We start from the raw sequence: 57378 nt of genomic DNA, 5'->3' as shown, positions 1-57378 counted from the left end.
TTCTTCCTCCCAGCGCCATACGATCGAGGCGCTCTTTTACACTCGGCGGGTCTGGATCCGCTTCATTGAGGACCTCAAGCAGCCGGATAATCAGCTGGCCATGGAACTGAGGGCCAATCTGATCTCGATCGCGATCTGGATATTGAAAGAGTGCGAACTGATCCGGAAACGTCAGTCGACGAATTTCCAGGGCATAATTGACGTGACAACCATCATCAGGGATGGACTGAAATGAAAAGTACACTTCGAATTTCGCTGAAATCGGGCGAAAAGATTTTCATCAACGGCGCGGTTTTGCGGGTGGATCGCAAGGTGGCGCTCGAGTTCCTGAACGATGTCACGTTCCTGCTTGAAAACCACGTGCTGCAGCCGGAGCAGGCGACAACGCCGCTCAGGCAGCTCTATTTCATCGCGCAGATGATCCTCATCAACCCGGAAGGGCGCGAACAGTCCACCAACATGTTCCGCAAGTCCGTGAGCATGCTGCTCAACTGCTTCCAGCACGATGAGGTTCTGGCTGAACTCAAGCGGATCGACGGTCTGGTTGCCTCGGGCAAGGCCTTCGAAGCGCTGAAGGCAATCCGCGGTCTTTATCCGACCGAGGAGAAAATCCTCAATAATCAGGAAATGACCCCCGCAACGATCGAACAGATTCGCAAGGAGATCGCACCATGGCGGTAGATGCAGTCACTTCGGCAGCCTCTAACCCCTGGGCAAATGCCGGGGCGAGCAGTTCCGACAGCAGCGCGGCTTCGCTGAACTACGACAGCTTCCTGAAGCTTCTCATCGCCCAGATGAAGAACCAGGATCCGACCAGCCCGATGGACGCCGGCGAGCAGATGTCGCAGCTCGCCAGCTTCTCGCAGGTCGAGCAGACCATCAAGACCAACACCCACCTGAAGAGCATGCTGCAGGCGGAAGCCCTGACGCGCGCCTCCGATCTGGTCGGCAAGACGGTCAAGAGCGCCGACGACAAGGTCACGGGCGTGGTAAAAGAAGTCGAAGTCTATTCGGACGGTGTCGTCGCGATTACCGAAGCTGGTGACAAAGTGCTGCTGCAGGCCGGTGTCACCTTCTCGAATGGCCCGATCGCGAGTACACCTGATACCGGTACCGATTCGGATAAACCTGCCGATTCGTGATATTGAAAAGGCGGCATGAGGTCGCCTTTCAGGAACAGAGGACGCGACGATGAACGAGGCCGATGCGCTTGATATCATGCAAGCGGCAGTCTGGACGGTTCTCGTCGCGGCCGGTCCGGCCGTTCTGGCCGCCATGATCGTCGGTGTCGCCATTGCCTTTATCCAGGCCCTGACCCAGGTTCAGGAAATGACGCTGACCTTCGTTCCCAAGATCGTGACGATCATGATCGTTCTCGGCGTTGCCGCCCCCTTCGTGGGTGCGCAGATCGCCCTTTTTTCCAATCTCGTCTTTTCGCGAGTCCAGTCGGGTTTCTGACGTTCGTCCCGTTGGATGACACCCTCGCGCAAGCTTCGGCGACTAGTGATGGGCTGAAGCATCGGACCGAATTGCGCGAACCGTTTCGAAAACCGATGCCGCGGAACCGTGCGGCGGCTTTTCCGTCGCCCTTCTCATGAAGAGACAGGACGATTTTTATGGCGCAACCACCAGTCATCTCCTTGCCCAAGGTAAGTCCGAGCACGCGTGACATCGGTTTCGCACTGGGCATCGTGGCGATCCTCTGCGTTCTCTTCCTGCCCATTCCGGTCATGCTGGTGGATATCGGGCTGGCGTTCTCGATCGCGCTTTCGGTCCTCATCCTCATGGTGGCCCTTTGGATCCAGCGCCCGCTGGATTTCTCGTCTTTCCCGACCGTGCTGCTGATCGCGACCATGATCCGCCTGTCGCTGAACATTGCGACGACGCGTGTCATCCTGTCGCACGGCAATGAGGGGCCGACCGCGGCGGGCGGCGTGATCGCCGGTTTCTCCAGCCTCGTCATGTCCGGCGATTTCGTCATCGGTCTGATCGTCTTTCTGATCCTGATCACCGTCAACTTCATCGTCATTACCAAGGGTGCGACACGTATCGCGGAAGTCGGTGCGCGCTTCACCCTGGATGCCATTCCCGGCAAACAGATGTCGATTGACGCGGATCTGTCCGCCGGCATCATCGACGAGAAGGAGGCGCAGCGCCGCCGCCGCGAGCTGGAAGAGGAAAGTTCCTTCTTCGGTTCGATGGACGGTGCCTCGAAATTCGTCCGCGGCGACGCCATTGCCGGCCTTATCATCACCGCGATCAATATTTTCGGCGGCATCATCATCGGTTATTTCCGCCACGGCATGCCGATCGGCGAAGCGGCCGACGTTTTCGTCAAGCTTTCCGTCGGTGACGGCATCGTTTCGCAGATCCCGGCCCTGATCGTATCGCTGGCCGCCGGCCTTCTGGTCTCGCGCGGCGGCACCGCCGGTTCGACGGATCAGGCCGTCGTCAATCAGCTGAGCGGTTACCCGCGTGCGCTCATGGTTTCGGCCATGCTGATGGGGCTGCTCGCCGTCATTCCGGGCCTTCCGTTCCTGCCCTTCATCTTCCTGGGCGGCATCATGGCCTTCGGCAGCTGGTATATTCCGCGCCAGGCGGAAGCCGAAAGCGCGCTTCGCCGCCAGGAAGAGGAGAACAAGGTTCTTCAGACCACCGAGGCGGAAAAGGATTCGGTCAAACAGGTGCTGAAGACGGCCGAGATCGAACTCGCGCTTGGCAAGCAGGTTTCGACCCGCCTTCTCGGGGCGCATCAGGAGCTGGCCTTCCGTGTCGGCAAGATGCGCAAGAAATTCGCCACCCAGTACGGTTTCGTCGTGCCGGAGATCAAGGTCTCAGACGATATCATGATACCGGAAAAGGCCTATCAGATCCGTGTCCACGGCACGACCATCGCGTCAAGCAACCTGCGTGTCGGCGATGTTCTTGTCGTGACCGGGGCAGGGCGCAAACCGAGCATTCCCGGCGACGAGATCCGCGAACCCGCTTTCGGCATGCCCGCCGTCTCGATCCTCGAGACCTTTACCGAAGACCTGAAGCGCGAAGGTTTCCACCCGATCGACAACGTCTCCGTCGTGCTGACGCATCTGAGCGAAGTCATCCGCAACAACCTGCCGCAGCTTCTGTCCTACAAGGACGTGAAGATCCTCATCGACAGGCTTGATCCGGAATACAAGAAGCTGGCAGATGAAATCTGCTCGTCGCATATGTCCTATTCCGGCCTGCAGGCGGTTCTGAAACTGCTGCTTGCCGAACGTGTGTCGATCCGCAACCTGCATCTCATTCTCGAAGCGGTTGCCGAACTCGCGCCGCATGTGCGCAAGACGGAACAGATCGTCGAACACGTGCGGGTGCGCATGTCGCAGCAGCTTTGCGGCGATCTGGCGGACAATGGCGTGCTGCGCGTCCTGCGCCTCGGCAACAAGTGGGACATGGTTTTCCATCAGGCGCTCAAGCGCGACCAAAAGGGCGAGATCGTCGAATTCGACATCGATCCGCGTCACCTTGAGGAGTTTTCCGAGCAGGCGTCCAAAGTTATCCGTGAATTCATGGATCGCGGCCTGCCCTTTGTCCTTGTAACCTCGCCGGAAACGCGGTCCTATGTGCGCATGATTATCGAGCGACTCTTTGCCACCCTGCCGGTTCTTTCGCATGTGGAACTGGCCAAGGGGCTGGAGATCAAGATCCTGGGCGCCATTTCATGATAACCGACCCGCAAGGGACCATTATCGCGTTGTTCCTTGCCATTTGTCGTATCGGCGCCTGTTTCATGACGATGCCGGGCTTTTCCAGTTCGCGCATCTCACCGCAGATCCGCATGCTGCTGTGCGTGGCGGTATCCATGGCGCTCCTGCCCGTGCTTTGGGATACGATCTATCCGAAGGTCTCTGGTGCAAGTCAGGGCACGGTCGTCGGCCTCATCTTCACCGAGATCGTTATCGGGGCGATGTATGGTCTGATCGCCCGGTTTTATACGCTCGGTTTCCAGTTCACGGGCGCGCTCATCGGCGCTTCCATCGGCCTCAGCGCTCCCGGCGGTGCGGATGTCATCGAAGACGTGCAGGAAAACCAGATATCCAACTTCATCACCTTCGGCGGCCTGCTGGTGCTGTTCATGCTGGATTTCCACCATATTGTCCTGAAGGCGCTGGTGGATTCCTATACCGCCACGCCGGTCGGCGCCCTCATCAGCGGCCAGAAGATGCTGATCACGCTTACCGATACGCTGAGGGCAACCTTCTCGATCATGCTGCGGCTTGCAAGCCCCTTTGTGATCTATGGCCTGATGTTCAACGTCGCGGTCGGTCTCATCAACAAGCTTGCGCCGCAGATCCCGGTCTATTTCATCTCGACGCCCTTCGTTCTCGCGGGTGGTATCTTCATGCTCTATCTGTCGGTCGCCGCCCTCATCCGCCAGTTCGTGGATGGTTTCGGCCCGGTCTTCATCGGCTTCTGATCGGGAGAAAACGCCATGGCGTCGGACAAGCGCTCTGCCAAGCTCAAACGTCTCGTAACGGTACAGCGTCACATGGAGAAGATGGCAGAGGTGGAGCTTGCCGACACCACGCGTGTCCGGACCGAGGTGGCGCAATCCATGGACAATGTGCTGGAAGCGATGAGTTCCATGGAGCCGGTGCACCAGACGTTTTCCAGGCATTATTCGGATCGTTACGGCCGTCTGGTGGTCAAGGACCGCCAGCTCGCCGGCGTACAGCAATTGCAGGAAAACAAGGTGCTGAAGGAAAAGACCAAGGCGGACCGGCTGGAGGACAGGATGCATCTCGCCCGCGATCTCGAGGATCGTGAAGCCGATGATAATGCAATCTATGATCTGCTTGAAATGACAAACGCATCTCGGACACCAGCCTCCAGCAAGGTTGGCGATCCATAATCTGTCCCATTGTTGCATCGCGGGCGTTTTTGAAGAGGCCTCCGGCGATGTTTCTTGATTGAACGAACGCGTCGGCTTTCCCTGTCATGCGTTCTTCACCTCGGGAGATCGGGACGTGGCGATATCGGTTATAAGTGATCTGGTGATGGATGTGGTGCGCGCCGCGGACCCTCAGGAAGTACAGGTCGCCCAGGAAAAACTGAAGGCGAACAAGGCGGCCTTTGCTGCCACCAGCCTTGCCGATGCCGGCAAGGGTTTTGGCGCCGCTGTCGATATGCTGGATGGCGCCTCCTCGAAGGCGGGCCTTGGCGATACCAATATTCGTTCAGCGCGCACGGAGATTCCCGAAACATACCGCAAATATGAAGCCTCGGTACTCCAGACCTTCGTTGCCAACATGCTGCCGAAAGACAGCGAGGAAGTCTACGGCAAGGGTAATGCCGGCGAAATCTGGAAAAGCATGATGGCCGAACAGTTTGCCGATACGATCTCCAGAAATGGCGGCGTCGGTATTGCGGAACAGGCTTACAAGGATGCGTTGCGGAAAGCCGAAAGCAAGGGCATTACCGACGTTTCCATGAATGAAAAAGACCATAATGCTGCAATTCGGATGGTGGCGGAGTTCGAGCGGCAGGTCCTCGGCGTTTCCAATGAGAAAACGGACGAGGCTTGAAAATGAAAAACCTTAACGAGGAGACAAGCATGGACCTTATGTCGAACGACCACCGTATCCAATCCGTTCTCGGCCGCCTTGAGATGATCATCGACAATGAGAACGACAATATCGGTAAGGACCCGCAATTCGACTTCAAGGTTTCCAATGCCCATAAAAGCCGTTGCCTCTATGAGCTGACCATGCTGTTTCGCGACACACCGCGCGAGGAAATCGCAAGCGGTTATCTGGAGCAGGTGAAGGGCATCAAGTCCAAGCTTGCGACCAATGCCAGCCGCGTCGAGGCGCATCTGAACGCGGTTCGTGCTGTCGCGGACCTGCTGAAGAACGCGATCCAGGAAGCCGACACGGACGGCACCTACTCGCAGGAACAGTTCATGTACGGCGCAGCCTCCTGATGTTGAAGCTTCTTCTCACCGGCGTCTGGGTTTGCGCCGTCACGCTCGGCGCGGTGTATTTCTCCGTCCAGATGGCGACGGCACCCGCGCCGGGGGATGAGGCGGGCGCGAAAAAGGCCAATCTGCAACTGGTCAAGGGCGAGAGCATCACCATCCCCGTCATCAATGACGGCGGCGTGAACGGCTATTTCCTCAGCCGGATTTCGCTGCGTGTCGACAAGGACAAGATGGCGAAGATCGAGCTGCCGGCAACGCAGCTGATGACCGACGAATTGTTCACGCTTCTGGCGGGTTCGTCCATGGTCAACATCGCCAATATTTCCACCTTCGATCCCGAGGCCTTCAAGCAGCGCATCCGCGAGGGGCTGAACAAGAGGCTCGATGACGAAGTGGTCGAGGACGTGCTGATCGAACAGCTCGATTATCTGTCCAAGGCCGATATTCGCGAGCAGAATGGCAATGGCACACCCCGTTCGGTCAAGATCGTCGAGGGCGAGCAGGCCGAGGCCGGAAAAGAAGCGGCCGCCGCGCCAAGCCACTGATACCGGAAGGCGCGGCTCACGCGCCGGGCCGGCGCAAAGCGGTCCAGCGTTCTGGTTAATCCTTCCTTTGGATGACCCCGGGCATTCGAGCGATTGCTTTCAGGGTAACTTCAACCTGCACCTGTATAAACAGACCCATGAGCCGCCGTCCCGCAACCATGCGCCGGACCGGCGGCAGGTTTGGCATTCGGGGGTTGGCAATGAATTTCGCGGCAGGTTTTGCGCGGCCGGGATCGCAACGGAACATTCATGGACTGCGTGTCTGTGATCTCGACTGGAACGGTGCGCTGGAGCTCGTCAGCAGCCGGGCTTCGGCTTGCGAAGGGCACACGATGCTCTCGTTCCTCACCATCGACAAAGCCAGGCAGTCCCTCAGGGATGTCGCCTATCGCGAGATTCTGGAAAGCTGCCTGCTTCTGCCGCAGGGCAAGGCCATGATCGCCGCCACCCGGGGCGAAAATGGCAGGCCTCTGTCCGCCGCCATCGATGGCGTCGCTTTCGTCATGGCGCTTCTGACCTATATGGCGGTCCCGAAACGGATCGGCGTTGCAGGCGACGACGCGGCACAGCTCGGTGAAGTGCTGGCGAAGCTGCGCGCTCACGCGCCCTGGCATGACTTCGTGATGCTCGGCCGCGACACCTCAGGGGTGAAGGTCGATGTTCTGCTTGCCGGTATGCTCGGTGAAAATCAGGAAAAATGGCTGCACCGCACCGTCAGCCGTGACGATGCGCGCGTCGCAATCGCGGTCGGCCCGCTGTTCAAGGTACTTTCGTCAGAAGTGGCGGGCATGCCGGAAATCTTCCGCAAGCTGCATATGAGCTGGCTCTACGGCCTCTGCGCCGAACCCTGGCACATTGCGCTTGGCAAGACTGAGACGGGTTCGCGGAGCCCGCGTTAACCATTTGTTTGCCACGATCCTTTAACCTCTCGTAAGGTTTTGACAGTCGCCCGTTGCGGGCGGCATCGAGGGTGGGCAGACGGCTTCAGATGGTTGATCACAGTCCGGATATGATGGCGGTTCGCCCGGAAGAGGACGATGTCGCCGTGCCCATGTCGCAATGGCGCAGACAGTGCCTGCGGCTTCTGACCGCCGGCTGTGTCGCGGCGGCGACCGTCACCGGTGCTGCGCTTCCGCTTTTGTTGATCGATTCCGGTTTTCGCGGCTATGTCTCGCAGGCCCGGATCGAAGTCACGCAGTCTTCCTATGACGCTCCGGATGCGGCCCGCTTTCTGGCGATGGCCCGGCGCACGCTATTATCCCCTTCGGGGCTCGACCGGGTAACCGCCGACCTCAAGCTGAAAGCCGCCGATATGGTTGGCGTTCGCAATCAGAGTGAGCTTGGCCTGCTTGTCGATCTGCTGACAGGGACGGAGGCACGCCCGCTTTCCCCGCGCGAGGCGCTGAATGGTGCGGTGGGCGAGGCAATACGGCTGGAACTGACGCCGGATGAAAATACACTGGTCGTAACCTCCAGGGCAGCCACACCGGAAGCCGCCATGCGGCTGACGGATTATCTTTCGATGCGGGTCATGGCGGATGGCAGGGCCGGCACCATGACACCCGCCATGCGCCAGACGGAACGGGCGCGGACAAGGCTCGATGAGGCGGAAGCGGCACTGAACGGCTTCCAGATGCGCCATGGCGATGCCGTCCTGTCGGAAGTGCAGCAGCTAGAGCAGCAATTGCGTGACGTGAACGACAGCCTTGCCAGAATGGCGCAGCAGCAACAGTCTCTTCAGGCCGATCTGGCGGTCGCTGCTGCACTCAAGCCGAATGATGTGCTGTCAAAGCCCGTGCCGGCAGGCGCGGCTTTCTCGGCGCTTGAGGATATCCGGCAGAAACATGCGACGGCCAGCATGGCGCTTGCCAGCGTATCGGTCGATTACGGGCCTAAGCACCCCCGCCGCATTGCCGCGCAGAATGCTGTCGATGCCGTACAGGCGCTTGCCGCCCCTGCCTTGCGCCAATTGGTCGATGGCCTGCGGGCGGATGAAAAACGCATCACCCAGGAGATCGCGACCGCCAGTGGTGAGCGCAAACAGCACCTTGACCGGCTGAACGGCCTTGGCGTTCCCCCCGGTGAACTTTCCCGGCTGCAGGCAGAGCTGGAGACGGCGCGAAATACCTATCTGGAAGTAAGCGAGCGTCGCGATCTGTCCGCATCCACCACTCCGGCCGTCGAGACGCGCCTGACGAAGAAGGCGGCCCCCGGAGAATTGTCCCGTGATCTGACGCAGGCGGCGATGATGGCGGGCGGCGGCGGCCTGATCGGTCTGCTGGGCAGCCTTTATCTCCTGAGCTACCGCCGTCACGATGAGGAACAGGAGGGCCAGCTGGCCGTCGAAAATGGAGTGCAACTTCCGCCCTCCATGGATGAGCCGGAGCAATCCCTTCAGTTTTCCGAATTCGAGCAAATCGAGCCGGCGGTTTTTGATGATCTCGAAGAGCTTGCCGCGGATGATGTCCAGCCTGAAGACGCCTTCGCCGACTATTATGCCGAGGCCGCGAATGATGCTGACGACATGCCGCTGGACGAGCGTGTGCGGCAGGTGCTGATGGGTAACCGCACCGCCAGAACCGTCGACCAGATGTCGCCAGAGCTTCCGCCATTGCTCAGTGAAGCCCTTGCCGGACACTTCGATCATGAGCAGGCCGAAGCCGAGGAGTTGGCGGAATTGAGACGCGAGCTGGCGCATCTGAGGGAGCGTCTTGCCGATTACGCCGATCACCGTGACGGCTACCGCAAAACTGCCTGACGAGGCTGCATTTTTGCTTGCATTCCTGCAAAGGGGGCACCATACGGGGCCAACGTAATCCAGCAGGAGCAAGACGCATGGCAGTTGTGATTGACGGGAAGGCGAAGGCGGCTTCGGTAACGGAGGCGGTCCGCATATCGGCAGAAGCGCTCGAGGCGGAACGGGGCGTCAAGCCCGGTCTCGCGGTTGTCATCGTCGGTAATGATCCGGCCAGCCATGCCTATGTGAATTCCAAGAGCAAGATGGCCAAGCAATGCGGCTTCAACTCCATCCAGCACACGCTGCCGGAAGAGACGACGCAAGGTGAGCTTCTGAAGCTGGTCGGCGAACTGAATGCCGATGCCTCCATTCACGGCGTTCTGGTGCAGCTTCCGCTGCCGAAGCATTTCAATTCCGATGAGATCATCCAGTCGATCCTGCCCGAGAAGGATGTCGACGGTCTGAGCGTGCTCAACGCCGGCAAGCTGGCGACGGGCGATCTCGCCACCGGCCTTATTTCCTGCACGCCCGCCGGCGCCATGCTTCTGGTGCGCGGCATTCATGGCGACGATCTTTCCGGCCTGAACGCCGTGGTCATCGGTCGCTCGAACCTGTTCGGCAAGCCCATGGGCCAGCTTCTCCTCAATGCCAATGCCACGGTGACCATGGCGCATTCGCGCACCAAAGATCTCGCCACCGTCTGCAAGGCGGCCGATATTCTCGTCGCGGCCGTCGGTCGCGCGGCAATGGTGAAGGGCGACTGGGTGAAGCCGGGCGCAACTGTCATCGATGTCGGCATCAACCGTATTCCTGCTCCCGAAAAGGGCGAAGGTAAGTCGAAGCTGGTTGGCGATGTCGCCTTTGACGAGGCAAGCGCCGTTGCCGCCGCCATCACGCCGGTTCCGGGCGGCGTCGGCCCGATGACGATTGCCATGCTGATGGCAAATACCGTCATCGCCGCCTATCGTTCGCTGGGCAAGACCGCGCCGACGTTCTGAAGGCCTGTCGCGCGCCGTTGGGCTTCGTGTTATGCGGTGCAGAATTCGAGCCGCCGTACCCTCACTTCCGTCATTCCGGCCTTGAGCCGGAATCCAGCCGACACGCGTCTGCGCGGCGGAGAGAGTCGTTTCAGCCCAAGGACTTGGGCTGGCTGGATACCGGCTCAGGGCCGATATGACGGAAATGGTGGACCTCAAGGACGCAGCGAACGTTGACCCTGTCTTGTCGTTCGCTGTTTGCGTGGTTCACCCCTTCGGAGCCGGTCCCGTCGAAGCGCGCACCACAAGCTCCGCTTTCCAGAGCTCCTGATGGGGCTCCATCTGCTCGAACTTGATACGGTTGATCAGTCGCTGCCCGACGCGAACGCCCGCAGCCCTTAGCGATGAGCGTGTGGTCGTCAACGGCACGGAAAAATTATCCGGCTTCAGCAGCGGCAGCACGTCGTCATGGGCGATCAGCGAAATGTCCTTGCCGGGTTTTAACCCCCGCTGGTTCATCGAGCGGATAGCGCCGAGCGCAAGCGCGGTACTGGCGCAGAGAATGGCGGTCGGCTTTTCCGGCTGAGACAGCAGCGCCTCCATGCCGAGATAACCCTCCTCGTCCGTCATGCTGCTGTGCCGTTTATTGGCCGGGTGCAGGGCGAGGCCGCTTGCCTCTAGCGCCTTCTCCACCCCAAGACAGCGCCGGTAGGTGAAATCATAGCCCTCCGGGCCGTTCAAAAGCCCGATGCGCTTATGGCCGAGCTGGAGGAGAAGCTGGGTCGCATCGCGAAACGCGCCCTCATTGTCCACATCGAGATAGGGATAATTCTCCTCCATGCCGACCGACCTGCCATGCACGAGAAAGGGCAGGGAGAGCGACTGCATCATGGCAACGCGCGCATCGTTCTTTTTCATATAGGCGAGATAGATGCCATCGACACTGCCGCTTGCGGCAAGCCCGCGCAGGGCTTCACGCTCCTTTTCCGGCTCCGTCGGCATGATGACGAGATGAAAGCCGCTGCGCGACGCTTCCTCGCCGAGACCGCTTAAGAATTCGCCGAAATGCACATCGGAACGGTGGTGTTCGCCAATCGGCATGACGAGCCCGATGGAACCGACCTTGCCGGTCGCCAGCCGCTGTGCTGCGGCATTGGGGCGATAACCGGTCTTTTCGGCAGCTTCGATGACGCGCCGGCGCGTTTCCGCGCTCACCTCGGGATAGCCGTTGAGCGCCCTGCTGATGGTGGTCTGCGAAATGCCCAGCAGTTGCGACAACTGTTTCAGGTTCATGTCTTTAATTTCCTCCATGCGTGCACCCGGGAAGCGGCAAAAGCCTCTCCTCGCATTCCCAAAGCGCTTTAGATTTTTACCAGCCCCATCATGTTTTCTCAATCAAAAATGATAGCCGCCTCCTCAAATAAATATGATTATTCGCAAGGCGCTGCAACGTTTCCGAAGAAAGAGCCTCTTGACTCCGTCTGGATGACAATGAGATGAATAGGTAGCCAAAGCGCTTTGATTGGAGAGGACGCTTTGAGCCTTTTATGTGATGGGAGGTAAATCACATGCGGAAGACTCTTTTGGCGACGGCGGCTTCGATCGTGCTGCTGTCGGGTGCGGCCTTTGCCGCCGATCTGAAATTCGCGCCTGGCCAGGATGCCAAGTTCAACTGGAAAAGCTACGAGGACTTCAAGGCGGCCCATGCCGACCTCAAAGGCCAGACGCTGACGATTTTCGGGCCCTGGCGCGGCGAGGACGAGGCACTGTTTCAGTCGGTGCTTGCCTATTTCGCCGATGCGACCGGTGTGAATGTCCGTTATTCCTCGTCGGAAAATTACGAGCAGCAGATCGTCATCGATACGCAGGCGGGTTCGCCGCCCAATATCGCCATCCTGCCGCAGCCCGGCCTACTGGCCGATCTCGCGGCCAAGGGTTTTCTGGTGCCGCTCGGTGATGAGACCGCCAACTGGGTCAAGGAAAATTACGGCGCGGGCCAGTCCTGGGTCGATCTCGGCAGCTACAAGGGCAAGGACGGCAACAAGGCTTACTTTGCGTTCCCCTTCAAGGCCGACGTGAAGTCGCTCGTCTGGTATGTGCCTGAGAACTTCGAGGAAGCGGGTTATAAAGTGCCCGAGAGCATGGAAGACCTGTTCAAGCTGACCGACCAGATCGTTGCTGATGGCGGCACGCCCTGGTGCATCGGCCTCGGTTCCGGCGGTGCGACCGGCTGGCCGGCAACCGACTGGGTGGAAGACCTGATGCTGCGCACGCAGCCGCTGGATGTTTACCAGAAGTGGACGACCAACGAGGTGAAGTTCACCGATCCGGCGGTGGTCGAGGCGATCAACGAGTTCGGCAAATTCGCCAAGAATGAAAAATACGTGAGCGGCGGCGTTGCAGCCGTGGCCTCCACCGACTTCCGCGACAGCCCCAAGGGTCTCTTCGACATTCCGCCGAAATGCTACCTGCACCATCAGGCGTCGTTCATTCCGTCCTTCTTCCCTGAAGGCACCAAGGTCGGAACGGATGCGGATTTCTTCTACATGCCGACTTATGCGTCCAAGCCTGACCTCGGCAAGCCGGTTCTCGGCGCCGGCACGCTCGTTACGGTCACCAAGGAAGCACCGGCGGCCAAGGCATTCGTCGAATTCCTGAAGACCCCGATCGCCCACGAAGTGTGGATGGCGCAGTCCAGCTTCCTGACGCCCTATAAGGGTGTGAATGTCGACACCTATGCCAATGAGCAGATGAAGCGCCAGGGTGAAATCCTCACGACCGCGACAAGCTTCGGCTTCGACGGTTCCGACCTGATGCCCGGCAAGATCGGTGCCGGCGCGTTCTGGACCGGCATGATCGATTTCGTAGGTGGCAAGTCCGCCGATCAGGTCGCCGCCGATATCCAGAAGGCCTGGGACGGCCTGAAGTAACAATCGGATCAGGCCCGGCGGCACGCTGCCGGGCCTTTACCAAATGGAACTGCCCCGACGACCGCATAAATCAACGCGGCGCGGAGAGGATCAGGGAGGGAACATGGCTCAACAACTCGTGTCTGCCATCGGCGTCATGGTAGCGGGCGTTTTTGCCTGCGCGGCCTATTACTGGCTATCTGACAAGGCACTGCAGGTGATTTTTCCCGTCCGCTCGGGAGATGTCATTCACGCATCCCGCAATCTAAACCGCCGCGCCGCCGTCCGGCCCTGGCTGTTCATCGGCCCGGCGCTGATCCTTCTGCTGGTCTACCTGGTCTATCCCGTCATCGCCACGCTGATCCTGTCCTTTTATGATCGCACAGGCAGCGAATTCGTCGGCCTCGCCAATTATCGCTGGGCGTTTTTCGACGCCGGTTTCCGCCAGTCGATCTTCAACAATATTCTCTGGCTTGCCGTCGTGCCGGCCGCCTGCACCTTCTTCGGCCTCGTCATCGCGGTCATGACCGACCGCATCTGGTGGGGCAACATCGCCAAATCCATCGTCTTCATGCCGATGGCGATTTCTTTCGTTGGCGCATCGGTCATCTGGAAGTTCATCTATGAGTATCGCGCCGAAGGTCAGGTACAGATCGGCCTCTTGAACGCCATCGTCGAGTTTTTCGGTGGCAGCCCGGAGGTTTGGATTTCCATGCCCTTCTGGAACAATTTCTTCCTGATGGTCATCCTCATCTGGATCCAGACCGGTTTCGCCATGGTCATCCTGTCGGCGGCTTTGCGCGGCATTCCGGAAGAAACCATCGAGGCGGCCGTCATCGATGGCGCCAATGGCTGGCAGATATTCTGGAAGATCATGGTGCCGCAAATCTGGGGCACCATCGCCGTCGTCTGGACGACGATCACCATTCTCGTGCTCAAGGTCTTCGATATCGTGCTGACCATGACCAACGGCCAGTGGAATACCATGGTTCTCGCCAACCTCATGTTCGACTGGATGTTCCGCGGTGGCGGCGACAGCGGCCGAAGTGCTGTTATCGCTCTCATCATCATGGCGGCCGTCACCCCGATCATGGTCTGGAATATCCGCCAGGCGAACCGCGAGATGGAGGGCCGCTGAGATGAATATCGTCAAACGCCTGCGCCGTGTCGGCCTGCCGCGCCTCATCGTCCATGCCAGCGTCCTCGTCGTCGTGCTTCTCTGGCTCCTGCCAACGCTCGGCATTCTCGTCAGCTCGCTGCGCGACAAGGACCAGATTACCGTGTCGGGCTGGTGGACGGCCTTCTCCAGCTCCGAACAGACCTCGGCAGTGCGCCTCGCCGATGCTTCCGTGCAGAAGCAGGACGGCAGCCGCTATGTGATATCAGGCAATGTTTTTGAAAATGGTGCCGGCGGAAAAGTCTCCGCCTTCGGCGTGCGCGTTCAGGAACCGAGAGCATTCAACGCCGGCGAACCGGCCGATATCGGCGATGGTGAAACCCTGCTCGTCAATACGGACGGCACCTACGAATATAGCAAGGCTTCGAGCTTCGAGGGCGCGCGCGGCAAGCGCGTCTATATTTCCGTCGCGACGCCGCCCGTCTTCACGCTCGACAATTACCGCACGGTTCTGACCTCGGAAGGCATCGGCCAGTCCTTCGTCAATTCACTCACCGTGGCCGTGCCGGCAACCGTCATCCCCATCCTCATCGCCGCCTTTGCCGCCTATGCGCTGTCATGGATGAGCTTTTCCGGCCGCAATCTGCTGATTGCCATGGTGGTGGGCCTGATCGTCGTGCCGTTGCAGATGTCGCTGATCCCGCTGCTGCGGCTCTATAATGAAATCGGCACCATCTTCGGTGTGCCGTCCAAGACCTATGCCGGCATCTGGCTGGCGCATACCGCCTTCGGCCTGCCGCTCGCCATCTATCTGCTGCGCAACTATATTTCCGGCCTGCCGAAGGAGATCATCGAAAGCGCTCGTGTGGATGGCGCGAGCGATTTTGAAATCTTCGTCAAGATCATCCTGCCGCTCTCCTTCCCGGCACTCGCCTCCTTCGCCATCTTCCAGTTCCTGTGGACTTGGAACGACCTGCTCGTCGCCATGGTGTTCCTTGGCACGCAGAAGGACGAACTGGTATTGACCGGTGCGCTCAACGCGTTGCTCGGCTCGCGCGGCGGCAACTGGGAAATCCTCACCGCTTCGGCCTTTGTCACCATCATCGTGCCGCTTTGCGTCTTCTTTGCTCTTCAACGTTATCTCGTGCGTGGCCTGCTTGCAGGCTCCGTCAAGGGAGGCTGATCATTCCATGAACGCCCATACCAGACAGGACACTTCCATGACCGCTTCGGTGACTTCCGCTTTGACGCCCAACAAGGACTGGTGGCGCGGCGCTGTTATCTATCAGATCTATCCGCGCTCCTATCAGGACTCCAATGGCGACGGCATCGGCGACCTCAAGGGCATCACCGACCGGTTGGCGCATATTGCCGGCCTCGGTGCCGATGCGATCTGGATTTCGCCCTTCTTTACCTCGCCGATGAAGGATTTCGGTTACGACGTCTCGAATTATGTCGATGTCGATCCGATGTTCGGCACGCTTGCCGATTTCGACGGGCTGATTGCCGAGGCCCATCGTCTCGGCATCCGCGTCATGATCGATCTCGTCCTGTCGCACACCTCGGACCAGCACCCATGGTTCGTGGAAAGCCGCGCCAGCCGCAACAATGCGAAATCGGACTGGTATGTCTGGTCGGATGGCAAGCCGGATGGCACGCCGCCCAACAACTGGCTGTCGATCTTCGGCGGTCCGGGCTGGCAGTGGGACCCGACCCGCATGCAATATTACATGCACAACTTCCTGACCTCGCAGCCGGACCTCAACCTGCATAACCCTGAAGTGCAGGAAGAGCTGCTAAACATCACCCGTTTCTGGCTGAAGCGCGGCGTTGACGGTTTCCGCCTCGACACCATCAACTTCTATTTCCACGACCTTGAGCTGCGCGATAACCCGGCGCTCGCGCCGGAGCGCCGCAATGCCTCCACGGCGCCTGCGGTCAATCCCTATAACTTCCAGGAACATCTCTACGACAAGAACCGCCCGGAAAACATCGCATTCCTGAAGCGTTTCCGCGCCGTGCTGGACGAATTCCCTGACATCGCCGCCGTTGGCGAAGTCGGCGACAGTCAGCGCGGCCTCGAAATCGTCGGTGAATATACCTCCGGCGACGACAAGATGCAGATGTGCTATGCCTTCGAATTCCTGGCACCTGATGCGCTGACCCCTCAGCGCGTCGCCGATGTGCAGGCGGATTTTGCGAGAGCCGCACCGGAAGGCTGGGCCTGCTGGGCTTTCTCCAACCATGATGTCGTGCGCCATGTCAGCCGCTGGGGCGCGCATGTCGAGGATAAGGACGCTTTCGCCAAGGTTCTCTCGGCGCTGCTGATGACGCAGCGTGGCTCCGTCTGCATCTATGAAGGCGAGGAACTCGGCCTCACCGAAGCCGATATCGCCTTCGAGGACTTGCAGGATCCATACGGCATCCAGTTCTGGCCGGAATTCAAGGGCCGCGATGGTTGCCGCACGCCGATGGTGTGGGATGCCGGCCACGCACAGGCCGGTTTCTCGACAGCCGACAAGACATGGCTGCCCATTCCGGCCGAACACAAGCAGCGTGCCGTCAGCGCCCAGCAGGGCAATGAAGCTTCGGTGCTGGAACATTACCGCCGCTTCCTCGCTTTCCGCAGGCAGCACCCGGCTTTCGCGAAGGGTGGTATCGAATTCCACCCCGTGCAGGGCGAGGTGCTGAGCTATACCCGCAAGCTGGGCAACGAAACCGTTCTTTGCCTCTTCAACTTGTCCGCAACGCCGGCAAAAGCCACGCTGCCGGAAGGGAACTGGGAGGTTCTCGAGGGTCACGGCTTTGCAAGCGGCCTTGAAGGCAGAAGCGTAGAACTTCCGGCATGGGGCGCATTCTTCGCCCGTTACGCCTGACAGAATAGGGAGGAACACCCATGACAAGTCTCGTTCTCAAGGATATCCGCAAATCATACGGGCAGGTGAAGGTCCTGCACGGCATCGATCTTTCGATCGAGCAGGGCGAATTCATCGTTTTCGTCGGCCCCTCCGGCTGCGGAAAATCGACGCTTCTGCGAATGATCGCCGGTCTGGAGGAAATCACCGGCGGCGAGATGTTCATTGATGGCCAGCTCGTCAATGAAATCCCGCCCTCGCGCCGGGGCATCGCCATGGTGTTCCAGTCCTATGCGCTTTATCCGCATATGACTGTCTATGACAACATGGCCTTTGGCATGAAGATCGCCAAGGAAAACAAGCAGGAAATCGACCGCCGCGTGCGTGCCGCCGCCGAAATCCTGCAGCTGACGCAATATCTGGAGCGTCTGCCCAAGGCACTCTCCGGCGGCCAGCGCCAGCGCGTCGCCATCGGCCGCGCCATTTGCCGCAATCCCAAGGTCTTCCTGTTCGATGAGCCCTTGTCGAACCTCGATGCTGCCCTGCGTGTCGCCACCCGTATCGAGATTGCCAAGCTCAACGAGCAGATGGCCGATACGACGATGATCTACGTCACCCACGACCAGGTGGAGGCGATGACGCTGGCAGACCGCATCGTCGTTTTGAATGCCGGCCGTGTGGAACAGGTCGGCCCGCCGCTCGAACTTTACGAAAGGCCGGCCAATCTTTTCGTGGCGAAGTTCATCGGCTCGCCCGCCATGAATATCATTTCGGCGAATATCGTCGGAACCGGCGAACGCACATCGATAGAACTCGCCGGCGGCAAGACGCTTGCCGTTTACGTGCCGACCCCCGCCACCGAGCAGGGCAAGGCTGCGAGCTTCGGTGTCCGGCCCGAAGATCTGAGCATTGTCACCGGTGACGACTATCTTTTCGAAGGCAAGGTGTCGATTGTCGAGGCTCTGGGTGAAGTGACGCTGCTTTATCTCGAGGCGCCGAAGGGCCAGGAACCGATCATCGTCAAGGTGCCGGGCATTGTTTCCGTCGGTAAGGGCGAAACCCTGCGGTTCGCCGCGCCGCAGGAAAAGCTCCACCTCTTCGATGCCGCAGGCAAGACCTACCGTCCATAAATATCCGCGATCCTGAAAATAAACCCCGGAGCAACCTTGCTCCGGGTTTTTTTATGGCTTTTTGCCCTTGTGGAAAAACATCGCAAATGTCCCGCTTCCGATCTGTTTAAGGCAGCTCTGATATGAATTGTTAAAGACTATGGCCTAGTCTCGATCCATTGGCAGAGCATGGGAGTCCGGGCGTGCAGAGCAGTGCGGGTGTCATCAGGAACAATTACCTGAGCAAGGAAGAATCCTTCATGTACGACCGCGAAGGCCGGTTCCGCATGGAAGATACCATGAATGCGGCTCGCATCGAATATACCGAAAAGGCCGTGATGCACATGGCGGCGCGCCGCTGCGATGTCATCCGCATCTCCCAGACCGAAGCGGTGCTGGCGCTGCTGACCAAATATAATCTGCCGAACCAGTTCTATCTCGATATTCCCGATGCCCGCATCACCAAGATCGGTTGCGTGATGTTGCGCGTCAACGCCAACAACACCATCCACGTCCGTTTCCTGCGCATGCTGACACAGAAGGAACTGGACCGTATTTTCGTGTTCAGCACGCATCCGGCGCATAAGGACCGGAAGCTCGATATCCGGTCTTTCTGAGCAATTTTCCAGCTATTGGCAGAAACGGCCAGATGGGTCGATATGCTGCTCACCGATATCTCCCGTCATTGCTAACTATTATCACTGGATGGTATAAGCAAAGGACAGAGAGGATATCGGCATGGCAAGCAGCGCGAATCTCGGTCATCACCTTGAGAACTATGTCTCCGATCTCGTGAAGTCGGGGCGATATAATTCCCGCAGCGAAGTACTGCGCGAAGGCGTTAGGCTGGTGGAAGAGCGTGAAAAGAAATTGGCCGCTTTGGATGCCGCCATTGCGCGGGGCGTCGCCGATGCCGATGCGAGCCGCGTCACGCCGATCGGGGACGTCGCATCGGAGCTGAGCGCCAAGTATCGGAAAATGGCAAGAGAACGCGGCTTGTGATCGTCGTTCTGACCGATGAGGCCAAAACAGACCTCGAACGTATCGGTGATTTTATTGCATTGGATAGTCCAGGAAGGGCGGAAACATTCGTCGGTGAACTGCTTGACCGATGTCTAAGACTGGCAGAAATGCCTCGCGCATTCCCTCTTGTACCCCGCTACGAGCAAACTGGTATCCGCCGTCGTCCTTATGAAAACTATCTCGTTTTTTATCGTGTTGCCGAGACACGCGTGGAAATTCTGCACATCCTGAACGGCGCCCAGGACTACGAATCCATTCTTTTCCCGCAAGATTAGGGACGCGCAAGCTCGCAATGATTGCCTCGGCGTTTTGCCAAGGTGAGGACACGGACTTAAGAAAGCCCGTCCACAACCGTCCGCTTCAGCTTCACTTCGGGCACTTCCGTGAAGGCAAGATCGCTGCGGCCGAAATAGGATTTCTGGTTGGTGGCCGACCAGTCGTTGCAGACCAGCTTGTAGCGCTCTTTGGTTTGCGGATTTTCCGGCATGGCGTAGAGATAATCGCCGGTGCGCGCAGCAAGCGGAATATCACCGTCCTGATTGCAGCGCTTGAGGATTTGCACAAGCGCCTCACCATCCACTTCCGTCACCATCAGCTTGCCATCGAAACGCAGCGACGCGTTGAAATCGTAACGGCGAATATCGCCAGCCGGCAGGCCGGCGCCGAAGGAGGTGTGGCCGATGAAACCGACATCCGCACCGGTTTTTGCGGCGATGAGCCGGGCCGCATGGCGACCGGCCTCATCGACGGTCATCGTCTTCGCCGATTTGCCCACAACCGCCCGTTCTTCCGCGGTCAGGTGCTTTTCGAGCGTTTGTTCGATCAGGGTCTTGAGGGCCGGGGAGGCGGGAGCGCCACTGTCGATGGCGACGGTCTCGATGGTCGGGGCCTTACCGGGACCGGCGATCGTAGCGACCGTCATGGAGGTGCACCATGAGCCGGTATGGACATAACGCGTGGCACCCTGCTCGTGCACGAAGTTCAGGTGATCGTGACCGCCGACCAGCAGCGTGCCGTCCGGCAGCAAGGGCAGGATATCGCGGTCGGCGACGACGCCGGCATGGCTGAGAACGATGTTGATCGCGTCCGGTTTGACGATATCGGGAAGGTTGGCCTTGGCCCATTCGACCGGCTGCGGAATGTCGAGCATCTCGCGCGTGGGTTTCGGATAGGTGTTGATCGCATTGGTGGCGAGACCTGCGAGGACGACCTTCCGCTCGCCGACACTCACCTCGGCGCTCTCGGGCGCATAGGGCTTTCCGCTGCGCTTGTCGATGATGTTGGAAAGCACGGTGATGCCGAGTGCCTGTGCGCGGCTGACGAAATTGGTAAGATCATTGTCGATATCGGGCTCATGATTGCCGATATTGATGACGGTGGGGGCGAGCCTGGCGAGTGCCGCGAGGAATGTCCATTCGATTTCGCCGGCCGAACGCGCGGCTACCGCATTGCCGATCTCGAACAGATCGCCATTCAGCAGAATGATATGGGGCACCTTGTCGGCGGCGATCCGCGTTTCGATGGCCGCGAGAAGCTGGCCGATACGCTCATAGGCCGAATGCAGGTCGGAGATGACGATTGCACGCAGCGCCACATCCTGCGCCATAACAGGCGTCGCCACCGCCATCAGTGGCAGCATGGCGGTGCCCGCCATAAGCTTCAGCACATCGCGGCGTTTGCTTGAGAAAATCGTCATGTCCTGGCCCCATCATCCGAAACTGCGCCGTCGTCCCACGGCTGGCTGAGAAGGCCCTAAAGGGCGATCATCACAGCCACATGACAAGTCTGACGTTTAAGAAACAGGAAATAAAGCGGTTTCTGTACCCGATCTTTCGAGGGCGCAAGTGTAGTCAGGCGATACCGCAAAGTGGGGTTGAAAGGCGAAAGCCGCACCCGGCCTTCGCCTTCCGCATATCAATGGAAGAGCACGCTGGCGCCCTGATCGGCCGGACCGGCATTACGGCGGAAAGGGGCGAACAGTTCGCGGCCCATGCCCCATTCATTGCCGGAAAGATCGGCGCGTGCCGGTTCGCGTTTCGCCAGTTCAGCGGCGGACACCAGCACTTCCAGCGTTCCAGAAATGGCATCGAGACGGATAATGTCGCCGTCGCGGATGAGCGAGATCGGGCCGCAATCGGAAGCCTCCGGCGTGACGTGGATAGCGGCCGGCACCTTGCCTGATGCGCCGGACATGCGCCCATCCGTCACCAGCGCCACCTTGAAGCCGCGGTCCTGCAGCACGCCGAGCGGCGGTGTCAGGCGGTGCAGTTCCGGCATGCCATTGGCCTTCGGTCCCTGGAAGCGGACGACGGCAATGAAGTCGCGGTTGAGCTTGCCGTCCTTGAAGGCGTCCTGAAGCGCCTGCTGGTCGTGGAAGACGATAGCCGGCGCCTCGATGATGTGGCGTTCCGGCTTGACTGCGGAAATCTTGATAACCGATTTGCCGAGATTGCCCGTCAGCATCTTCAGGCCGCCGGTCGGCTGGAATGGGGTCTCGATGCCGGCGAGAACCTTCGGGTCGTGGCTCTGCTCGGGTGAGGGCTCGCGGGTGACGGCGCCGTTTTCATCGAGCTTGGCATCCACGGTATAGGCTGCGAGGCCCTGTCCGAAGACGGTGCGCACATCGTCATGCACGAAGCCCTGTTTCAGCAGCTGCTTGATGAGGAAGCCCATGCCGCCGGCGGCGTGGAAATGGTTCACATCGGCAAGGCCGTTGGGGTAGACGCGGGCGAGCAGCGGCACGATGTCGGAAAGATCGGAAATATCCTGCCAGGTGAGGATGATGCCGGCGGCGCGCGCCATGGCGATCAGATGCATGGTGTGGTTGGTGGAACCGCCCGTTGCATGCAGACCGACGACGCCGTTGACGACAGACCTTTCATCGATCATCTCGCCCGCCGGGGTGAACTCGTTGCCCTGCGCGGTAATCGCAAGCGCGCGCTTTGCAGCTTCACGCGTCAGCGCATCGCGCAGCGGTGTGCCGGGATTGATGAAGGAGGAACCGGGCATATGGAAACCCATGATTTCCATCAGCATCTGGTTGGAGTTCGCCGTGCCGTAGAAGGTGCAGGTGCCGGGGCCGTGATAGGATTTCGATTCCGCATCCAGAAGCTCGGCGCGGCCGACCTTACCTTCGGCGTAAAGCTGACGGATACGCGACTTCTCATCGTTCGGCAGGCCTGATGTCATAGGACCGGCGGGAACGAAGACGGCGGGCAGATGGCCGAAGGCGAGTGCCGCGATGACGAGGCCGGGCACGATCTTGTCGCAGACACCGAGATAGACGGCGGCGTCGAACATGTTGTGCGACAGGCCGATGCCGGCCGCCATGGCGATGGCATCGCGGGAAAACAGCGACAGCTCCATACCCGGCTGGCCTTGCGTCACGCCGTCGCACATGGCGGGAACCGCGCCCGCCACCTGCGCTATGCCGCCTGCCTCCTTGGCCGCATCGCGGATGATCGCCGGGAAGGTCTCGTAGGGCTGGTGCGCCGAGAGCATGTCGTTATAGGCGGTGATGATGCCGAGATTGGGAACCCGGTCGCCGGCAAGGATGTCCTTGTCGGCGGGGGAACAGACGGCAAATCCATGCGCGAGGTTACCGCAGGACAGAACGGAACGGTGAACGCCTTTTGAAACCTGCAGCCGCAGCCGCTCCAGATAGGTCTCGCGGTAGGGTTTGGAACGTTCGACGATGCGGGCGGTGATGGCCTGAATGCGGGAATCGGCGGACATGGGCGTTCATCCTGTTCGTTGGTCGGCAACCGGCGTTCCGGGAGGTGAACGGCCGGTTGTCGTGTTTCAGTCTTCATGTCTTCGGGGCGCTTTGTCGCCGGGCCGCAATCGCGGCGGTGGCGTTTGGCTTATGGCGCCCAGTATATATCCACGGGCGTTTCTGCCCGGTTCAGCACGGCGCGGATCGGCATTTCATCCTCATCCTCGCCCGACTGTGCCTTCTCCAGCGTTGCCTTCTTGGCCGCACCTTCGATATGCAGCACGAGGAAACCGGCATCGTTGAGGCTCGAGAAGTTGAAGGTCAACCGCTCCTCTCCCGCATTCTCCGCCGCCATGGTCAAAACGCCGCGCGGTTCATCAAGGTCCAGCGCTTCGTAGAGATTGTCTCCACCGGGGAAGAACGATGCCGTGTGGCCATCCGTTCCCATGCCGAGAATGACGACATCGAAGGGATCGCAGATCGCTTCGGTCTTGACGGTCGCAAGCGTTGCCGCATCCTCCGGCGAGGCCGCCGGCTGGAACAGCGGCACGAAATAAGCCGCCTTCGCCTTGTCCTGCAAAAGGTTCTCGGCAACGAGGCGGTGGTTCGAACGGTCGCTTTCCGGCGGCACGAAACGTTCGTCCACCAGCGTCACGCTGATGTTCGGCCAGTCGAGATTGTGCCTGGAAAGCGCCTGAAAGAACAGCTTGGGCGTCGAACCGCCGGAGACGGCGATGCTCGCCGCACCGCGATCCTTCGTGGCCGCATCAAGGCGTTTGGCAACCTCCGCCGAAAGAGCGGTGGCCAGTTCGGCGGCGGTGTCGAAGACGTGGATCGTTTCGCTCATCGCCCGGCCCTCAGTCGGCATCGTGCCAGGTGCGGCCGTCGCGCTCGATCAGTGCGATCGAGCCGCTCGGACCCCAGGTGCCGGCGGTATAACCCTGCACGCCCTGTCCCAGATCTTCCCAGCTCTTGAGAATGGGGTCGATCCAGTCCCACGCGGCCTCGACTTCGTCGCGGCGCATGAACAGCGTCTGGTTGGAGCGGATGGTGTCCATCAACAGCCGCTCATAGGCATCGGGGCTGCGCACGTTGAAGGCTTCGGCAAAGCTCATGTCCAGCGACACCTGACGCAGACGCATACCGCCCGGGCCGGGGTCCTTGATGAGCAGAGACTGCTTGACGCCTTCATCCGGCTGCAGACGAATGACCAGCTTGTTGGCCTCGATCTTGCCGGCCGCATCGTCGAAGATCGAATGCGGGATCTGCTTGAAGGTGACGACGATTTCCGAAACGCGGGTCGCAAGACGTTTGCCGGTGCGGATATAGAAGGGAACGCCGGCCCAGCGCCAATTGGCGATTTCGGCCTTGATGGCGACGAAGGTTTCGGTGTTGGAAACGCCGCCTTCCAGCTCTTCCAGATAGCCCTTGACCGGGCCACCGGCGGAAGCGCCGGCGCGATACTGGCCGCGAACCGTCTGCTTCTCGACATTGCTGGTATCGATCGGCTTCAGCGAGCGCAGAACCTTGAGTTTTTCGTCACGCACGGCTTCCGCATTCATCGATGCCGGCGGCTCCATGGCAACAAGGCAAAGCAGCTGCAGGATATGGTTCTGTACCATGTCGCGCAGTGCGCCAGCCTTGTCATAATAACCGGCGCGGCCTTCAAGACCGACCGCTTCGGCAACGGTGATCTGCACATGGTCGATATGGGCGGAATTCCACAGCGGCTCGTAGAGAGCATTGGCGAAACGCAGCGCCATCAGGTTCTGCACCGTCTCCTTGCCGAGATAGTGGTCGATGCGGAAGATCTGCTCTTCCTTGAAGACGTGGCCGATGGTGTCGTTCAGTTCCTGCGCGGAAGCGAGATCGCGGCCAATCGGCTTTTCAACGACGATGCGGGTCGAGCGGGTGATGAGCTTGTGCTCGCGGATCTTGTCGGCGATATCGCCGAAAATGCCGGGCGCAACAGCCAGATAGAAGGCGCGCACGCGTTCCTTGCCCTCGTCCAGCAGCTTTTTCAGCACGTCCCAGCCATTGCTGCCCTTGGCATCGACTGGCACGTAGAAAAGCCTGTTCAGGAACACGGCAACCTGCGCATCATCATATTCGCCGGCCTTCAGGTGCTCCTTCAGCGCATCCTGCGCGAATTTGCGATATTCCTCATGGGTCATGACCGAACGCGATGCACCGATGATGCGGGTCGGTTCGGTGAACTGGCCTTCGACCTGGCGATGATAAAGGGCCGGCAGAAGCTTGCGCTCCGCCAGATCGCCTGTGCCGCCGAAAACGACACAATCAAAAGCTTCAACGGGAATGATCTGACTGCTCATATCGATTCTCTCGATCTTCAAAGGGTTGGGGCATCAATAATCTAATCGATTTAAAAATGCCAGACTCAGTTATGTGAAATTATGAATTTTGCTTCCGCCGGCTTGTCCGCCGCCGATAACAGTCTGTAAACATTGGCCTAAAACCTGTCTCGCAATGCGTACCACGAGAGCGCCAGGAAAAGCAGCGGTGCGCGCAGCGACGCCCCGCCGGGAAAAGACGGCACCTTCAGCCGCGCGAAGGGTGCCAGCATGTCCTTTTTGCCGAGAACGAGATCGGCATAAAGCTTGCCGCAATAATTCGACAGCATCACCCCATGGCCGGAATAACCGCCGATGGAGGTGACGCCCGGCATGACCTCGCGCACGAAGACCTTGCGCGGCAGGGTAATGCCGACCGAGCCGCCCCAGGAATGGGTGATGTCTATGTCTTTCAGCGCAGGATAGATTTCCGCGATCTGCCGGCGGATATGGCTGGAAATATCGCGGGGCGTATCGGCCGTATAGGCTTCGCGCCCGCCGAACAGCAGCCGGTTATCGGCCGTCTTGCGGAAATAGCGCACCACGAACCGCGAATCCGCCACGGCCTCCCGGTCGGGAATGATGTCGGGAAACGCGTCCAGCGGCACGGTGGCGCCGATGAAGGAGCGGATCGGCATGATATGGGCGGCGGTGACCGGTTCCAGATTGCCGATATAGGCATTGGTGGCGATCAGCACCCGCGGCGCGGTGATCGTGCCGAAAGGCGTTTCGATGATGGTCTTGCCGCCCACTTGCCGGATGGATTTCGCCGGCGTCATTTCATAAATGCCGGCACCCGCCGCTTTCGCCGCCTTCGCCAGCCCGACCAGCAGCTTCAACGGGTGGATATGGCCGGTGCCGGTGTCGCGCGTGCCGCCGAAATAATGGGTGGAGCCGACACGTTTGCGTGCTTCTGCACGTTCCATGTAGGAAATATGCGGATAGCCATAACGGTTGTTCATCGCATCGACACTTCGGCGGTAATCGTCCTCGTAAGCGGCCTTGTGCGCCACATAGAGCTGCCCAGGGAGATACTCCATGTCGATGCCGCGACTGACCGCGAAGCCGCGCAGGTAGTTTTTGGCGTCCTCGGCAATGTCGAACAGCAGCTTCGACTGCTCGAAGCCGATCTCTTCTTCCATCTCGTCGGGGAAGGAGCGCTGGCCGGTGCCGAATTGCCCGCCATTGCGGCCGGAAGCGCCATCGCCGAAACGATGCGCTTCGATGAGGGCGACGGAGACGCCATTTTCGGCGAGGCTACAGGCGGCCTGAAGGCCGGTATAACCGCCGCCGATGATGGCGACATCAACCTCTCTCGAGCCGTCGAGGGCGGGATAGTCCGGCCGCTCGCCGACGGTTGCCTGATACCAGGAAATTCCCGGCGCAATCGGGCTTTGCCATGTCATGCTCGGGGCTCCTCACACGTTGAGAAGCAGGAATTCCCGCTCCCAGGGGCTGATGACCTGCATGAAGGTCTCGAACTCCCCGCGTTTCAGGCCGGCATAGAGGCCCACGAATTCATGGCCGAACACCCGGTCGAACTGCTCTTCGCCTTCCAGCAGCGCCACGGCCTCAAGGAGACCGCGCGGCAGGTCGATGGAGCCTTCATTGGCCGTATCGGCGGTGGGCTCGGTCGGCTCGATATTGTTGACGATGCCGAGCCAGCCGCAGCCGAGCGAGGCGGCAAGTGCGAGATAGGGATTGGCGTCCGAACTCGGCAGGCGGTTTTCGACACGCCGCGCCTGCGGGCCGGAAATCGGCACCCGGAAGGCGGTCGTGCGGTTGTCGTAACCCCAGGCATTGTTGACCGGGCAGGCCATGTCGGGCGTCAGGCGGCGATAGGAATTCACATAGGGCGCCAGCATGACTAGCGCGTTCGGAACATAACGCTGCATGCCGCCCACGAAGGAGAAGAATTCCTTCGAAGGGCTGCCATCGGCATTGGAGAAGATATTGCGGCCGCTGTCGATTTCCACCACCGACTGGTGGATATGCATGGCCGAACCCGGCTGGCCCTGCATGGGCTTGGCCATGAAGGTGGCGTAGATGCCGTGCTTCAGCGCCGCCTCGCGAATGGTGCGCTTGAACAGGAACACCTGGTCGGCAAGTTCGATGGGATCCCCATGGCGCAGGTTGATTTCCAGCTGCGCTGGGCCTTCCTCGTGGATCAGCGTGTCGATCTCGAGACCCTGTTTTTCCGAGAAGTGATAGATGTCATCGATCAGCTCGTCGAATTCGTTGATGCCGGCGATGGAATAGCTCTGTCCGCCGACGATGGAGCGGCCGGACCGGCCCTTCGGCGGATGCAGCGGATAATCCGGGTCGTCATTCATGGCGACGAGGTAGAATTCGATTTCCGGCGCCACGACCGGCTTCCAGCCCTTTTCGGTATAGAGCGAAAGCACATTCTTGAGCACATTGCGCGGTGTGTAAGGCACGAAATTGCCCTCGGCATCCACCACGTCGCAGATCACCTGCGCGGTCGGGTCCGTTTCCCACGGCACGACGGAAAGGGTGGAGAGATCGGGCACCAGCTTCAGGTCGCTGTCGCGCGGCTCGTAGCGGAAATTGGCGGTCTCGTCAGGATATTCGCCTGATATCGTATGGCGGTAGAGTGCGGATGGCAGGGCAAGCGAGGTGTCGCCCGTGAACTTCGCCGTCGGCATCATCTTGCCGCGCGGAACCCCGGCAAGGTCGGGCGTGATGCATTCTATGTCTTCGATCCCGCGTGCCCTGAGCCATTGGGCGGCTTCGCGCCAGGAGGAAACGCCACGGGTGGAGGAAAGGTCGAGGGGAGGGGTCTTCTTTGCCATGGTTGCCTGTTTCTTCGGGCGGAGCATGGTTTTTTTGGCGGGCATGTATCACCGGGTCTGTGTTTCGACTGGCGCCATCATAACCGTAGTTTGGCAATTGGCGAGGGGGAAAGCGCCATTGACAAGCGGCGGCACTTCGAAAAGAGGAAAGGAAACGGATCGGATGGAATGATGACAGAGAAATGTGACGTGCTGATTTTGGGGGCGGGCGCCGCCGGCATGATGTGCGCCGTCCGCGCCGGCCAGCGCGGCCGCTCCGTCGTCATTCTCGACCATGCGAAAGCGCCGGGCGAAAAAATCCGCATCTCCGGCGGCGGCCGCTGCAACTTCACCAATATCCATGCCGGGCCGAAGAATTATCTCTCCGCCAATCCGCATTTCGCCAAATCCGCGCTTGCCCGCTACACACCGCGCGATTTCATCGCCCTTGTCGAAAAACACCGCATCGCCTGGCATGAAAAAACGCTCGGCCAGCTCTTTTGCGATGACAGCGCCAAGGACATCATCCGCATGCTGCTTGGCGAAATGCAGGTGGTGAATGCGAAGCTGCGGCTCGAAACGTCAGTCTCGGCCGTCACCCATGATGGCGCCCGTTTTCGCGTCACGACATCCGGCGGCATCATCGAGACGGAAAGCCTCATTGTCGCGACGGGCGGCAAGTCCATCCCGAAAATGGGCGCGACCGGTTTCGCCTACCAGATCGCCGAACAGTTCGGCCTCAAGCTCGTCGAGACTCGTCCGGGCCTCGTGCCGCTGACGCTTGATCCCGCCATGCTGGAAAGGCTGAGCCCGCTTGCCGGTGTCGCGGTTCCGGCCGAGGTTTTCCATGGCAAGACCTCGTTTGAGGAGGCGCTGCTCTTCACGCATCGCGGTTTGAGCGGCCCTTCCATCCTGCAAATCTCATCCTACTGGCGCGAGGGCGATGTCATCCGTCTGAAGCTGGAACCGGCGCGCGATATCGCCGCGCTGCTGAAGCAGGCGAAACAGAAGAACGGCCGCCAGTCGCCCCAGACCGCCTTGTCGGAAATCCTGCCGAAGCGCCTTGCCCAGCATGTCGTCGAACAATCCGGCCTCACCGGCCATCTGGCGGATATGTCCGACAAGGTGCTGGCGAAGCTGGCGGGCGAGGTGCAGGACTGGCAGATCAAGCCCGCCGGTTCTGAAGGTTATCGCACGGCGGAGGTCACGCTCGGCGGCATCGACACGACCGGTCTCGATTCCCGCAGCATGGCGGCGAAATCCGTGCCCGGCCTCTTCTTCATCGGCGAATGTGTCGACGTGACCGGCTGGCTCGGCGGTTACAATTTCCAATGGGCCTGGGCCTCCGGGCAGGCGGCGGGTGAATTCGCGTGAGGCCACGCCCGTTAATGCCTTGTTAACGGGCGCGGAGTCATCCTGACCAAATGCCAGCAAGGCTGGATCGCTCGATGATCCCGCTGCACATGATGTCCTGCTGGAGGCCCTCAACAGGGCATGGGTCGGTTGAGTTTTTCGTCTGGAGCCCGCGCATGAACAGATCCGCACATCGCCGCCCTCGGGCCATTGCCATCGCCCGCACTGACAACGAGAGCCGTCATCTGGCCTTTCGCCTGAGCCTCATCGCAGCCGGTGCCCTCGCGGCCCTGATCGCCCTCTTTCACTGATCTGCGGCGCTTCGCCTTCATCAAGCGGATGAGCGCGCTGAAAAACCGTGACGGGTGCGATGCCTCGGCCATGTCAGTATAAAACTTCTCTTCCTGCAGAATGGCTTCGCGCCGTGTGCGAGGCTGCTGGTTTTCGATGATGACCCGTGCTGCAAAAATCGCGTGCATGTCGCTCTCCTTCTAAGTGCGGAGGGCCATGATGCACGCCGTTTTTTGATTTATCTGCGCAAGAAAATGCGCTACGTTTTTCACCTATGAAAAACGTTACCTGGGATTCCTATCAGCTTTTCCTCGATGTGTCACGCAGCGGCGGCCTGACGGGTGCGGCGGCGCTGACGGGCTTGAGCCCCGCGACGGTGGGGCGGCGCATGGTCGAGCTGGAGGAGCGCATCGGCAAGGCGCTGTTCCAGCGCAGCCAGACGGGATATGCCCTGACGGCGGATGGCCGTACGCTGTTCGACCGGCTTCAGGCGATGGAGAATGCGGCGAGGGACATCGAAGGATGGCAGAAGGCGTCGTCGGCCTCATCCGTCGTACGCATTGCCGTCGGCACCTGGAACGCCTGGCTGCTGACCGGGAATTTCTCCGCCATCTGCACCGACCGCGATGATTTTCGCATCGACCTTTTCATTGCCGAACAGAGGGCGTCTCTGGCCCATCGCGAAAACGACATCGGCATCCGCGCTTTCGAGCCGCAGGAAAAGAACCTCGCCGCCATCAGGACGGGGGAGGTGGCCTATGCGCCCTACAGGCTGCGCAACGCCGCCACTACCGTCGCGGACCGCTGGCTGGCGGTGGCGGAGGAAAACGCCATTTCAACCTATCTGCGCTGGCCGCATGAAAATCGTAACAACGAGATCGTGGTAACGGTGAACCGGCCGGTGGCGCTTCTCGATCTGGTGCTGGCCGGGGCGGGGGTCGCCGTGCTTCCCTGTTTTGTGGGCGATGCGGATGCGCGGCTCGCTCGGGAGGGCGAAGAGCTGGAGAGCCTTCGCCACAACCAATGGATCGTCATGAACAATGACGATCGCCACCGCCGCGATATCAGGACGGTGGCGGACCGGATGACCCGTCTGATCAAGGGACATTCCGATTTATATGCCGGGCGCAAGAGCCGCCCCGCATAGGTGCGATTACCTTAGATTGTGTACTTTGTTTTTAATAATTTTTAGTTGCGTATCCGTCAAAATAGCCATAGGTTGCTTTTGTAGATTTAACTCCTTTAGGTTGAGGCCGCCATGATAATTTCAGCATCATATGTAAATGCGATGTCCGCAGCAGGAACGCCGGAAGAAGCAGCAAAGCTCTTTTATGCAGCAGTCAGCAAGGGTCTCGCGGCAGTCGTTGCCGATGCTCTTTCGCAATCTGTCACGGCAATTGCGCCGGCAGCCGCAGGCACCAAGATCGCAGGCTGGGAAAAGCTCGTGGGTGGGGTGGCGATGCATCTGGCGTGGGAATCGCCGGCCGTTCTGAACCCGATTCCTCTGACGCAGCTTGCCTGTTTCGCTCCCTATGCACCTCAACTCCAGGGTAACGTCGAGGCGATGGGCGTTAATGTAAGCATCGGCGTTTCCGTATCGGCGAGCTTCTGAGGCCGCCACTCCGGATTTTTGCATTGAAGACCGGAGCATCGTTATGATGTTCCGGTCTTTTGTTTCAGGCGGCGTCACGCCCCTGCGCGACGATGACGGGGATAAGCAGATCCCCCCAGTTGCCGCCGCCGCCATGGTGGCGGGCCGAGCGGACCAGCTCGACGGAAACGCCGGCCTCGACGGCTTTCATGACGGCCTGGTTGAGGCGGTGCAGATCATTGGCCAGCATGCGGATGGCTGCCTGTTGATCCTGCGTCATGGCGGAGGATTGTTCCTCGGCGCGTTCCTTGACGTGGGTCTTGATTGGGTTGTGGGCATTCATGGCATTTCTCCTCTCTTTATTGGTCGGGGTTCTTGATCCGGTTTGCAAGCCCTTCCCGATATCGGAAAGGGCCGTTTTGCCTGTTTATTCAGCCGCCGGGCGGAACTGGTCGTGCTCGGTGGATTCCTTCATGGCGGTGGTCGAGGACGTGCCGCCCGAGATCGCCAGAGACACGGCGTCGAAATAGCCGGTGCCGACTTCGCGCTGGTGCTTGGTGGCGGTGTAACCATTGGCCTCGGCTGCGAATTCCGCTTCCTGAAGCTCGGAATAGGCTGCCATCTGCCGGTCCTTGTAACCGCGCGCCAGTTCGAACATGCCGAAATTCAGCTGGTGGAAACCGGCAAGGGTGATGAACTGGAACTTGTAGCCCATCGCTCCCAGTTCCCGCTGGAACTTGGCAATCGTCGCGTCGTCGAGGTTCTTTTTCCAGTTGAACGACGGTGAGCAGTTGTAAGCGAGCTTCTTGCCCGGATGCGCCTTGTGCACGCCTTCCGCAAACCTGCGCGCCTGTTCGAGATCCGGCTTTGATGTCTCGCACCAGATCAGGTCGCAATAGGGCGCATAGGCCACCGCACGGGCGATGCAGGGTTCAAGACCGTTCTTGACCTGATAGAAGCCCTCGACGGTGCGGCCGGCATCGTAATCCACGAAGGGACGGTCGCGCTCGTCGATATCGGAGGTCAGAAGCTTGGCGGCCTCCGCATCGGTGCGGGCGATGACCAGCGTCGGTACACCCATGACATCAGCCGCAAGCCGCGCTGCCGTCAGGTTGCGGATATGCGCCGCCGTCGGGATCAGGACCTTGCCGCCGAGATGGCCGCATTTCTTTTCCGAAGCCAGCTGGTCTTCATAATGAACACCCGCCGCACCCGCCTCGATAAAGGCCTTCATGATCTCGAAGGCATTGAGCGGGCCGCCGAAGCCGGCTTCGGCATCGGCAACGATCGGCGCGAACCAGGTATCGACCGAAAGGCCCTTGCCTTCCGCCGTCTCGATCTGGTCGGCGCGCTGCAAAGTGCGGTTGATGCGCTTTGCAAGCTCCGGTGCGGCATTGGCGGGATAAAGCGACTGGTCCGGATACATGGCCGATGCCGTATTGGCATCCGCCGCAACCTGCCAGCCGGAAAGATAGATCGCCTTCAGCCCGGCACGAACCATCTGCATGGCCTGGTTGCCGGAGAGCGCGCCGAGCGCGTTGACGAAATTTTCCTCATTGATCAGCTTCCACAGCCGGTTCGCGCCCATTTCGGCCAGCGAATGGCGGATTTCGACGGAGCCGCGCAGCCGCTCCACGTCGGCGGCGGTGTAGGTGCGCTCGATGCCGTCGAAACGTCCCTGCGGTGCGCCCGGAACAAGCTTGTAAAAATCCGTCATACTTCTCTCTCCCATGATAAATGCGGTTTCCGTAACGGGCCGTCTTTAACATCATATGGCGCCGTTTGATGTGACTACATTTACATTTTTCGGGATTTGAGCGCCAGAACAAACATAAAAACAGTGACTTGAAAGAGGTTATCCTGTAGGATGCGTGACAGGATGGAGCTGTAAAATTGTAAATTTTGTAAAAACCTTTGAGCCGATGAGTTTGTAACAGACTTGTATGAGTTGACGGGGATGGAGGAACGACGCTGTGTCGGAAAACAAGATTTTTGCAGGCCCGCGCGTGCGCCGCATACGCAACGGTCTCGCGCTGACGCAGACGGCCATGGCCGAGGCGCTGGCGATCTCGCCGTCCTATCTCAATCTCATCGAGCGCAACCAGCGGCCGCTCACCGTGCAGCTGCTTTTGAAACTCGCCTCCGTCTACAAGGTCGATCTGGATGACCTGCAGGGCGAAAGCGCCGGTTCCGCCGGGCAGCTGCGCGAGGTCTTCGCCGATCCGCTGCTTTCGGGTGAGGTGCCGTCGCCGCAGGAGCTGATCGAGGTCGCCGATGCCGCGCCCAATGCGGCAAGCGGCGTCCTCAAGCTTTACCGGGCCTACCGGGAACAGGCGCAGCGCCTTTCCGATCTCTCCGATCTTCTGGCGCGCGAGGGACATGAAACGGCGCTTTCCTCCACCCGCCTGCCGATTGACGAGGTGCGCCACGTCTTTGAAAACCGCCCGGCCTATTTCCACACCATCGATGCGGCGGCGGAAGAACTCCATAAACAACTGTCGTCAGGCGACGATCTCGCCTCGGGGCTGAGGGCATGGCTCCAGAAAAACCACGGCATCGTGGTCAGAACCCTGCCGGTACACGCCATGCCCAATCTGCGGCGGCGTTATGATCGCCATTCCATGCGGCTGTTTTTATCCGAGCGCCTGTCGCAGCCGGATCAGCTGCGGGAAATGGCGATGGAGACCTGTCTTCTGGCGCTTCGCGAAGAGATCGGTACGGAACTGGAGGCGCTTGGCCTGAAGGGCGAGGAAGCGCGGCGCATCGCCCGTTTCGAGCTGGCACGATATGCCGCCCACGCGCTAATGATGCCGTATGGCGCATTCCTGAGCGCCGCCCAGCGTGCCAAATATGACCTTGATGTCCTGCGTTCGCGTTTCAACGTCTCTTTCGAACAGGCGGCCAACCGCCTTGTCAGCCTGCAACGGCCGTCAGCCGCGGCGATCCCGTTTTTCCTGATGGAAATCGACAATGCCGGCAACCGTTTCCGCCTTGCAGGGGCCAGCGGTTTTCCAAGGGCGCGTTTTGGCGGCCTCTGTCCGCGTCTCAACATCCATGCCGCTTTCGCCCAGCCGGGACAGGTGCTGGTCGAGGCGGTGGAGATGCCGGATGGCGATGCTTTCCTCACGGTGTCGCGCACGCTGGAAGGTCCGCAGGCGGGTTTCGGCGAAAGGGTGCGGCGAACGGCCGTGCTTCTCGGCTGCGATCTCACTCAGGCCGCAGACACCGTCTACGGCCCCGCCGCCTCGGGTGCTGCGCCCGTCGCCGTCGGCCCTTCGTGCCGGCTGTGCGAAAGGCAGGGCTGTCTGTCGCGGGCCGAAGCGCCGCTGACGCGGCCTTTGGGACTCGATGAAATGGTCACCGGTCTCAGTGTTTTCGACTTCCAGTAGGTCTTTCCATCCGCTTTTTTGTGGCCGGAACACATTTGGTTGAAAATGCTGTGCCGCACATTTCCCGCTTGCTCCCTTTTGTTTTCCTTTCTAGTCTCTCCAAAAAAAGGGGATCACGCTCCCACCGTGAGGATGCGTTAACAGGAGACATCATGAAAAACCGTTCTCTCCGCCTGACCTTGGCTCTCACCACCGCGCTCGTTGCAGCAGGCTCGGCAATGGCCCAGGAGAAGGTCGTCCACGTCTATAACTGGTCGGATTATATCGACGAATCAGTGCTTGCCGATTTCACCAAGGAAACCGGCATCAAGGTTGTCTATGACGTGTTCGACAGCAACGAGCTTGTGGAAACCAAGCTTCTGGCCGGCAGCTCCGGTTATGATGTCGTGGTGCCGACCGGCCCCTTCCTTGCCCGCCAGATCAATGCCGGCGTGTTCCAGAAACTCGACAAGTCCAAGTTGCCGAATCTGAAGAACATGTGGCCTGAGGTTTCCGAGCGTCTGGCGAAATACGACCCCGGCAACGAATATGCCGTGAACTACATGTGGGGCACCACCGGCATCGGTTATAACGTCGCCAAGGTAAAGGCCGCGCTCGGTGATGTTCCGATTGATAGCTGGGATATCATCTTCAAGCCGGAAAATGCCGAAAAGCTGAAATCCTGTGGCATCAATATTCTCGATGCGTCGGACGAAACCTTTGCCATTGCCATGAACTATATCGGCAAGAATCCGGACAGCAAGGAAACCGCCGATCTCGAGGCGGGCGGCGATGTCTACATGAAGATCCGCCCCTATGTGAAAACCTTCAATTCTTCCGCCTATATCGACGAACTGGCGAATGGCGACAGCTGCATCACCATCGGCTGGTCGGGCGATATCCTGCAGGCGAAGAGCCGCGCCGAGGAAGCCAAGAACGGCGTCGAGGTGAACTACGTCATCCCGAAGGAAGGCACCTATATGTGGTTCGACAACCTTGCCATCCCGGCGGATGCCAAGAATGTCGAGGAAGCGCACGCTTTCATCAACTATCTGATGCGGCCGGAAGTCATCGCCAAGGCGTCGAACTACGTTCAATACGCCAATGGCAACCTTGCTTCGCAGGCGCTGATGGATGAGTCCGTTGCCAAGAACCCGGCGGTCTATCCCGATGCCGAGACGATGAAGAAGCTCTTCACCATCTCGCCCTACGGACCGAAGGAACAGCGCGTGCTGAACCGCGTCTGGACGCAGATAAAGACCGGCAGCTGACACCTCCGCCCGCTGGTTGAGGAACGGCCGGCGGGCCTGTTCCTCTGATCCTTTGCCGGCAGGTCCCGTTACCTGCCGGTGTCGCCCGCCCCGAAGCATCGATCGAAAGACCAACGGGATTTGAGGGTAGGGTGAATGGCGAAAACTCTGGGGCCGGTCAAACGCAAATTCAGCCCGTGGGACAACCCCGATGCGGTTCCCTTCATCCGTTTTGAGAATGTCACCAAGCGTTTCGGCGATTTTGTCGCCGTCAACAATCTGACGCTTGATATTTACGAGCGCGAGTTCTTCTCGCTGCTCGGTCCCTCCGGTTGCGGCAAGACCACGCTGATGCGTATGCTGGCCGGTTTCGAGGAGCCGACCGAAGGGCGCATCCTGCTGCAGGGCAAGGATATTTCCGGCGTCCCTCCCTATAAGCGTCCCACCAACATGATGTTCCAGTCCTATGCGCTTTTCCCGCATATGTCGGTGGAAAAGAACATCGCCTTCGGTCTCGAACAGGACGGTTTGCCGAAAGCGGAAATCTCTTCCCGCGTCGAGGAAATGCTGCGGCTCGTCAAGCTCACGGAATTCGCCAAACGCAAGCCGAGCCAGCTTTCCGGCGGCCAGCGGCAACGCGTGGCGCTCGCCCGTTCGCTCGCCAAGCGCCCGAAGGTGCTGTTGCTGGATGAGCCACTCGGCGCGCTCGACAAGAAGCTGCGTGAGGAGACGCAGTTCGAACTGATGGACATCCAGACCAATCTCGGCCTCACCTTCCTCATCGTCACGCACGATCAGGAAGAGGCGATGACGGTGTCGGACCGCATCGCTGTCATGGACAAGGGTATCGTCGTGCAGGTGGCGACACCGGCTGAGATATATGAAGCGCCGAACAGCCGCTACGTGGCTGACTTCATCGGGGACATCAATATTTTCGACGCGAAGGTCGTCGCCAATGCCTCCGATATCGGTAAGCCCGGCCTCGTGACGCTGGATTGCGAAGGGCTGAAGGTGGCGGTGGAGCAGGAATGTGCTGCCGCGACCGGCAGTCAGGTCGCTTACGCCATCCGCCCGGAAAAAGTCCGCATCTCGCTCGACCAGCCCGCCGACAGCAGCGTCAATTCCGCCTATGGCGAGGTCTGGGATATCGGTTATCTCGGCGACTTCTCCGTCTTCATCGTCAAGCTTGCCGATGGCCGCGTCCTCCGCGCCGCGCAGGCGAATGTTTCGCGTCTCGTGGATCGTCCGATCACCTTCGGCGACATGGTGTGGCTGAACTGGAAGCCGGATTCCGGCCTCGTCCTGACGCGCTGAGGGAGGCTTTCATGGCGATCACCACTCCCGAGAACCGGCAAAGCCCCTGGCGCTGGCTGGTCGTCGCGGTTCCCTATTTCTGGCTGCTGCTGTTTTTCGCAGCGCCGTTTTTCATCATCTTCAAAATCTCGCTGTCGGATACGGCGATCTCCATGCCGCCCTATACGCCGGTCTTCGAAGGGTTTTCGAAGCTCGGCGAATTCTTTTCGCAGCTGGATTTCGAAAACTACCTGTTCCTGACGGAAGACCCGCTCTACATCGACGCCTATCTGTCGTCGCTGCGCATCGCCTTCATCTCCACCTTCCTGCTGCTGCTCATCGGTTATCCCATGGCGCTGGCCATGGCACGCGCGCCGTCTTCCGTGCGCCCGACGCTGGTGATGCTGGTGATCCTGCCGTTCTGGACCTCGTTCCTGATCCGCGTTTACGCCTGGATCGGCATTCTGAAGCCGGAAGGCCTGCTGACGGTGCTGTTCCAGTCGATCGGTCTTCTGGGGCCTGACCAGCAGGTCAATATCTTCCGCACCGAAACGGCGATCTTCATCGGCATCGTTTATTCCTATCTGCCCTTCATGGTGCTGCCGCTTTATTCGGCGCTGGAAAAACTCGACAATACGCTTCTGGAAGCGGCGGCTGATCTTGGCTGCCCGCCATGGAAGGCCTTCTGGAAGATCACTTTCCCGCTGTCGCTGCCGGGCGTGGTTGCCGGGTCGATGATCTGCTTCATCCCGATAACAGGCGAATTCGTCATTCCCGATCTGCTCGGCGGCGCGCAGACGCTGATGATCGGCAAGACGCTCTGGACGGAATTCTTCGGCAATCGCGACTGGCCATTGGCATCCGCCGTCGCCGTGCTGCTTCTGCTCCTGCTGGTGGTGCCCATCGCCATCTTCCAGAACCAGCAGAAGAAGGTGGGGTGAGGCCATGAAGCGCGGAAAATTCGACATCACCGTCCTCACCCTCGGTTTTGCCTTTCTTTACATCCCGATCATCATCCTGATCGTTTATTCCTTCAACGCCTCGAAGCTCGTTACCGTCTGGGGTGGCTTCTCGCTGCAATGGTACCGCTCCATGTGGTCGAACCAGGGGCTGATGGATGCTGCCTGGGTGACGCTGCGTGTCGGTATCTTAAGCGCCACCATCGGCACCATCCTCGGAACGCTGGCGGCGCTGTCGCTCACCCGCTTCGCACGGTTTCCGGGCCGGGTGCTGTTTTCCGGCATGATCTACGCGCCGCTCGTCATGCCGGAGGTCATCACCGGCCTGTCGCTGCTGCTGCTGTTCGTGGCGGTCGGGGTGGATCGCGGTTTCTGGACGGTGGTCATCGCCCACACCACCTTCACCATGTGCTACGTCGCGATCGTCGTGCAGTCGCGTCTTTTGACTTTTGATCGCAGTCTTGAGGAGGCGGCGCTCGATCTCGGCTGCCCGCCGGTCAAGACCTTCTTCCGCATCACCCTGCCTTTGATCTTCCCGGCCGTCATTGCCGGCTGGATGCTGGCCTTCACGCTGTCGCTCGATGATCTGGTGATCGCGAGCTTCGCCACCGGCCCCGGCGCAACCACGCTGCCGATCAAGATCTATTCGCAGGTTCGTCTCGGCGTGACGCCGGAAATCAACGCCATCTGCACGATCCTGATCGGGCTTGTGACCATCGGTGTGATCGTCGCCTCCATCGCCTCCAAGCGTACCGAGTTGCAGCGGATGCGCGACGAACACGCAGCTGCCCGAAACTGATCCGAACGCCTGTTTTGATTTCTTCGCGTTACTGTTGAAATCACGATGAAATTAGAAACTTTTAATTTAGTTTCGGCGCTTTACGGTCTCAGAATAGGAATTTTCGTCGGTAATTGCTCGATTTTGGTTTTAACCGCTTGTTAATAGGAGTTGGCGGAAAGTAAATCCAACGCAGGGCTGTCAAATTTCTGACGGCCGGGATTGATAATTTCCATCTGGCGAGGTTGTCCCCCTTTCTCTCGTTGAAAAAAGCACAACTAATACAGGCGGCCGAAAGGCCGCCTTTCTTTTTGCCGTCAATCCGGCCGGGGTCAGCCGTTTTCAGGATGATCCATCGATTTCGAGACCAGAAGCACGGGAACAAGCCCGGCAATGATGATGATGATCGCCGGTACGGCGGCATCCTGCACCCTGGAGCGGGATGCGTCCTCATAAACCAGCGTGGCCAGCGTGTTGAAACCGAAAGGCCGGAGCAGGATGGTCGCCGGCAGTTCCTTCATGGATTCGATCAGGACCAGAAGAAAGGCGGTGAGCGCCGCCGGCCGCATGTTCGGCAACAGCACCTTGAACAGCGTCTGCAGCCGGTTGCGCCCGAGCGTTCGCGAGGCCATGTCGATATGCGGCGAAAGCTTCTGGAAACCGGCATCGAGCGTGCCTTCGGCCATGGTCATGAAACGCACGCTATGGGCATAGATGATGGCAAACGCGGTGCCGGAAAGCAGCAGCCCGCTGGAAAAGCCGAAATGGGAACGGATGAAACCGTCAACGCCATTATCGAGGCTCGCCAGCGGAATGAGCACGCCGATGGCAAGCACTGTTCCCGGCACGCCATATCCCATGGAGCCGAAGCGGGCGGCGGCCTTCGATATGCCCGAGCGCTCGGTGCGCATGGCATAGGAAAATACGAAAGCCGCAATCAGCGTCACGAAGGCGGCTGAAAGTGAGACTTCGAGGCTGTGTCCAAGCGCTTTCAGGAGCTTCGGGGCGAATAGAGCGTCGAGCCTTTTGGCGGCATAACCGCCCAGCACGATGACGGGAATGAGAAAACCGCTTGCCACGGGCAGGAAGCAGAACAGGCTCGCGCACCACCGTTGCCAGCCGGTCAGCGTCTTCAGCCGGTGGCGCTGCGCCATGCTGGTCGCCTTGGGTGCGCCGAAACGCTGTTTTTCACGCGCGTTGCGTTCGATGAAGATCAGCGCGCCGACGATGATGAGGATAACAGCGGCGATCTGCGTCGCATTGGCGAGATTACCGCGATTGAGCCAGGTCTCATAGATGGTGAAGGTCAGCGTCTGCACGCCGAGATATTCGACCGCGCCGATATCGTTCAGCGTCTCCATCAGCACCAGTGACAGCCCGATGGCGATTGCGGGCCGCGCCATCGGCAATTGCACGGAGAAAAACACGTTCAGCGGTTTTGCGCCAAGCGTGCGGGCCGCTTCAGCCGCAAAGCGTCCCTGCATGGAAAAGGCGGCGCGGGCCGACAGATAGACATAAGGGTAAAGCACCGAGCTCAGAACAATCACGGCGCCGCCAAGCGAGCGGATATCGGGGAACCAGTAGTCGCGGATGCTGTGATAACCGAAGGCCGCACGGAGGACGCTCTGCACCGGACCGGTGAAATCGAGAAATTCACCGAAGGCATAGGCGGCCAGATAGGAGGGAATGGCGAGCGGCAGCACGAGGGCTGCGGAAAATATCCGCCGCAATGGAAATTCGAATGTGGTGACGAGCCAGGCGCAGGCGATGCCGAAAAAGGCCGTCGTTGCCGCCGTCATCGCCAGCAGCAGAACGGTACGAAACCCGGCACGTGGCAGGACGTTGGCGAGAAGATGCTGCCAACCCTCCGTGCTGCCGGTCAGCGCCAGCCAGAAGATCGCCAGAATGGGCATGGCGGCAATGACCGCGACGATCACCGCCGTGATCGGCAGCACCGAAACGCGTTTTGTCACTGGAAGGGAAACCGTCATGGGTATGCGGGCCTGCTGTCTTGCGAAAGCCTCAACCCGCTACGCATACCCTGGCGCCGTGTATGACCCGACGAATTCCTGTATTGTCGCATCCGTATTCCCTCATTCCTGTGCCTGTCACAGGAACCCAGCCGGCGCGGCTTTCGCGTGGCGAGAAGAGTCTTTTCAGCCCAAGGACTTGGGCTGGCTCGATTCCTGTGACAAGCACAGGAGAGAGGGAGAGACGGCAGCTTTGGAAAACCACCCGCTTCCTACCGTCCCATTGCTACGCCTGCATGGCCTCAGTTGGCAAGAACCCGCTGCGACGGAAAGGTGATTTCCACCAGCGTGCCTTCATTCGGCGTCGAGGTGATGGAGAAGTTTGCCCGGTTGGCGTCCACCATCGCCTTGGTCAGCGGCAGGCCAAGGCCGGTGCCGTCGCCGCGCACGCGCTTGCTGGATGAGGCCACCTGCCGGAACGGCTTCATGGCCTGTTCCAGCTCTGTCCGCGTCATGCCGATGCCGGTGTCACGGATGCGCAGCGATACGCTGCCATTCGCTTCATAGGCCGTGGAAACCACGATCTGGCCGCCGGATGGCGTGAAGCGGATGGCGTTGGACAGGATGTTCAGCACGATCTGCTTGATCGAGCGCAGATCGGCGACGATCTGAGGGACCGATTGCGCAAGTGCGGTGCGGATGATGACACGCTGGTTGTTGGCCTGCGGCTGCACCAGCGAGACCGCCTCGGCCACCGTTTCGTTGAGCGGCACGGCGATGAAATCCACATCCATCTGCCCGGCCTCGATCTTGGATATATCGAGCAGATCGTTGACGATATCGAGCACGTGCCGGCCCGAACGGCCGATATCATTGGCATATTCCACATAACGCGGGTGGCCGATCGGCCCGAAACGTTCGGTCGCCATCATGTCGGCAAAGCCGATAATGGCGTTGAGCGGTGTGCGGATTTCATGGCTGACGCGCGCCAGAAAGTCGGTCTTGTGGGCATTGGCGGTTTCCGCCGCGCGCTTGGCGTTGCGCAGTTCCTCTTCCGTGCGCTTCCACTGGGTGATGTCGCGGATGACGGCGCAATAGCCATGCGAGGATTTGAGTCGCCCGATGGTCATGAACAGCGGCAGGAAGCCGCCGGAAGCCTCACGACCGATCACTTCGCGGCCGTCATTCAGCACGCTGGCGACACCGTTATTGGCGAGGCCGGAAAGATAATCCAGCACCGCCCGCTGGCTTTCATGGGCAAAGAGCGTCACGAAGGGCTTGCCGGCAATTTCGCCATTGTCATAGTTGAACAGTGCGCTGGCGGAACGGTTGAGCGAGCGGATTTCACCCTCGTCGCCCAGAAGCACCACACCATCGGTCGCGGTTTCCAGAATGGAATGCAGTTCCTCCACTTCGCCCTGTAACAGGGAGAGGCCGCCTGCCTCGGCATCTGGCATCCCGGCGGCAACGGTGTTTTCGTTGGCGGCCGCAACCGGCGCCTGCTTTTCTTCCAGCGGAACCAGCGACAGCATCAGCGCCTTGGCTTCTTCCCAGCGGATGGACTGCAGCCGCGCCTTGACCGGAATGATGTCGTTTTCGGCACTGACCACCACCATGCCGCCCTCATTGTCGGGCATGTCGTCCAGCTCCTGCCGCTGCAGCAGCGCTTCCAGCCCGCCGACCTCTTCAAGCTCCGCAAGAGAGCTGTAGCCCGTCAGCCGCAGGAAATCCGGATTGGCGTGGATCAGCTTGTCGCCCGCATGGACAAGAAGCGCCACCGGCATCTGGTCCAGCGTTTCCGCGGTCAGCGCATTGGCGGCGCGAAGCGGCGGGCTGGCCATTGCGGCGGCAATATCGGCCGCCGGCTGCCCATCCGTGGCATCGTCCTTCCTGTCTTCGGTCTCGGCCTCATGGGTCGTCGCAGACGGCGCAACCGGCTGCTCGCCGCGAACGTAATCGGCGAAGAGATCGTCTTCACCAGTCGCCTCGGCAGCTTCTTCGATGCCCTGCGGCAGATTCGCGTGCGTTTCCGATGGAATGTCTTCGCCGTTTTCCTGCGTCACCGGCTCGGCTGAAGCGACTTCTTCGTCCGTTTTCCGGTTTTCGTCCACAGCGGCATCCATGGGCGCAAGCGTCCGGCCGATTTCCCGGAAGGCGGCCTGTTCACCCGCAGTCAGACCTTCGCGCGAACGTGAGCGGCGGTCTTCCAGATGAACGACCTTGTCGGAATAGGTCGGTTCAGGCGCCGGTGTGGTTGCCGGGGCGGGTACTTCGAATTCAGGCGGGCTGTAATCATGGTGCTGTTCCGCCGTTGAAATTCCGCCTGTCACCTCGTCGGCCTCCACCGCCGGAGCTTCATCGTCACCGGCAGAATCAACACCATCCGCCGCGTCATCATCCTCATCGATAAAAGCCAGCAATTCGTGGCTTTCTTCCGTGGCGGCCTGTTGCGGTGATGCTGCGGTGGGGGCAACCTCTTCCGTATCCAGGAAGGTCAGCCCGGTCGCGTGCGGATCTTCGGCGGCATCGGCCAGCCGCACGATGCCGAAACCACGGAAACCGTCGAATTCGCGCGAGCGCGTATAGGTTGGCAGCGCGGCAAGATCGATCGGCACCATCAGGGAAGTGCCTTCCACGGGCCAATAGATAGTCTTGCCCGACCATGTGTCGCGACGGCTGAGCAGTTCGCGAATCTTGCCATCCGGATCGAGGTTAAAAAGTGCGGCCACATCGGCAAAGCCCATGCCTTCGACAGCCGCAGCCTTTGCGCCGACGGCCTCCGCGAATTCATGGGAAATCGAGCTGAAGCGCCCCTCCGCATCGATTTTCCAGACGAAACGGGATGCGCGGGCGGCGGGATTGAAGGTGAAGGAGCGGTTCTCTTCCTCAGGTCCCGCCTCTGCGGGCGGGGCGTCTCTGGCCACTGCCTCGGCGTGCACCTCTGCCGTTGCAGCGACGTCCGGCTCTTCCGGGATGCTTTCCGCGCCCGCAACCGGTTCGGCATAGGGTTCAACACCGGTGCTCTCGACGGGAGAAACTTTCGCCTCATCCGCATCGAGTTCAAAGAGGTCGGCAATATCGTCGGTCATTGCCGCATTTGCGGCAACGTCCGCCACGGGGATGTCAAGCGGGGCCTCGGCCTGTTCCTCTTCTGGCGAAGGCGCAATGGCAGCCTCCTCCGGTTCCGTCACCGCCCCGTCTTCGGAATCGGCGGGCAATTCCTGCACGTCTTCCACATCCTCGATGCCGGCAACGGCATCGAGCACGGAAGCGAAGGACGTATCCGCTGCGGGCGAAGGCGTCGTTTCCGCAACTGGCAGAACCGGATCGGCAACGGCGGGAGATTCCTGTTGCCTGTCTTCGGCAAAGCCGTTGACGGGATCGAGCGTGCCGAGTGCGGTCTCGACCACGAACATCAGGTTGAGTTCGGGCGATGTCGTGATCTGGCCGGTGGCTGCCGGCAGATAACCCTTGCCCGTCGGCACGGGGCGCTTGACGAGATGGCCGGATTGGCCGGCGGCCATGCCCACCAGCGTTCTTGCCGTATGCGGGGTAATGCCGAGCGATGCGAATCGCGGCGATGCGGCGATGATCTCGTTGGCGCCGTTCAGAACGGCCATGTGAATGTCAGGGTCGTCAAAACCCTCGATCATGCGCCGGGCGCACTCTGCCGTGTCGGGCGCGGTCTGATCGGTGAGGGCGGAGAAGAGTATTGCGGGTTGGCCCGGTTCCGCCTCGATGATTTCCGCGCGGGCTGTCACGGCAAGGCTGCGGAAACCGGCATTGATGCGAATGGTGAAGGGCAGGCTGTCGCCCGCCTTGGAAAGCCGCGCCGCCGTCGCCGCCAGCTGACGGAAGGTCACATCCTGCCGCCGGGGACCCTGTTCCAGAAAATCATAGACCATCGGCGTGCCAAACAGCGCCGCACCCCGGCCATTGGCCCACAGGGCGCTCTGGAGATCGAGCGAGAACAGAGCCATCGCCTCGCCGCGACCAAAACCTTCACGCACCCGTTCATGCACTGCGATATCGATAAAGGGATACTGGACGGCGGGCATGTCGAAACCTATTCTGGCACTACCGGACCTTGCGGGCTTTACAGCCTCCTCATGAGGCTGAAACGTAAACCCGCCGAGGCACCACGTTAACAGAATTTTAAATAACTTCACAGGGCGACGGGGTCCACCGCCGCCGGAATGAATCGCCAAACAGAGTTAACATGAACAGGCCCGTCGCCACCCTTCCCGGACCGGAGGTGAGACACTCGCCGATGCCGGCCGCTGGTCGCGACGAATGAAAAGAGCTTGCCTTTCGGTGCCTTTTTTCGCAAAATTCACCGAAGCACTTGCAAATGGCGAAAACACCTTTTATGTCACCCCCCGTGACGCCGCTTCGGCGTTTCATGTGCGGTTGTAGCTCAGTTGGTTAGAGCGCAGGTTTGTGGCACCTGAGGTCGGTGGTTCGACCCCACTCAACCGTACCATTCCCTTCTCCCGATAAGTTCAAATGCTACAAGGACTTACCGGGAGAGGGGAGTAACTTCCCCTTCCTGGCCATGGCTCCCGTTTCAGAAATCCCGCGAAAATGATTGCGGTGATCGTGCTGGTCCGTGCCGTTGCGTTGCGCAGCCTGTAGAGCCCCGCCGTTTTTCACGCAGGGAAAAACCATTTGGCTAAAATCTCTTGCGCTGGTATTGTCCACCCAACGAAACCTTATGAAAGCCAGCAGCATAGCGTCTACGCTTGTGCGCGGCGAAATGGACAAGACAGTGATCGACCCCGGAAACGGCCCAAAGCCGTCGGACCAAGGGGCATCGGTGGCGAACAAAGGGAAAGCGAAGCGATCCCGTCGTGGCAAGAAACACAAGCGTGACGGCAATCCCCGTGACGCCGCTGTGCTGTCGCATGATGTTGCCGCGGATGTTCCGGCCGGTTCCTCCTACGTATCGGCTCTAGAGCCGGATGCCGAGCCGCGCAAGAGAAAGCGCCGCAGGCGCTCTCGCGGCAAGGGCGCGGCCTCCCAGCAGGCAGCCCCCGCTGCCAGTGTGCAGGTGCAGGCTTCAACTGAAAACGACGCGACAAATCCATTATCCGTACCGCCCGGCGGCGGCCGAAAGTCACGCAACCGCAAACGCGGCCACCGTGATCCGCGCGGCCGCGATCCGCAGGGCCGCCCGCTGGTTTCCACCCATGCGCCAAGGCATGTCGGCAAGCAGGGCGGGCGCGCCAACGGCACGCACCCGGAATCGCATCGGCCGCAATCGGAGATATCCGCCCGCCACCCCGGCCGCCAGCACGAGCCTGGTCAGGAACCGCCGGCGGACATGTATGCGGCGCTCGATCTCGGCACCAATAATTGCCGCCTCCTGATCGCGCAGCCGACAAGGCCCGGCCAGTTCCGGGTCGTTGACGCCTTTTCGCGGATCGTCAGGCTGGGCGAGGGTCTGGTATCCAGCGGCCGGCTTTCCGATGATGCGATGGACCGTGCCGTTGAAGCACTCAAGGTCTGCTCGGCGAAACTCTCCGGTCGTCCGATAAGACGCATGCGGTTGATCGCCACCGAAGCCTGCCGCGCGGCAACCAATGGCGAGGAGTTTCTGGCACGCGTCACCCGGGAAACGGGCCTGAAGCTTGAAATCATCAGCCGCGAGACGGAAGCCCGTCTTGCGGTGTCTGGCTGCGCCTCTCTTGTCGGGCGCGAAGCGCGCTCCGTCGTGCTGTTCGATATTGGTGGCGGATCGTCGGAAATCGCGGTCATCAAGGTCGGCGAAAACCGCTCCAACCGGCTCGCCAACCACATCACCCACTGGACCTCGCTGCCCGTGGGCGTCGTTACGCTTTCGGAACGTCATGGCGGGCGTGATGTGACGCCGGACGTCTTCGCCGCCATGGTGCGGGAAGTCGAAGGGCTGCTCGATGCCTTCCATTGCCCGCCTCTGGCGCCGCAAGCCCATCACGAGGATTTTCATCTGATCGGAACCTCGGGCACGGTGACGACGCTTGCCGGCGTCCATCTCGATCTTCCGCGCTATGACCGCCGCAAGGTGGACGGCCTCTGGCTGTCCGATGCCGAGGTGACGGCGATGCAGGACAAGCTTCTGGCCTGGGATTTCGCGGGCCGCGCCGCCAATGCCTGCATCGGGCCTGACAGGGCCGATCTGGTTCTGGCCGGCTGCGCCATTCTCGAGGCCATTCGCCGCCGCTGGCCGGCGCGCCGGATGCGCGTGGCGGATCGTGGCCTGCGCGAAGGCCTTTTGACGGATATGATGGCGGATGACGGCGCATGGCGGCGCAACCGGATAAGGCGCATGCAGATGATACGGCAGGACAGGACGGAAGGTTTGACATGAGCAAGGCGCCGACAAGCAACAACCGCACCGGCCGCAAGATCGGCCAGAAGGTCAAGAAGACCAAGCTCAAGGCTTCCTCGCGCCGCTGGCTGGAACGTCATATCAATGACCCCTATGTGCAGCGCGCCAAGCTTGAAGGTTATCGCGCCCGCGCCGCCTTCAAGCTCCTGGAAATCAACGACAAGCACCAGATTCTGAAGGGCGCGCGCCGCATCATCGACCTTGGCGCCGCCCCCGGCAGCTGGTCGCAGATCGCGGCCAAGGTGACGGACTCGACCGAAGACGATATCCGCGTCGCGGCCATCGATTTCCTCGAAATCGACCCCATTCCCGGTGTGAAGATCCTGCAGCTCGACTTCCTCGATCCGAGCGCGCCGGAAAAGCTGATGGAAGCCGTCGGCGGCACGCCCGATCTGGTACTGTCGGACATGGCCGCACCGACCACCGGGCACCAGAAGACCGACCATATCCGCACCATGCATCTGTGCGAAGTCGCGGCCGATTTCGCCGTTCAGGTGCTGGCGGAAGGCGGCCATTTCCTTGCCAAGACCTTCCAGGGCGGCACGGAAAAGCAGCTGCTCGACATGCTGAAGAAGAACTTCAAGCAGGTCCTGCACATCAAGCCGGCCTCGTCACGTTCGGAATCGGTGGAAATGTTCCTGCTTGCCAAGCACTTCAAGGGCCGCAAGGGCGAGCCGCACGTCGATGCGGCAGCCGAAGAGGCTTCCGAAGACTGATCACTCCGCCGGTTGCGAGACCTTACCGCGGTGGCCGGAGACGGCCGCCCCGGCATTGCTGTCCATGCGGATGATCGGCACGATGGCGAACAGCGAGACGAGCGCCACGATGGTGAAGGCGATGTGGAAATCGGCGAGCTGCAGATGCGTGCCGGACATCATGCTGCTGACTTCCAGAATGGAAGCGGCGAAAGCCACGCCCAGCGCCAGGCTGATCTGCTGCAGCACCGACGCCATCGAGGTCGCCTGGCTGGCCTGGCTGTCCTCGATATCGGAATAGCTGAGCGCGTTCGATCCGGTGAAGAAGAAGGACCGGGCAAATCCCGCCGTGACCAGGAAGATCATGATCAGCGGATAGGGCGTTTCCGGCGTGAAGAAGCTGTTGGCGAGCGTCGTGCAGGCGCCGACGATGCCGGCTCCGATCAGCGTCGAGCGGAACCCCGTTGCCGCAAACACCCGCTTGGCCATGAACTTGGTGGTGATCGCCCCGATCGCCCCGGCAAAGGTGATCATGCCCGACTGGAACGGATTGAGCCCGAAGCCGATCTGCAGCATCAGCGGCATGAGGAAGGGAATGGCGCCCGTGGAAATGCGGAAAACGGTGCCGCCGACGGACGCCGCCCGGAAGGTCGCGTTCTGGAAAATGCGGAAATCCAGAATGGGGGCGGGGTGGCGCGCGGCGTGGCGCAGATAAAGAAAACCGCAGATAAAACCGATGATGGTGGAGGCGATGCCGATGGCCGGCGGCAGGGCGGGCAGGCTGACGACGGAGAGACCGAACACCACGCCGGAGGCGGCGATGCCCGACAGCACGAAACCCCTGCCGTCCATGGGCGGTGGGTTGGTGGTTTCGATTTCCGGCAGGAAGATCGTCGAGAGCCAGATGCCGATGACACCGATGGGCACATTGATCAGGAAGATCCAGTGCCATGAAAAATAGGTGGTGATGAAGCCACCGATGGGCGGGCCGGTCAGCGGCCCGACGAGCCCCGGTATCGTCAGCAGCGCCATGGCGGAGACGAGTTCGCTGCGCTTGGTCGTGCGCAGCAAAACGAGGCGGCCGACGGGTGTCATCATCGCCCCGCCCATGCCCTGCAGGAAACGCGAGAGCACGAATTCGAACACCGAGGAGGACACCGCGCAGCAGATAGACCCCACCACGAAGACACCGATGGCGAAACGGAAGATTTTCTTCGCGCCGTATTTGTCGGCCATCCAGCCGCTGATGGGAATGAAGATCGCCAGCGCCACCATATAGGCGGTCAGCGCGAGCTTCAGGGTAATCGGGCCGACATTGAGGTCGGCGGCAATTGCCGGCAGCGAGGTGGCGATGACGGTGGAGTCCATCTGCTCCATGAAGAGAGCGACTGCCAGGATGAGGGGAATGATGCGGTTCATGGGCTGCCTGCGGCTTTCCGCTGCGACAAGGATATCGCCGTTCCTCCTACGCCTGATAAGCCCGCTTGCCAACACGTTAATTATCAATTTCTCAAGTTGCGATCAAACCTGCGTGAGGCCGGTTTTCTTGAAACTTTCTCGCTCTATTGTCCGTTGGGCAAAGTTCAGTTGGTGATAACGGCCAGTTGGCGATATCGGAGACAAGATGATGACCCAATCCTTGAGCATGAGCAGACGCGGCCTCATCGGTGTAGCGGGCGCAAGCGTTCTCGGCGCACCGCTGTTGATGGCGCGCACGGCAACGGCCCAGACGAACCAGCCGCAAACCTCCATGGAGATCAAACACGCCATGCCGCCGGAAACCAGCCGTTTCAAGCTCGGTAATTTCGAGGTGCTCGTCGTGAAGGACGGCGCACGCGCGGCTCCGAACCCCGGCGAGACCTTCGGCACCGACCAGACGGCGGAGACGGTCGGCAAATTGCTGGAAGACAATTTTCTGCCGAAGGAGCAATTCGTCAATTCCTTCTCGCCGGTTCTCATCAATACCGGCAGCGATCTCGTGCTGTTCGACACCGGTTTCGGCGAGGCCGGGCGTGGTGCCGGCAATGGCCGGCTGATCGAAGGCATGGCGGCGGCCGGTTATACGCCGGAAGATGTGACCGTGGTGGTGCTGACCCACATGCACGGCGACCATATTGGTGGCCTGATGGAAAAGGGCGCTCCGGCCTTTTCGAAGGCGCGCTACGTGTTCGGCCAGGCGGAATATGATTTCTGGACGGATGAGAAGCGCGTCGGCACGCCTGCCGAAGGCGGTCACAAGGGCGTTCTCACGAACGTCAAGCCGCTGGCGGAAAAGGCGACCTTCATTGACGACGGCGCCAGTGTCGTATCCGGGATTACCAGCGTGGCGGCCTTTGGCCATTCGCCGGGTCACATGATCTTCCGTGTCGAATCGGAAGGCAAACAACTCATCCTGACGGCGGATACGGCCAACCATTTCGTCCTTTCCCTGCAGAAGCCGGACTGGGAGGTGAAGTTCGACATGGACAAGGCGGCGGCCGCCGCGACCCGCAAGAAGGTCTATGACATGATCGCCACGGACCGGCTGCCCTTCCTCGGCTATCACATGCCTTTCCCGTCTGTTGGTTACGCGGAAAAGCTGGATACGGGCTATCGTTTCGTGCCGAAATCTTACCAGTTCGACATCTGATGCGTGTCGCGCGAAAGTGTTAAGCGGTTTTGCGACAACGACATGCATGAAAACAAGCAGTTAGGGCACATCGTGTGGAGCAGGGATCCACACGATGCGCCCTAGCGCCTGCTGCAACGCAGCAACAGAGAAAGCCCGGAAGCCGATTCCGGGTTTTTTCTATTCCCTTCCTGTCATGAACGTGTTACCAGCCCTCGCCAACTTCCAAGCAATCCTTGCAGGGCGCCGGGGTGAACTTTTCGTTCCGGAACGGCCACGCATTTTCAGTATGAAGGAATTTGGCCATGGCACGCATCATTCAAACACCCACTGGTTTGGACGCTCTCACATTTGACGATGTGTTGCTGCAACCCGGACATTCCGAAGTCATGCCGGGGCAGACGAATATCTCGACCCGCATTGCCCGCGATATCGATCTCAACCTGCCGATCCTGTCTTCCGCCATGGACACGGTCACCGAAGGCCGTCTCGCCATCGCCATGGCCCAGGCCGGCGGCATCGGCGTCATCCATCGCAACCTGACCCCCATCGAGCAGGCCGAAGAAGTCCGGCAGGTGAAGAAGTTCGAAAGCGGCATGGTCGTCAACCCGGTCACCATCGGCCCCGATGCGACGCTTGCCGAAGCGCAGGCCTTGATGAAGGCGCATGGCATTTCCGGCATTCCGGTCGTGGAAAACGGCGGTTCCGGCGGCCACAAGAACGGCCGTCTCGTCGGCATTCTGACCAACCGCGACGTGCGTTTTGCCTCCGATCCGCAGCAAAAAATCTATGAACTGATGACCCGTGAAAATCTGGTCACGGTCAAGGAAAGCAGCGTCGATCAGCAGGAAGCCCGCCACCTGCTGCACAAGCATCGCATTGAAAAGCTGCTGGTGGTGGATGCCAAGGGCAATTGCGTCGGCCTCATCACCGTCAAGGATATCGAGAAGTCGCAGCTGAACCCCAACGCCACCAAGGATGCGCAGGGCCGCCTTCGCGCCGCCGCCGCCATTAGCGTCGGTGCTGACGCCATCGAGCGCGCCGAGCGCCTCATCGATGCCGGCGTCGACCTTCTGGTCGTCGATACCGCGCACGGCCATTCGCAGCGCGTGCTGGATGCCGTCTCGCAGGTCAAGAAGATGTCGAACTCGGTTCGCATCATCGCGGGCAATGTTGCCACCGCCGATGGCACCAAGGCGCTGATCGATGCCGGTGCTGACGCCGTCAAGGTCGGTATCGGCCCCGGCTCCATCTGCACGACGCGTATCGTCGCCGGTGTCGGCGTGCCGCAGCTGGCGGCTGTCATGGCTTCGGTGGAAGCGGCCAATGCCGCCGATATTCCCGTCATCGCCGATGGCGGCATCAAGTTCTCGGGCGATCTGGCCAAGGCGATCGCCGCCGGTGCTTCCGCCGTCATGATCGGCTCGCTGCTCGCCGGCACGGATGAAAGCCCGGGCGAAGTGTTCCTCTATCAGGGTCGCTCCTTCAAGGCCTATCGCGGCATGGGCTCCGTTGGCGCCATGGCCCGCGGTTCGGCTGACCGTTATTTCCAGGCGGAAGTGCGCGACACGCTGAAGCTGGTGCCTGAGGGTATCGAAGGCCAGGTTCCCTACAAGGGTCCGGTTTCCGGTGTCCTGCACCAGCTGGCCGGTGGCCTGAAGGCCGCCATGGGTTATGTCGGCGGCAGCAACATCAAGGAATTCCAGGAGCGCGCCACTTTCGTGCGCATTTCCAGCGCCGGCCTGCGTGAAAGCCACGCCCATGACGTGACGATCACCCGTGAAAGCCCGAACTATCCCGGCGCGGTTTGATCTTTCGAACCGAATCCGTAAAAAGATAGACTGAGTATTTGGCGCTCCCCGATTCCAGCCGGATCGGGGAGCGTTTTCACGATTGGGGGAGATAGCATGTCACCAACGACCGCAATGTTCTGGCCGATGATCGCCCATGTCTTTCTCGTTTTCTGGCTCTATGGCCTGCTGATTGTTCGGCGCAACAAATACACCTTCAAGGATCGCGAATCGGCGATCAAGCTGCGCGACCGGGGTGAGGAGGCGCGCGAGAGCTATCTGGTGAACCGCAACATCGCCAACCAGTTCGAATTGCCTGTCCTGTTCCACATCGCCTGCCTGCTGCTTTACATCACCGATGCGGACAACATCGTCACCATCGTGCTGGCCTGGCTGTTCGTGCTCTCGCGCTACGCCCATTCCTATGTCCATGTCACCAGCAACCGCCTGCGCCAGCGCGGGGCATTGTTCGGCATCGGCTTTGCGCTTGTGGTCTGCCTGTGGGTCTGGCTCGCCATCTGGTTGGCACTGGAATAAACAGCACTGTCCGGTTGCCTCATAAGTGAGACAATCGTCGCCTTCAAAATAATCCGACTTGCGATGGGTCAATTCCATGACGCCCCATCCCCGTTAATCTCTGCCCGCCGTCGAGGATTTCAGGCGAGCAGAGATTGAGGAGTATGTCATGGCAAAAACAATGAAGGCAGCCGTCGTCCGCGCGTTTGGGAAACCGCTGACCATCGAGGAAGTGGCGATACCGGATCCCGGCCCGGGTGAAATTCTCATCAACTACAAGGCGACGGGCGTTTGCCACACCGACCTGCACGCCGCAACGGGCGATTGGCCGGTCAAGCCCAACCCGCCCTTCATTCCCGGCCATGAAGGTGCCGGTTATGTCGCGAAAATCGGCGCTGGCGTCACCGGCATCAAGGAAGGCGACCGCGCCGGCACGCCCTGGCTCTACACCGCCTGCGGCTGCTGCATCCCCTGCCGCACCGGCTGGGAAACCCTTTGCCCGAGCCAGAAGAACTCAGGTTATTCCGTCAATGGCAGCTTTGCCGAATATGGCCTTGCCGATCCGAAATTCGTCGGCCGCCTGCCGGATAATCTCGACTTCGGCCCGGCCGCACCGGTGCTTTGCGCCGGCGTCACCGTCTATAAGGGTCTGAAGGAAACCGAAGTCAGGCCCGGTGAGTGGGTGGTCATTTCAGGCATTGGCGGCCTTGGTCACATGGCCGTGCAATATGCCAAGGCCATGGGCATGCATGTCGTTGCCGCCGATATTTTCGATGACAAGCTGGCGCTTGCGAAAAAACTCGGAGCCGATGTCACCGTCAATGGTCGCGCGCCTGACGCGGTGGAGCAGGTGCAAAAGGCAACCGGCGGCGTCCATGGCGCGCTGGTGACGGCGGTGTCGCCCAAGGCCATGGAGCAGGCTTATGGCTTCCTGCGCTCCAAGGGCACCATGGCGCTTGTCGGCCTGCCGCCCGGCTTCATCTCCATTCCGGTGTTCGACACGGTGCTGAAGCGCATCACGGTGCGTGGCTCCATCGTCGGCACACGCCAGGATCTGGAGGAGGCGCTGACCTTCGCCGGTGAAGGCAAGGTGGCCGCCCATTTCTCCTGGGATAAGCTGGAAAATATCAACGATATCTTCCATCGCATGGAAGAGGGCAAGATCGACGGCCGTATCGTCGTGGATCTCGCCGCCTGAGGCAAATGACAGGGCCTGCGGCGCTCACGCAAAAGTGTGGCGCCGCCGCCGCCCGCTGCGTTCCCCGCAGGGCGATCTGCGTTATCCTGCCCATCGCATCCGCGTTCAAGGAGGACAGGCGATGGACAAGCCGAAGATTACGCAGGCCATGATCGACGCTTACGATGAATACACCCATCTCAGCCTCGACCGCCGCAAATTCATGGAAAAGCTCACCGTGCTCGCCGGCTCAGGCGCTGCCGCGGCGGCCATAGCACCGCTCCTTTCCGCCAATAGCGCCCACGCCGCCATCGTCGCGCCTGACGATGCTGGCATCGTCGCGGAAGACGTGACCTATCCCGCCCCCGGTGGCGAAATGAAGGGTTATCTCGTCACACCGAAATCGGTATCGGGGTCGATCGGCTCCGTCATCGTCATTCACGAGAACCGGGGTCTGAACGACCATATCCGCGATGTGGCAAGGCGCGTGGCGCTTGCCGGTTTCCGGGCGCTGGCCGTCGATTTCCTCTCGCCGCAGGGCGGCACGCCCTCGGATGAGGATAAGGCGCGAGAGATGTTCAGCGGTCTCGACATGGATGCAACCGTCGCCAATGCTGAAGCGGGCCGCGTCTGGCTTGCGGCAAGGCAGGGGGCCAACGGCAAGGTCGGTGCGGTCGGCTTCTGCTGGGGTGGCGGGCTGGTCAACCGTTTCGCCACCAAGTCGGCTGGCCTCAATGCCGGCGTCGCCTATTACGGCCAGCAGGCCCCGGCAGCCGACGTGCCAGCCATCAAGGCGCCCTTGCTTTTGCAATATGCCGGTCTCGATGAACGTATCAATGCCGGCATCGATGCCTATAAGAAAGCGCTGGAGGAAAACGGCAAGACCTTCGAGATTTTCGTTTATGACGGCGTCAACCACGCCTTCAACAATGATACGTCCTCGGCGCGATATGATAAGGCGGCGGCTGACCTCGCCTGGGGGCGGACGGTGGAATTTTTCAAGAAATATCTGGCGTGATGCGGTTTTTGGCGGCACCGGTGGTGAAGGCGCAGGATGTTGGCCATTGTCGAGGGCGCGTGGGGCTTACCCCCCTCTACCCTGCCGGGCATCTCCCCCTCAAGGGGGGAGATTGATACGCGGATAGGTTTCGCCCATCTCATAGTCTGAGAATGAAGTTGAGGTAGTGCGTCGTGCCGATCTCCCCCCTTGAGGGGGAGATGCCCGGCAGGGCAGAGGGGGTAAGCTCCACGCATCTCCCGTCCGCTGACCTAAACCCCACCACCCCCACGCTTCAAATGCTCATCCAGCCTCGGCATGATTTCCACGAAATTGCAGGGCAGGTGACGATAATCGAGCTGGGCCTTGAGAATGCCGTCCCAGGCATCCTTGCACGCACCCGGCGAGCCGGGCAGCACGAAGATGAAGGTGGCGTTCGCGACGCCGCCGGTCGCGCGTGACTGGATGGTCGCGGTGCCGATCTTGTCATAGGAAATGCGATGAAAAAGCGCTGAAAACCCGTCCATGCGCTTTTCGAACAGCGGCTCCAGCGCCTCAGGCGTCACGTCGCGACCGGTAAAGCCGGTGCCGCCGGTGGTGATCACCACATCCACGCCGGGGGCAAGTGTCCAGTCGCGCACGGTATTGAAGATGGCTTGCCTGTCATCCGGCACAATGGCGCGGGCGGAAAGGCGATGTCCCGCTTCTTCGAGCCGGGCGACGAGCGTATCGCCGGATTTGTCGTTTTCCAGCGTGCGGCTGTCGGACACGGTCAAAACCGCAATACCAAGGGGAATGAAGGGTCTTTCGCCTGCCATGGCCTAATCCTCAAATGGTCCGCGTCGCCTGAAAATACCAGTCGGGACGTTTTTTCCGAAGCGATGTTTCCGCGTCCTGAGCTGCGTCGAAGGAATGAAAAACCCCGAAACACGTCGCGCCCGAACCGGACATGCGCACAAGCGCGGCAACCTCCTGCGAAAGCAATTCGATGACCTCCCCGATCTCCGGCAGCAGGGCCTGCGCCGCTGGTTGCAGATCGTTGCGGCTTTGCGCCAGAAAATCCATCCAGCCAATTGTCGCATGTGCCGGCAGGCGGGGATTGGTCTTGCTTTGCAGGCGCCGGAATATATCCGGCGTCGAGACGGCTTTCAGCGGATTGGCAAGGACCAGAAACAGGCAGGGCAGATCGGTAACCGGTTCGATCTCTTCGCCGATACCGCGCGCGATGAGGGGGCGGCTTGCAAGGCACATCGGCACATCCGCACCGAGCGTGAGCGCAATGGCGGCGAGTTTTTCCGGTTCTACCGTGACATGCCAGTGCCGCAGGAGCGCCCGCAGCGCCGCGGCGGCATCCGCCGAACCGCCGCCTATGCCGGAGGCGACCGGCAGGTTCTTTTCGAGATGAATGGCGACAGGGCGACCCGAGCGACCCGTGGCCGCAAGCGCATCGCGCAGCCTGTCCCGGGCGCGGGTGACGAGATTGTCACCGCCATCACCGGCGCGCAGAAGATCGCCGAAAGGACCGGAGATGGAGAAGGTGTCGGCATCGGCATCGCGAATGCGAATGCTGTCGCCGGCCTCGGTGAATGTCACCAGCGTTTCGAGCAGATGGTAGCCATCCGCCCGCTGGCCGGTCACATGCAGAGCCAGATTGATCTTGGCCGGGGCCGCCTCGATGGTCTCGGTTGCCCCAGTCTTCTCATCTACCCGCATGTGGCGTCAGGATTTCTTGTCCGGGGCAGGAGCGGGCGGTGCCGGGGGAGCCGGCGGTTGCGGCGCGGCGTCCTTCTTTGCGGTGTTCTCGGCATCCTTTTCGAGCGGCGGCAGGCCGTTGGCGATCTTTTCCTTCACCTTGGCCTTGTCCACGTCGTCGCTGTCGCCGATCAGGGCGCGGTTCCACTGATAGACGGCCTCGATCTTGCGGCCCACGCGCCAATAGGCGTCGCCCAGATGGTCGTTGATCGTCGGATCGCCGGCCTTCAGCTCGATTGCCCGTTCCAGTTCCGTCACGGCCTCATCGAAGGCGCCGAGGCGATAATGCGCCCAGCCAAGCGAATCGACGATGTAACCGTCATTCGGGCGAAGCTCGACGGCGCGGCTGATCATCTCCATGCCTTCATCGAGATTGATGCCCTTGTCCACCCAGGAATAACCGAGATAGTTCAGCACCTGCGGCTGTTCCGGGTTCAATTCCAGCGCCCGCTTGAAATTCGGTTCCGCCTTGTCCCATTCCTTCAGGCGCTCATAGGCGATACCGCGCTGGAAGAACACCGACCAGTCGGA

At 60.4% G+C, this 57378-nt stretch carries 52 protein-coding genes and 1 tRNA gene (2 of these 53 only partly in view); 37 read left to right on the top strand and 16 right to left on the bottom strand.

Going from position 1 to position 57378, the window contains the following annotated elements:
- The 13 genes from flaF to N434_RS00485 form a co-directional block, all read left to right on the top strand.
- On the top strand, positions 1–235 hold the 3' portion of the coding sequence (flaF, locus tag N434_RS00545; RefSeq protein ID WP_065114863.1) for a flagellar biosynthesis regulator FlaF. 110 nt of this gene lie to the left of the window's left edge; 235 of the gene's 345 nt are visible here — the last part of the coding sequence; the start codon falls outside the window, past its left edge; it ends in the stop codon at positions 233–235.
- Positions 232–681 (top strand): flagellar biosynthesis repressor FlbT, encoded by a 450-nt coding sequence (gene flbT, locus N434_RS00540; RefSeq protein WP_065114864.1) that lies wholly within the window; start codon positions 232–234, stop codon positions 679–681. The genes flaF and flbT overlap by 4 nt, the downstream gene beginning before the upstream one ends.
- Positions 672–1142, top strand: coding sequence for a flagellar hook assembly protein FlgD (gene flgD / locus N434_RS00535; RefSeq protein WP_065114865.1), 471 nt, complete (start codon positions 672–674; stop codon positions 1140–1142). The genes flbT and flgD overlap by 10 nt, the downstream gene beginning before the upstream one ends.
- A gap of 49 nt (positions 1143–1191) precedes the next feature.
- Entirely contained in the window at positions 1192–1458 is a 267-nt protein-coding gene (locus N434_RS00530; RefSeq protein WP_003515115.1) for a flagellar biosynthetic protein FliQ, read from the top strand.
- Positions 1459–1616: 158 nt separating this feature from the next.
- Positions 1617–3704, top strand: coding sequence for a flagellar biosynthesis protein FlhA (gene flhA, locus N434_RS00525; RefSeq protein WP_065114866.1), 2088 nt, complete (start codon positions 1617–1619; stop codon positions 3702–3704).
- Positions 3701–4456: a flagellar biosynthetic protein FliR gene (gene fliR / locus N434_RS00520; RefSeq protein ID WP_065114867.1), complete on the top strand. Its 756-nt coding sequence runs from the start codon at positions 3701–3703 to the stop codon at positions 4454–4456. The genes flhA and fliR overlap by 4 nt, the downstream gene beginning before the upstream one ends.
- Before the next feature lie 15 nt (positions 4457–4471).
- Entirely contained in the window at positions 4472–4891 is a 420-nt protein-coding gene (locus N434_RS00515) for a hypothetical protein (protein WP_046800606.1), read from the top strand.
- Between the two features lie 115 nt (positions 4892–5006).
- Positions 5007–5564: a rod-binding protein gene (locus tag N434_RS00510; protein WP_065116126.1), complete on the top strand. Its 558-nt coding sequence runs from the start codon at positions 5007–5009 to the stop codon at positions 5562–5564.
- Between the two features lie 29 nt (positions 5565–5593).
- On the top strand, positions 5594–5962 hold the full coding sequence (locus N434_RS00505) for a hypothetical protein (RefSeq protein ID WP_065116127.1): 369 nt from the start codon (positions 5594–5596) through the stop codon (positions 5960–5962).
- The gene (locus N434_RS00500) at positions 5962–6504 is read left to right on the top strand and encodes a flagellar basal body-associated FliL family protein (RefSeq protein WP_110755483.1); all 543 of its coding nucleotides are present in this window, start codon (positions 5962–5964) and stop codon (positions 6502–6504) included. The genes N434_RS00505 and N434_RS00500 overlap by 1 nt, the downstream gene beginning before the upstream one ends.
- Positions 6505–6704: 200 nt before the next feature.
- Positions 6705–7403, top strand: coding sequence for a WecB/TagA/CpsF family glycosyltransferase (locus N434_RS00495; protein ID WP_110755481.1), 699 nt, complete (start codon positions 6705–6707; stop codon positions 7401–7403).
- An 89-nt stretch (positions 7404–7492) separates the two neighbouring features.
- Positions 7493–9262 (top strand): GumC domain-containing protein, encoded by a 1770-nt coding sequence (locus N434_RS00490; RefSeq protein WP_110755479.1) that lies wholly within the window; start codon positions 7493–7495, stop codon positions 9260–9262.
- Positions 9263–9339: 77 nt separating this feature from the next.
- The gene (locus N434_RS00485; RefSeq protein WP_110755477.1) at positions 9340–10239 is read left to right on the top strand and encodes a bifunctional methylenetetrahydrofolate dehydrogenase/methenyltetrahydrofolate cyclohydrolase; all 900 of its coding nucleotides are present in this window, start codon (positions 9340–9342) and stop codon (positions 10237–10239) included.
- 246 nt (positions 10240–10485) lie between these two features.
- Here the strand turns inward: N434_RS00485 and N434_RS00480 are convergent, their stop codons facing one another.
- Positions 10486–11511, bottom strand: coding sequence for a LacI family DNA-binding transcriptional regulator (locus N434_RS00480; RefSeq protein WP_110755917.1), 1026 nt, complete (start codon positions 11509–11511; stop codon positions 10486–10488).
- 275 nt (positions 11512–11786) lie between these two features.
- Here N434_RS00480 and N434_RS00475 point away from each other — a divergent pair, with 275 nt between their 5' ends.
- From N434_RS00475 to N434_RS00440, 8 genes are all read left to right on the top strand, one after another.
- A complete protein-coding gene (locus N434_RS00475; RefSeq protein WP_110755475.1) occupies positions 11787–13148 on the top strand; it encodes an ABC transporter substrate-binding protein in 1362 nt (453 codons plus the stop codon).
- Positions 13149–13251: 103 nt separating this feature from the next.
- Positions 13252–14265, top strand: a complete 1014-nt coding sequence (locus tag N434_RS00470; protein ID WP_046800613.1) for a carbohydrate ABC transporter permease — start codon at positions 13252–13254, stop codon at positions 14263–14265.
- A 1-nt stretch (position 14266) separates the two neighbouring features.
- Positions 14267–15427, top strand: coding sequence for a carbohydrate ABC transporter permease (locus N434_RS00465; RefSeq protein WP_080817815.1), 1161 nt, complete (start codon positions 14267–14269; stop codon positions 15425–15427).
- Between the two features lie 37 nt (positions 15428–15464).
- Positions 15465–17120, top strand: a complete 1656-nt coding sequence (gene bglA / locus N434_RS00460; RefSeq protein ID WP_110755915.1) for a beta-galactosidase BglA — start codon at positions 15465–15467, stop codon at positions 17118–17120.
- Positions 17121–17140: 20 nt separating this feature from the next.
- A complete protein-coding gene (locus tag N434_RS00455) occupies positions 17141–18229 on the top strand; it encodes an ABC transporter ATP-binding protein (protein ID WP_110755473.1) in 1089 nt (362 codons plus the stop codon).
- A gap of 239 nt (positions 18230–18468) precedes the next feature.
- Positions 18469–18825 carry a hypothetical protein gene (locus tag N434_RS00450; RefSeq protein WP_034501827.1) on the top strand — a complete coding sequence of 119 codons (357 nt, stop codon included), beginning with the start codon at positions 18469–18471 and terminating at the stop codon, positions 18823–18825.
- 121 nt (positions 18826–18946) lie between these two features.
- Positions 18947–19210 carry a type II toxin-antitoxin system ParD family antitoxin gene (locus N434_RS00445; RefSeq protein WP_110755472.1) on the top strand — a complete coding sequence of 88 codons (264 nt, stop codon included), beginning with the start codon at positions 18947–18949 and terminating at the stop codon, positions 19208–19210.
- Positions 19207–19506, top strand: coding sequence for a type II toxin-antitoxin system RelE/ParE family toxin (locus tag N434_RS00440; RefSeq protein ID WP_110755470.1), 300 nt, complete (start codon positions 19207–19209; stop codon positions 19504–19506). The genes N434_RS00445 and N434_RS00440 overlap by 4 nt, the downstream gene beginning before the upstream one ends.
- A gap of 56 nt (positions 19507–19562) precedes the next feature.
- On the opposite strand, the gene N434_RS00435 is transcribed toward N434_RS00440, so the two are convergent.
- From N434_RS00435 to N434_RS00410, 6 genes are all read right to left on the bottom strand, one after another.
- Positions 19563–20927, bottom strand: a complete 1365-nt coding sequence (locus tag N434_RS00435; protein WP_110755468.1) for a metallophosphoesterase — start codon at positions 20925–20927, stop codon at positions 19563–19565.
- A gap of 218 nt (positions 20928–21145) precedes the next feature.
- The gene (gene edd / locus N434_RS00430; protein WP_110755466.1) at positions 21146–22966 is read right to left on the bottom strand and encodes a phosphogluconate dehydratase; all 1821 of its coding nucleotides are present in this window, start codon (positions 22964–22966) and stop codon (positions 21146–21148) included.
- Between the two features lie 128 nt (positions 22967–23094).
- Positions 23095–23793, bottom strand: coding sequence for a 6-phosphogluconolactonase (gene pgl / locus N434_RS00425; RefSeq protein ID WP_110755464.1), 699 nt, complete (start codon positions 23791–23793; stop codon positions 23095–23097).
- A 10-nt stretch (positions 23794–23803) separates the two neighbouring features.
- The gene (zwf, locus tag N434_RS00420; RefSeq protein ID WP_065114879.1) at positions 23804–25279 is read right to left on the bottom strand and encodes a glucose-6-phosphate dehydrogenase; all 1476 of its coding nucleotides are present in this window, start codon (positions 25277–25279) and stop codon (positions 23804–23806) included.
- 137 nt (positions 25280–25416) lie between these two features.
- Positions 25417–26703: an NAD(P)/FAD-dependent oxidoreductase gene (locus N434_RS00415; RefSeq protein WP_110755462.1), complete on the bottom strand. Its 1287-nt coding sequence runs from the start codon at positions 26701–26703 to the stop codon at positions 25417–25419.
- Positions 26704–26715: 12 nt separating this feature from the next.
- A complete protein-coding gene (locus N434_RS00410) occupies positions 26716–28155 on the bottom strand; it encodes a glutamine synthetase family protein (protein WP_065114881.1) in 1440 nt (479 codons plus the stop codon).
- A 123-nt stretch (positions 28156–28278) separates the two neighbouring features.
- Here N434_RS00410 and N434_RS00405 point away from each other — a divergent pair, with 123 nt between their 5' ends.
- Positions 28279–29463: a BaiN/RdsA family NAD(P)/FAD-dependent oxidoreductase gene (locus tag N434_RS00405; protein ID WP_110755460.1), complete on the top strand. Its 1185-nt coding sequence runs from the start codon at positions 28279–28281 to the stop codon at positions 29461–29463.
- Positions 29464–29573: 110 nt separating this feature from the next.
- On the opposite strand, the gene N434_RS00400 is transcribed toward N434_RS00405, so the two are convergent.
- Complete coding sequence (locus N434_RS00400) at positions 29574–29921, bottom strand: hypothetical protein (RefSeq protein WP_110755458.1); 348 nt, start codon at positions 29919–29921, stop codon at positions 29574–29576.
- Between the two features lie 86 nt (positions 29922–30007).
- On the opposite strand from N434_RS00400, the gene N434_RS00395 reads away from it, so the two are divergent.
- Both N434_RS00395 and N434_RS00390 read left to right on the top strand, forming a co-directional pair.
- A complete protein-coding gene (locus N434_RS00395) occupies positions 30008–30880 on the top strand; it encodes a LysR family transcriptional regulator (protein WP_065114884.1) in 873 nt (290 codons plus the stop codon).
- Between the two features lie 111 nt (positions 30881–30991).
- The gene (locus tag N434_RS00390; RefSeq protein ID WP_236773720.1) at positions 30992–31345 is read left to right on the top strand and encodes a hypothetical protein; all 354 of its coding nucleotides are present in this window, start codon (positions 30992–30994) and stop codon (positions 31343–31345) included.
- Between the two features lie 64 nt (positions 31346–31409).
- Here the strand turns inward: N434_RS00390 and N434_RS00385 are convergent, their stop codons facing one another.
- Positions 31410–31667: an SMc00767 family acetate metabolism repressor gene (locus N434_RS00385; RefSeq protein ID WP_004432604.1), complete on the bottom strand. Its 258-nt coding sequence runs from the start codon at positions 31665–31667 to the stop codon at positions 31410–31412.
- Positions 31668–31751: 84 nt separating this feature from the next.
- Positions 31752–33041, bottom strand: a complete 1290-nt coding sequence (gene aceA / locus N434_RS00380; protein WP_110755456.1) for an isocitrate lyase — start codon at positions 33039–33041, stop codon at positions 31752–31754.
- Positions 33042–33297: 256 nt separating this feature from the next.
- Between aceA and N434_RS00375 the strand changes: the two genes are divergently transcribed.
- The 5 genes from N434_RS00375 to N434_RS00355 all read left to right on the top strand — a co-directional run bounded on the left by N434_RS00375 (position 33298) and on the right by N434_RS00355 (position 38993).
- A complete protein-coding gene (locus N434_RS00375) occupies positions 33298–34713 on the top strand; it encodes a helix-turn-helix domain-containing protein (protein WP_110755454.1) in 1416 nt (471 codons plus the stop codon).
- Positions 34714–34865: 152 nt separating this feature from the next.
- Positions 34866–35963 (top strand): polyamine ABC transporter substrate-binding protein, encoded by a 1098-nt coding sequence (locus tag N434_RS00370; RefSeq protein ID WP_065114888.1) that lies wholly within the window; start codon positions 34866–34868, stop codon positions 35961–35963.
- Positions 35964–36098: 135 nt separating this feature from the next.
- Positions 36099–37256, top strand: a complete 1158-nt coding sequence (locus N434_RS00365; RefSeq protein WP_110755452.1) for an ABC transporter ATP-binding protein — start codon at positions 36099–36101, stop codon at positions 37254–37256.
- Positions 37257–37267: 11 nt separating this feature from the next.
- Entirely contained in the window at positions 37268–38176 is a 909-nt protein-coding gene (locus N434_RS00360) for an ABC transporter permease subunit (protein WP_065114890.1), read from the top strand.
- Between the two features lie 4 nt (positions 38177–38180).
- Positions 38181–38993 carry an ABC transporter permease gene (locus N434_RS00355; RefSeq protein ID WP_004432617.1) on the top strand — a complete coding sequence of 271 codons (813 nt, stop codon included), beginning with the start codon at positions 38181–38183 and terminating at the stop codon, positions 38991–38993.
- Positions 38994–39304: 311 nt separating this feature from the next.
- On the opposite strand, the gene N434_RS00350 is transcribed toward N434_RS00355, so the two are convergent.
- Together N434_RS00350 and N434_RS00340 are read right to left on the bottom strand one after the other, a co-directional pair.
- Positions 39305–40963 (bottom strand): ABC transporter permease, encoded by a 1659-nt coding sequence (locus tag N434_RS00350; protein WP_286172038.1) that lies wholly within the window; start codon positions 40961–40963, stop codon positions 39305–39307.
- Positions 40964–41244: 281 nt separating this feature from the next.
- A complete protein-coding gene (locus tag N434_RS00340; RefSeq protein WP_110755449.1) occupies positions 41245–45000 on the bottom strand; it encodes an ATP-binding protein in 3756 nt (1251 codons plus the stop codon).
- A gap of 348 nt (positions 45001–45348) precedes the next feature.
- Between N434_RS00340 and N434_RS00335 the strand changes: the two genes are divergently transcribed.
- From N434_RS00335 to N434_RS00325, 3 genes are all read left to right on the top strand, one after another.
- A tRNA-His gene (locus tag N434_RS00335) sits at positions 45349–45425 on the top strand.
- Positions 45426–45656: 231 nt separating this feature from the next.
- Positions 45657–47291: a Ppx/GppA phosphatase family protein gene (locus N434_RS00330; protein ID WP_181423834.1), complete on the top strand. Its 1635-nt coding sequence runs from the start codon at positions 45657–45659 to the stop codon at positions 47289–47291.
- On the top strand, positions 47288–48028 hold the full coding sequence (locus tag N434_RS00325; protein ID WP_110755445.1) for an RlmE family RNA methyltransferase: 741 nt from the start codon (positions 47288–47290) through the stop codon (positions 48026–48028). Before N434_RS00330 ends, N434_RS00325 begins: the two co-directional genes overlap by 4 nt.
- Here the strand turns inward: N434_RS00325 and N434_RS00320 are convergent, their stop codons facing one another.
- Positions 48029–49426, bottom strand: coding sequence for an MDR family MFS transporter (locus N434_RS00320; protein WP_110755443.1), 1398 nt, complete (start codon positions 49424–49426; stop codon positions 48029–48031).
- A gap of 208 nt (positions 49427–49634) precedes the next feature.
- On the opposite strand from N434_RS00320, the gene N434_RS00315 reads away from it, so the two are divergent.
- The 5 genes from N434_RS00315 to N434_RS00290 all read left to right on the top strand — a co-directional run bounded on the left by N434_RS00315 (position 49635) and on the right by N434_RS00290 (position 55116).
- On the top strand, positions 49635–50636 hold the full coding sequence (locus tag N434_RS00315; RefSeq protein WP_181423833.1) for an MBL fold metallo-hydrolase: 1002 nt from the start codon (positions 49635–49637) through the stop codon (positions 50634–50636).
- 284 nt (positions 50637–50920) lie between these two features.
- The gene (gene guaB, locus N434_RS00305; protein WP_065114921.1) at positions 50921–52426 is read left to right on the top strand and encodes an IMP dehydrogenase; all 1506 of its coding nucleotides are present in this window, start codon (positions 50921–50923) and stop codon (positions 52424–52426) included.
- A gap of 114 nt (positions 52427–52540) precedes the next feature.
- Positions 52541–52942: an MAPEG family protein gene (locus tag N434_RS00300; protein ID WP_161991642.1), complete on the top strand. Its 402-nt coding sequence runs from the start codon at positions 52541–52543 to the stop codon at positions 52940–52942.
- Between the two features lie 148 nt (positions 52943–53090).
- A complete protein-coding gene (gene adhP, locus N434_RS00295) occupies positions 53091–54119 on the top strand; it encodes an alcohol dehydrogenase AdhP (protein ID WP_110755438.1) in 1029 nt (342 codons plus the stop codon).
- Positions 54120–54240: 121 nt separating this feature from the next.
- A complete protein-coding gene (locus N434_RS00290; RefSeq protein WP_110755911.1) occupies positions 54241–55116 on the top strand; it encodes a dienelactone hydrolase family protein in 876 nt (291 codons plus the stop codon).
- 251 nt (positions 55117–55367) lie between these two features.
- Here the strand turns inward: N434_RS00290 and moaB are convergent, their stop codons facing one another.
- The 3 genes in view from moaB to N434_RS00275 are tightly spaced (at most 10 nt apart) and all read right to left on the bottom strand, a layout consistent with a single transcriptional unit that may run on beyond the window.
- The gene (gene moaB, locus N434_RS00285; RefSeq protein ID WP_065114925.1) at positions 55368–55913 is read right to left on the bottom strand and encodes a molybdenum cofactor biosynthesis protein B; all 546 of its coding nucleotides are present in this window, start codon (positions 55911–55913) and stop codon (positions 55368–55370) included.
- A gap of 10 nt (positions 55914–55923) precedes the next feature.
- Entirely contained in the window at positions 55924–56808 is an 885-nt protein-coding gene (locus N434_RS00280) for a 4-(cytidine 5'-diphospho)-2-C-methyl-D-erythritol kinase (RefSeq protein ID WP_110755436.1), read from the bottom strand.
- Positions 56809–56814: 6 nt separating this feature from the next.
- Positions 56815–57378 carry the end of a tetratricopeptide repeat protein gene (locus tag N434_RS00275; RefSeq protein WP_065114927.1) on the bottom strand. 1329 nt of this gene lie beyond the right edge of the window, so the window shows 564 of its 1893 coding nt (coding positions 1330–1893); its start codon lies beyond the right edge, outside the window — the gene reads right to left on this strand; its stop codon occupies positions 56815–56817.

It is taken from the genome of Rhizobium sp. UGM030330-04 (assembly GCF_003208455.1).
In the GTDB taxonomy this organism is placed as follows: domain Bacteria; phylum Pseudomonadota; class Alphaproteobacteria; order Rhizobiales; family Rhizobiaceae; genus Agrobacterium; species Agrobacterium rhizogenes_A.
This window is presented reverse-complemented; position numbering and strand designations above follow the sequence as displayed.

Bases quoted from the DNA above. Each gene is read 5' to 3' on its own strand.
- flbT (WP_065114864.1), top strand. From the start codon at position 232: ATGAAAAGTACACTTCGAATTTCGCTGAAATCGGGCGAAAAGATTTTC.
- flgD (WP_065114865.1), top strand. From the start codon at position 672: ATGGCGGTAGATGCAGTCACTTCGGCAGCCTCTAACCCCTGGGCAAAT.
- N434_RS00530 (WP_003515115.1), top strand. From the start codon at position 1,192: ATGAACGAGGCCGATGCGCTTGATATCATGCAAGCGGCAGTCTGGACG.
- flhA (WP_065114866.1), top strand. From the start codon at position 1,617: ATGGCGCAACCACCAGTCATCTCCTTGCCCAAGGTAAGTCCGAGCACG.
- fliR (WP_065114867.1), top strand. From the start codon at position 3,701: ATGATAACCGACCCGCAAGGGACCATTATCGCGTTGTTCCTTGCCATT.
- N434_RS00515 (WP_046800606.1), top strand. From the start codon at position 4,472: ATGGCGTCGGACAAGCGCTCTGCCAAGCTCAAACGTCTCGTAACGGTA.
- N434_RS00505 (WP_065116127.1), top strand. From the start codon at position 5,594: ATGGACCTTATGTCGAACGACCACCGTATCCAATCCGTTCTCGGCCGC.
- N434_RS00500 (WP_110755483.1), top strand. From the start codon at position 5,962: ATGTTGAAGCTTCTTCTCACCGGCGTCTGGGTTTGCGCCGTCACGCTC.
- N434_RS00495 (WP_110755481.1), top strand. From the start codon at position 6,705: ATGAATTTCGCGGCAGGTTTTGCGCGGCCGGGATCGCAACGGAACATT.
- N434_RS00490 (WP_110755479.1), top strand. From the start codon at position 7,493: ATGGTTGATCACAGTCCGGATATGATGGCGGTTCGCCCGGAAGAGGAC.
- N434_RS00485 (WP_110755477.1), top strand. From the start codon at position 9,340: ATGGCAGTTGTGATTGACGGGAAGGCGAAGGCGGCTTCGGTAACGGAG.
- N434_RS00480 (WP_110755917.1), bottom strand. From the start codon at position 11,511: ATGAACCTGAAACAGTTGTCGCAACTGCTGGGCATTTCGCAGACCACC.
- N434_RS00475 (WP_110755475.1), top strand. From the start codon at position 11,787: ATGCGGAAGACTCTTTTGGCGACGGCGGCTTCGATCGTGCTGCTGTCG.
- N434_RS00470 (WP_046800613.1), top strand. From the start codon at position 13,252: ATGGCTCAACAACTCGTGTCTGCCATCGGCGTCATGGTAGCGGGCGTT.
- N434_RS00465 (WP_080817815.1), top strand. From the start codon at position 14,267: ATGAATATCGTCAAACGCCTGCGCCGTGTCGGCCTGCCGCGCCTCATC.
- bglA (WP_110755915.1), top strand. From the start codon at position 15,465: ATGACCGCTTCGGTGACTTCCGCTTTGACGCCCAACAAGGACTGGTGG.
- N434_RS00455 (WP_110755473.1), top strand. From the start codon at position 17,141: ATGACAAGTCTCGTTCTCAAGGATATCCGCAAATCATACGGGCAGGTG.
- N434_RS00450 (WP_034501827.1), top strand. From the start codon at position 18,469: ATGTACGACCGCGAAGGCCGGTTCCGCATGGAAGATACCATGAATGCG.
- N434_RS00445 (WP_110755472.1), top strand. From the start codon at position 18,947: ATGGCAAGCAGCGCGAATCTCGGTCATCACCTTGAGAACTATGTCTCC.
- N434_RS00435 (WP_110755468.1), bottom strand. From the start codon at position 20,927: ATGACGATTTTCTCAAGCAAACGCCGCGATGTGCTGAAGCTTATGGCG.
- edd (WP_110755466.1), bottom strand. From the start codon at position 22,966: ATGTCCGCCGATTCCCGCATTCAGGCCATCACCGCCCGCATCGTCGAA.
- pgl (WP_110755464.1), bottom strand. From the start codon at position 23,793: ATGAGCGAAACGATCCACGTCTTCGACACCGCCGCCGAACTGGCCACC.
- zwf (WP_065114879.1), bottom strand. From the start codon at position 25,279: ATGAGCAGTCAGATCATTCCCGTTGAAGCTTTTGATTGTGTCGTTTTC.
- N434_RS00415 (WP_110755462.1), bottom strand. From the start codon at position 26,703: ATGACATGGCAAAGCCCGATTGCGCCGGGAATTTCCTGGTATCAGGCA.
- N434_RS00410 (WP_065114881.1), bottom strand. From the start codon at position 28,155: ATGCCCGCCAAAAAAACCATGCTCCGCCCGAAGAAACAGGCAACCATG.
- N434_RS00405 (WP_110755460.1), top strand. From the start codon at position 28,279: ATGATGACAGAGAAATGTGACGTGCTGATTTTGGGGGCGGGCGCCGCC.
- N434_RS00400 (WP_110755458.1), bottom strand. From the start codon at position 29,921: ATGCACGCGATTTTTGCAGCACGGGTCATCATCGAAAACCAGCAGCCT.
- N434_RS00395 (WP_065114884.1), top strand. From the start codon at position 30,008: ATGAAAAACGTTACCTGGGATTCCTATCAGCTTTTCCTCGATGTGTCA.
- N434_RS00390 (WP_236773720.1), top strand. From the start codon at position 30,992: ATGATAATTTCAGCATCATATGTAAATGCGATGTCCGCAGCAGGAACG.
- N434_RS00385 (WP_004432604.1), bottom strand. From the start codon at position 31,667: ATGAATGCCCACAACCCAATCAAGACCCACGTCAAGGAACGCGCCGAG.
- aceA (WP_110755456.1), bottom strand. From the start codon at position 33,041: ATGACGGATTTTTACAAGCTTGTTCCGGGCGCACCGCAGGGACGTTTC.
- N434_RS00370 (WP_065114888.1), top strand. From the start codon at position 34,866: ATGAAAAACCGTTCTCTCCGCCTGACCTTGGCTCTCACCACCGCGCTC.
- N434_RS00365 (WP_110755452.1), top strand. From the start codon at position 36,099: ATGGCGAAAACTCTGGGGCCGGTCAAACGCAAATTCAGCCCGTGGGAC.
- N434_RS00360 (WP_065114890.1), top strand. From the start codon at position 37,268: ATGGCGATCACCACTCCCGAGAACCGGCAAAGCCCCTGGCGCTGGCTG.
- N434_RS00355 (WP_004432617.1), top strand. From the start codon at position 38,181: ATGAAGCGCGGAAAATTCGACATCACCGTCCTCACCCTCGGTTTTGCC.
- N434_RS00350 (WP_286172038.1), bottom strand. From the start codon at position 40,963: ATGACGGTTTCCCTTCCAGTGACAAAACGCGTTTCGGTGCTGCCGATC.
- N434_RS00340 (WP_110755449.1), bottom strand. From the start codon at position 45,000: ATGCCCGCCGTCCAGTATCCCTTTATCGATATCGCAGTGCATGAACGG.
- N434_RS00330 (WP_181423834.1), top strand. From the start codon at position 45,657: ATGAAAGCCAGCAGCATAGCGTCTACGCTTGTGCGCGGCGAAATGGAC.
- N434_RS00325 (WP_110755445.1), top strand. From the start codon at position 47,288: ATGAGCAAGGCGCCGACAAGCAACAACCGCACCGGCCGCAAGATCGGC.
- N434_RS00320 (WP_110755443.1), bottom strand. From the start codon at position 49,426: ATGAACCGCATCATTCCCCTCATCCTGGCAGTCGCTCTCTTCATGGAG.
- N434_RS00315 (WP_181423833.1), top strand. From the start codon at position 49,635: ATGACCCAATCCTTGAGCATGAGCAGACGCGGCCTCATCGGTGTAGCG.
- guaB (WP_065114921.1), top strand. From the start codon at position 50,921: ATGGCACGCATCATTCAAACACCCACTGGTTTGGACGCTCTCACATTT.
- N434_RS00300 (WP_161991642.1), top strand. From the start codon at position 52,541: ATGTTCTGGCCGATGATCGCCCATGTCTTTCTCGTTTTCTGGCTCTAT.
- adhP (WP_110755438.1), top strand. From the start codon at position 53,091: ATGGCAAAAACAATGAAGGCAGCCGTCGTCCGCGCGTTTGGGAAACCG.
- N434_RS00290 (WP_110755911.1), top strand. From the start codon at position 54,241: ATGGACAAGCCGAAGATTACGCAGGCCATGATCGACGCTTACGATGAA.
- moaB (WP_065114925.1), bottom strand. From the start codon at position 55,913: ATGGCAGGCGAAAGACCCTTCATTCCCCTTGGTATTGCGGTTTTGACC.
- N434_RS00280 (WP_110755436.1), bottom strand. From the start codon at position 56,808: ATGCGGGTAGATGAGAAGACTGGGGCAACCGAGACCATCGAGGCGGCC.